Source organism: Thermostichus sp. MS-CIW-40 (genome assembly GCF_054058315.1).
In genome coordinates this window covers 1-40,437 of the sequence record NZ_JBSSAC010000025.1, presented here as the reverse complement: position 1 = coordinate 40,437, position 40,437 = coordinate 1, and the positions used below count along the sequence as shown (strand labels likewise).

Annotated in this window: 35 protein-coding genes and 2 tRNA genes; 18 read left to right on the top strand and 19 right to left on the bottom strand. The window is 58.4% G+C overall.

Annotation, left to right across the window (positions count from 1 at the left end; translation table 11 throughout):
- Positions 1–434 precede the first annotated feature (434 nt).
- From ACVWXF_RS09090 to ACVWXF_RS09080, 3 genes are all read left to right on the top strand, one after another.
- The gene (locus ACVWXF_RS09090) at positions 435–1,472 is read left to right on the top strand and encodes a CobW family GTP-binding protein (protein WP_457474224.1); all 1,038 of its coding nucleotides are present in this window, start codon (positions 435–437) and stop codon (positions 1,470–1,472) included.
- 91 nt (positions 1,473–1,563) lie between these two features.
- Positions 1,564–1,890 (top strand): hypothetical protein, encoded by a 327-nt coding sequence (locus tag ACVWXF_RS09085; RefSeq protein WP_414329244.1) that lies wholly within the window; start codon positions 1,564–1,566, stop codon positions 1,888–1,890.
- Between the two features lie 2 nt (positions 1,891–1,892).
- Positions 1,893–2,114, top strand: coding sequence for a hypothetical protein (locus ACVWXF_RS09080; protein ID WP_011432797.1), 222 nt, complete (start codon positions 1,893–1,895; stop codon positions 2,112–2,114).
- A 45-nt stretch (positions 2,115–2,159) separates the two neighbouring features.
- Here ACVWXF_RS09080 and guaA read toward each other — a convergent pair whose 3' ends face one another.
- Positions 2,160–3,710: a glutamine-hydrolyzing GMP synthase gene (guaA, locus tag ACVWXF_RS09075; protein ID WP_414331898.1), complete on the bottom strand. Its 1,551-nt coding sequence runs from the start codon at positions 3,708–3,710 to the stop codon at positions 2,160–2,162.
- Between the two features lie 420 nt (positions 3,711–4,130).
- Here guaA and ACVWXF_RS09070 point away from each other — a divergent pair, with 420 nt between their 5' ends.
- From ACVWXF_RS09070 to ACVWXF_RS09060, 3 genes are all read left to right on the top strand, one after another.
- Positions 4,131–5,120, top strand: a complete 990-nt coding sequence (locus tag ACVWXF_RS09070; RefSeq protein WP_457474223.1) for a hypothetical protein — start codon at positions 4,131–4,133, stop codon at positions 5,118–5,120.
- Positions 5,117–5,899, top strand: coding sequence for a 16S rRNA (guanine(527)-N(7))-methyltransferase RsmG (rsmG, locus tag ACVWXF_RS09065; protein WP_457474222.1), 783 nt, complete (start codon positions 5,117–5,119; stop codon positions 5,897–5,899). Before ACVWXF_RS09070 ends, rsmG begins: the two co-directional genes overlap by 4 nt.
- A gap of 196 nt (positions 5,900–6,095) precedes the next feature.
- Positions 6,096–6,383 (top strand): RNA recognition motif domain-containing protein, encoded by a 288-nt coding sequence (locus tag ACVWXF_RS09060; protein ID WP_414329140.1) that lies wholly within the window; start codon positions 6,096–6,098, stop codon positions 6,381–6,383.
- Between the two features lie 75 nt (positions 6,384–6,458).
- Here ACVWXF_RS09060 and ACVWXF_RS09055 read toward each other — a convergent pair whose 3' ends face one another.
- Both ACVWXF_RS09055 and ACVWXF_RS09050 read right to left on the bottom strand, forming a co-directional pair.
- A complete protein-coding gene (locus ACVWXF_RS09055; RefSeq protein ID WP_457474226.1) occupies positions 6,459–7,292 on the bottom strand; it encodes a metal ABC transporter permease in 834 nt (277 codons plus the stop codon).
- A gap of 292 nt (positions 7,293–7,584) precedes the next feature.
- Positions 7,585–8,346 (bottom strand): metal ABC transporter ATP-binding protein, encoded by a 762-nt coding sequence (locus ACVWXF_RS09050; protein ID WP_457474221.1) that lies wholly within the window; start codon positions 8,344–8,346, stop codon positions 7,585–7,587.
- A 63-nt stretch (positions 8,347–8,409) separates the two neighbouring features.
- Between ACVWXF_RS09050 and ACVWXF_RS09045 the strand changes: the two genes are divergently transcribed.
- The 4 genes from ACVWXF_RS09045 (at position 8,410) to ACVWXF_RS09030 (ending at position 13,403) form a co-directional block, all read left to right on the top strand.
- A complete protein-coding gene (locus ACVWXF_RS09045; protein ID WP_457474220.1) occupies positions 8,410–9,348 on the top strand; it encodes a metal ABC transporter solute-binding protein, Zn/Mn family in 939 nt (312 codons plus the stop codon).
- 72 nt (positions 9,349–9,420) lie between these two features.
- Entirely contained in the window at positions 9,421–11,226 is a 1,806-nt protein-coding gene (gene aspS / locus ACVWXF_RS09040) for an aspartate--tRNA ligase (RefSeq protein ID WP_457474219.1), read from the top strand.
- Between the two features lie 219 nt (positions 11,227–11,445).
- Complete coding sequence (fabI, locus tag ACVWXF_RS09035; protein WP_011432788.1) at positions 11,446–12,222, top strand: enoyl-ACP reductase FabI; 777 nt, start codon at positions 11,446–11,448, stop codon at positions 12,220–12,222.
- Positions 12,223–12,254: 32 nt separating this feature from the next.
- A complete protein-coding gene (locus ACVWXF_RS09030) occupies positions 12,255–13,403 on the top strand; it encodes an AI-2E family transporter (RefSeq protein WP_457474218.1) in 1,149 nt (382 codons plus the stop codon).
- A gap of 153 nt (positions 13,404–13,556) precedes the next feature.
- Here the strand turns inward: ACVWXF_RS09030 and ACVWXF_RS09025 are convergent, their stop codons facing one another.
- The 3 genes from ACVWXF_RS09025 to ACVWXF_RS09015 all read right to left on the bottom strand — a co-directional run bounded on the left by ACVWXF_RS09025 (position 13,557) and on the right by ACVWXF_RS09015 (position 15,251).
- On the bottom strand, positions 13,557–14,453 hold the full coding sequence (locus tag ACVWXF_RS09025; RefSeq protein WP_457474217.1) for a sulfatase-like hydrolase/transferase: 897 nt from the start codon (positions 14,451–14,453) through the stop codon (positions 13,557–13,559).
- Positions 14,441–14,881 (bottom strand): hypothetical protein, encoded by a 441-nt coding sequence (locus ACVWXF_RS09020; RefSeq protein ID WP_238376922.1) that lies wholly within the window; start codon positions 14,879–14,881, stop codon positions 14,441–14,443. The genes ACVWXF_RS09025 and ACVWXF_RS09020 overlap by 13 nt, the downstream gene beginning before the upstream one ends.
- Before the next feature lie 298 nt (positions 14,882–15,179).
- Positions 15,180–15,251: transfer RNA gene (locus tag ACVWXF_RS09015), tRNA-Val, on the bottom strand.
- 156 nt (positions 15,252–15,407) lie between these two features.
- Between ACVWXF_RS09015 and ACVWXF_RS09010 the strand changes: the two genes are divergently transcribed.
- On the top strand, positions 15,408–16,160 hold the full coding sequence (locus ACVWXF_RS09010; protein ID WP_457474216.1) for a segregation/condensation protein A: 753 nt from the start codon (positions 15,408–15,410) through the stop codon (positions 16,158–16,160).
- A gap of 103 nt (positions 16,161–16,263) precedes the next feature.
- On the opposite strand, the gene ACVWXF_RS09005 is transcribed toward ACVWXF_RS09010, so the two are convergent.
- The 4 genes from ACVWXF_RS09005 to ACVWXF_RS08990 all read right to left on the bottom strand — a co-directional run bounded on the left by ACVWXF_RS09005 (position 16,264) and on the right by ACVWXF_RS08990 (position 21,038).
- Positions 16,264–17,481 carry an RNA-guided endonuclease InsQ/TnpB family protein gene (locus tag ACVWXF_RS09005; RefSeq protein ID WP_457474215.1) on the bottom strand — a complete coding sequence of 406 codons (1,218 nt, stop codon included), beginning with the start codon at positions 17,479–17,481 and terminating at the stop codon, positions 16,264–16,266.
- A 235-nt stretch (positions 17,482–17,716) separates the two neighbouring features.
- Positions 17,717–18,064, bottom strand: a complete 348-nt coding sequence (locus tag ACVWXF_RS09000) for a DUF6679 family protein (protein WP_457384381.1) — start codon at positions 18,062–18,064, stop codon at positions 17,717–17,719.
- 117 nt (positions 18,065–18,181) lie between these two features.
- Complete coding sequence (locus tag ACVWXF_RS08995) at positions 18,182–19,609, bottom strand: folate/biopterin family MFS transporter (protein ID WP_414423811.1); 1,428 nt, start codon at positions 19,607–19,609, stop codon at positions 18,182–18,184.
- Positions 19,610–19,844: 235 nt separating this feature from the next.
- Positions 19,845–21,038 carry an RNA-guided endonuclease InsQ/TnpB family protein gene (locus ACVWXF_RS08990; RefSeq protein WP_457474214.1) on the bottom strand — a complete coding sequence of 398 codons (1,194 nt, stop codon included), beginning with the start codon at positions 21,036–21,038 and terminating at the stop codon, positions 19,845–19,847.
- A 308-nt stretch (positions 21,039–21,346) separates the two neighbouring features.
- Here ACVWXF_RS08990 and ACVWXF_RS08985 point away from each other — a divergent pair, with 308 nt between their 5' ends.
- Positions 21,347–22,258: an alpha/beta fold hydrolase gene (locus ACVWXF_RS08985; RefSeq protein WP_457474213.1), complete on the top strand. Its 912-nt coding sequence runs from the start codon at positions 21,347–21,349 to the stop codon at positions 22,256–22,258.
- On the opposite strand, the gene ACVWXF_RS08980 is transcribed toward ACVWXF_RS08985, so the two are convergent.
- Positions 22,255–22,710 (bottom strand): HHL1-like protein, encoded by a 456-nt coding sequence (locus tag ACVWXF_RS08980; RefSeq protein ID WP_457474212.1) that lies wholly within the window; start codon positions 22,708–22,710, stop codon positions 22,255–22,257. The genes ACVWXF_RS08985 and ACVWXF_RS08980 overlap by 4 nt on opposite strands.
- Positions 22,711–22,853: 143 nt before the next feature.
- Here ACVWXF_RS08980 and ACVWXF_RS08975 point away from each other — a divergent pair.
- A tRNA-Pro gene (locus ACVWXF_RS08975) sits at positions 22,854–22,927 on the top strand.
- 182 nt (positions 22,928–23,109) lie between these two features.
- On the opposite strand, the gene ACVWXF_RS08970 is transcribed toward ACVWXF_RS08975, so the two are convergent.
- The 5 genes from ACVWXF_RS08970 to ACVWXF_RS08950 all read right to left on the bottom strand — a co-directional run bounded on the left by ACVWXF_RS08970 (position 23,110) and on the right by ACVWXF_RS08950 (position 31,192).
- Entirely contained in the window at positions 23,110–25,701 is a 2,592-nt protein-coding gene (locus ACVWXF_RS08970) for a DUF3536 domain-containing protein (protein ID WP_457474211.1), read from the bottom strand.
- Positions 25,702–25,996: 295 nt separating this feature from the next.
- Positions 25,997–27,043: a phospho-N-acetylmuramoyl-pentapeptide-transferase gene (mraY, locus tag ACVWXF_RS08965; RefSeq protein ID WP_457474225.1), complete on the bottom strand. Its 1,047-nt coding sequence runs from the start codon at positions 27,041–27,043 to the stop codon at positions 25,997–25,999.
- A 148-nt stretch (positions 27,044–27,191) separates the two neighbouring features.
- Positions 27,192–29,567, bottom strand: coding sequence for a phosphoketolase family protein (locus ACVWXF_RS08960; protein ID WP_414329861.1), 2,376 nt, complete (start codon positions 29,565–29,567; stop codon positions 27,192–27,194).
- 111 nt (positions 29,568–29,678) lie between these two features.
- On the bottom strand, positions 29,679–30,794 hold the full coding sequence (locus tag ACVWXF_RS08955; RefSeq protein ID WP_457474210.1) for a pentapeptide repeat-containing protein: 1,116 nt from the start codon (positions 30,792–30,794) through the stop codon (positions 29,679–29,681).
- A gap of 23 nt (positions 30,795–30,817) precedes the next feature.
- Positions 30,818–31,192, bottom strand: coding sequence for a DUF1257 domain-containing protein (locus tag ACVWXF_RS08950; protein WP_011432773.1), 375 nt, complete (start codon positions 31,190–31,192; stop codon positions 30,818–30,820).
- A 926-nt stretch (positions 31,193–32,118) separates the two neighbouring features.
- Here ACVWXF_RS08950 and ACVWXF_RS08945 point away from each other — a divergent pair.
- The gene (locus tag ACVWXF_RS08945; RefSeq protein ID WP_011432772.1) at positions 32,119–33,078 is read left to right on the top strand and encodes a sigma-70 family RNA polymerase sigma factor; all 960 of its coding nucleotides are present in this window, start codon (positions 32,119–32,121) and stop codon (positions 33,076–33,078) included.
- 9 nt (positions 33,079–33,087) lie between these two features.
- On the opposite strand, the gene gcvT is transcribed toward ACVWXF_RS08945, so the two are convergent.
- Positions 33,088–34,236: a glycine cleavage system aminomethyltransferase GcvT gene (gcvT, locus tag ACVWXF_RS08940; protein WP_457474209.1), complete on the bottom strand. Its 1,149-nt coding sequence runs from the start codon at positions 34,234–34,236 to the stop codon at positions 33,088–33,090.
- 269 nt (positions 34,237–34,505) lie between these two features.
- Between gcvT and ACVWXF_RS08935 the strand changes: the two genes are divergently transcribed.
- Entirely contained in the window at positions 34,506–35,213 is a 708-nt protein-coding gene (locus ACVWXF_RS08935; protein ID WP_011432770.1) for an RNA-guided endonuclease InsQ/TnpB family protein, read from the top strand.
- A 158-nt stretch (positions 35,214–35,371) separates the two neighbouring features.
- Here the strand turns inward: ACVWXF_RS08935 and ACVWXF_RS08930 are convergent, their stop codons facing one another.
- Positions 35,372–36,517 (bottom strand): energy transducer TonB, encoded by a 1,146-nt coding sequence (locus ACVWXF_RS08930; protein ID WP_457441307.1) that lies wholly within the window; start codon positions 36,515–36,517, stop codon positions 35,372–35,374.
- Between the two features lie 299 nt (positions 36,518–36,816).
- Here ACVWXF_RS08930 and ACVWXF_RS08925 point away from each other — a divergent pair, with 299 nt between their 5' ends.
- Entirely contained in the window at positions 36,817–37,293 is a 477-nt protein-coding gene (locus ACVWXF_RS08925) for a VOC family protein (protein ID WP_414388801.1), read from the top strand.
- A gap of 18 nt (positions 37,294–37,311) precedes the next feature.
- Positions 37,312–38,193, top strand: coding sequence for a Tab2 family RNA-binding protein (locus tag ACVWXF_RS08920; protein WP_457474208.1), 882 nt, complete (start codon positions 37,312–37,314; stop codon positions 38,191–38,193).
- 361 nt (positions 38,194–38,554) lie between these two features.
- Here the strand turns inward: ACVWXF_RS08920 and psbQ are convergent, their stop codons facing one another.
- Positions 38,555–38,953, bottom strand: coding sequence for a photosystem II protein PsbQ (gene psbQ, locus ACVWXF_RS08915; protein WP_011432766.1), 399 nt, complete (start codon positions 38,951–38,953; stop codon positions 38,555–38,557).
- A gap of 188 nt (positions 38,954–39,141) precedes the next feature.
- Here psbQ and ACVWXF_RS08910 point away from each other — a divergent pair, with 188 nt between their 5' ends.
- Positions 39,142–40,320 carry a TRC40/GET3/ArsA family transport-energizing ATPase gene (locus tag ACVWXF_RS08910; protein ID WP_414332153.1) on the top strand — a complete coding sequence of 393 codons (1,179 nt, stop codon included), beginning with the start codon at positions 39,142–39,144 and terminating at the stop codon, positions 40,318–40,320.
- Positions 40,321–40,437 lie beyond the last annotated feature (117 nt).

Genomic DNA, 40,437 nt, shown 5'->3' with positions numbered 1-40,437 from the left:
CAACTCTTTGCCGCAAATCCAAAGAATGAGTCGGCATTCCTTTCTCTCCTTCCTCTTGAATACCTGTACCCTATTTTAAATTAAAAGGCTGTATCGATAGTCACTTCAGGTTAGGGTGAGACCCGTGGGCCACTGAGAACAGCTCTCTGGCCCCCTGCGTTCAACGTTTTAGGTGTTGGGTGCATTGTCCCAGTTTGAATCGAAATAACCCTACTTTCAGGGCCGGGGGATTAGAGGAAGCGATCTGACCCTGGAGGATTAAGCCGGAAAGAGAGAGACCATCCAGTTCAGACAGCCAAGGCTGCCGCCAATGCCGAGGCGCAAAGGCTCTACTGATCGCATCTGAAGGGTTTAATCGGCTTCAGACAGCTAGGGCAATGAGGACAAGAGGATAAAGTGGAAGAGTTCCCTCTATATCGGATCGCTGCCACTCTATGACCGTAACCATCGAAGTGCCCAAGCGAGGCTTACCTGTCACCATCATCACGGGCTTTTTGGGCAGTGGGAAAACCACCCTTCTCAACCACATCCTCAACAACCAAAAAGGGATGCGCACAGCGGTGCTGGTCAACGAATTCGGCGAGATCAGCATTGATGCGCAATTGATTGTCTCCAGCGAAGAAGATTTGGTCGAGCTGAACAACGGCTGCATCTGCTGCACCATCCGGGACGACATCGCCGAGAGCGTGTTGCGGTTGATGGAACGCTCCGACAAAATCGACTACTTGGTGGTGGAGACCACGGGATTGGCGGATCCTTTGCCGGTTGCCCTCACCTTTTTAGGGCCAGAATTGCGAGACCTGACGCGGCTAGACTCGATTGTCACGCTGGTAGACGCCACCAATTTTGCCCCCGATCTGTTTAACAGCGACGTGGCCTATAGCCAAATTGCCTATGGGGATGTGATTCTCCTTAACAAAACTGACTTGGTTGAGGAAGCCGAGATCGAGCGTCTGGAAAAACGCATCCGCGAGATCAAAGAAGATGCCCGCATTTTGCGCACCGTCAACAGCGCAGTTCCCCTGGAGCTAATCTTGGATACCGATTTGTTTCAGGCCAGTTCCTTGCCCCAAGAAGAAGCCCATGATCACGACAGTCACGACCACCATGACCATGAGCACGATCATGACCACCACCACTCCCATCACAGCCACATTGAGGCTGACGGCTTTAACTCCCTAGCCTTTGAGAGCGATCAGCCCTTCTCTTTGGATGCTTTCCAAAACTTTCTCAACGAGTTGCCCGATGCAGTCTTTCGCGCCAAGGGGGTGTTGTGGTTCGAGGAAAGCCCAGAACGACACATCTTTCACCTCAGTGGGCGGCGCTATACCCTCAGCAGCGATGAATGGCCGGGTCAGCCCAAGAACCAGTTGGTGCTCATCGGTCAACATCTCGATACAGCCCAGTTGCGGGAAAAGCTCCAGGCCTGTCTTGTCCGTCCGGATACACAGGGTCGAGGGTTGGGTCGCTGAACCATGGATTGACAGCGGTCCAGGCTAAAGAAAGTTGGGCTATATTCCAGCAGCCTTGGCCCTAAAGCCCAGAGGTGAGGGCTTACCTTCCATGTCCGACATCTTTGTGATGATCCGCAATCAGGCCAACAACGCGCTCACCTCCATCGATGGAATCCCTTTTCTCAGTTTCCTGGAGCGAGAGGGGCAGTTGATTGCGGAAGAAACCATTGAGTTGATCTATGCGGACGCTGGATTTGATGACCTGCCAATTGGAGAATACACTGTGGGGGTACGGCATGAACGGGTGGAACCCCCGAAAGCCACCTGCCCGGTAAGCATTACCTCTGAGGACGAGGTTGTTTTGGTAACATTTGTTTACCTTGAGCCCGAGCGGGTTCTGCTGACTATTCACGTCTCTGTGGAGAAGAGGTTGTAGCCATGACTGTCAAGGTCATCCCATCGCGCTCGATCAAAGCCTTTCGCTATCGGGTGTTTTGTTTGGGACAGGATCTCTGGAATGCCCGGGATCCGATTAGCCGTGCCAACCTTGCTCTGCAACTGGCGGATGCCGCTACGACTTTGGCCCGAATGGAAGTCCAAGCCGCTCAGCCCTTCAGCTCAAGCCCTTCCTATTCCCTGCCGGAAGCTGGCCATAGGTAGCCATCGATCCAGCCGGGAATCGAGGCCAGACGCAAGGGATCCCGCCTACTCCCACTCGATGGTGCCAGGGGGCTTGGAGGTGATGTCGTAAACCACGCGGTTGATGCCGGGCACCTCATTGACAATGCGGTTGGAAATGGTGGCCAAGAGGTCGTAGGGAACCCGCGCCCAATCGGCGGTCATACCGTCTTCGCTGGTAACCAGTCGCACCACCACCGGGCAGGCATAGGTGCGCTTGTCCCCCATCACCCCCACCGACCGCACTTCCGGCAGCAGCACGGCAAAGGCTTGCCAAAGTTTGGGATAGTAGCCGGAGCGGTTGATCTCCTGCCGCACGATCATGTCCGCTTCTCGCAGGGTTTCCAGCCGTTCTTTGGTAACCTCGCCTACAATGCGGATGGCCAGCCCCGGCCCGGGAAAAGGATGGCGGCCAACAATTTCTTCCGGCAGCCCCAAAGAGCGGGCCAGTTGCCGCACCTCGTCTTTGAAGAGCTTGCGCAAAGGCTCTACCAGCTTAAAGCGCAGATTTTCGGGCAGGCCGCCGACATTGTGATGGCTTTTGATCTTGACGGCAATGCGTTCTCCAGTAACCGGATCCACATGGGTATTGGCAGACTCGATCACGTCTGGGTAAAGAGTGCCTTGGGCTAAGTACTCAAAAGGACCCAGCCGCTGGGATTCTTCCTCAAACACGCGAATAAACTCTGCCCCAATTCGTTTGCGTTTTTCTTCGGGATCGGTAACCCCCTGCAACTGCCGGAGAAACCGCTCCTGGCCATCCACGTAGTGGACGGGAATGTGAAATTGCTCTTGGAAAAGGCGCAGCAGCCGCTGGGGCTCTTCCTTGCGCATAAACCCTTGGTCGATGAACACGCAGGTGAGCTGGTCGCCGATGGCCTTGTGCAGCAGAAAAGCCAAAGTAGAGCTGTCTACCCCCCCCGAGAGGGCCAACAGCACCTTCTTATTGCCCACACGGGCACGTACCTCTCGAATGGCTTCCTCCAGAAAAGCTGCCGTTGTCCAGGTGGGCTCGCAACCGCAGATGTGATAGACAAAGTTGCGGATGAGAAAGGCGCCAGCCTCTGAGTGGGCCACCTCCGGATGAAATTGCACCCCGTAGAGACGACGCCTTGGATCGGCAATGGCGGCACAGGGGGTGTTGTCGGTAGAGGCCAAGGTGTGAAAGCCCGGCGGCAGTTCGGTAACCGAATCCCCGTGGCTCATCCACATGATGCTGTTTTCCGGCAGGTTGGTGAGCAGGTCGGTGGGATCCAAAATGTGCAGAGCGGCACGGCCATATTCCCCCTTCTGGGCTGCTTCCACCTTGCCCCCCAACTGCTGCACCATGAGTTGCATGCCGTAGCACACCCCCAGAACCGGGATCCCTAGGTTCCAAATCTCGGGGTCACACACCGGAGCGGCTGGCTCATACACCGAGTTGGGGCCCCCGGAGAGGATAATGCCCTGCGGCTGCAGTTGCCGCAGTTGCTCAGCAGTGGTGCGATAGGAAAGGATTTCCGAATAGACGTGGGTTTCGCGAATGCGGCGGGCAATGAGCTCAGAGTACTGGGATCCAAAATCGAGAATGACGATCATCTGGCGCTGCACTTCGAGGGGGGAAAGGCCGGAACTGGGAGGAGATGCAGAAGGGATCACAAAACCTGGCACAGTGCACAATAAAAAAGCCGGTCCAAGAGACTAGCTTGGCTATGGATACGATGGATACGAAAGAAACATTAAGGGCTCTTCCATGGTAACAGGGGTGGAGAGCTTGCACGCGGCTGCCTGCTCTAAAAAGCCTCTGTCAGGCTTGCCGAGAAAACAGCGCTTCTCGGAGGAGTCTCGCCGAAAAACCGCCTGATGAGCCCCTGAAAAAGCTGGCCACCGGCTGGGCATGACTCCCGCCAACAACGCAATACAGAAGCCAGATGACCTAGCAAAGTTAAGACTTATGATCGTGAAGGAGCACTCCAGGCCGGTGGGGGTATTGGTAGGGATCCGCAGTGCCATTTTTTTATGTCGATTGTTGCCGAGTCCTTTCAAACCTATCTGCGCCGCCGCCGTCGTCTTCTAGCCCGCCGTCTCAAGCGACAGCAGGGCTGGGTCGTGGTTTTGGCTCTGCTGGCTTTGTACTTGCTCAGTTGGGATGCGCTGGGCGAAGATGGGTCACTATCGCACCTGTGGAGGGGACAACCCCTGTGGCTGGTGTTGATCCCGCTGTTGGGGGGAGGGCTGTACAGCTTGGGCGCCGGGGTGATCTGGATGCTGCGCCAGCGCTGGTCTGCCCAGCTGTTGGCCGAGATGATCAGCTTGCCCCATTTGACTTTGGCTGCCCTGATCTGGCTGGGGTTAGCCGTTTGGGGAGAGCACCTTTCGCCTTTCCTGTTGCGACAAAAAAACCAATTGTTGGCGGGCCTGTTGATCAGTTGGCTGTTGGCCCAGGGGTGGAGTTTTTTCCAGACAGGTTGGGTAGTAGAGGCTGGGCAACTGTGGGCCGACTATCTGCAGGAGCTGCGCGGTTCTGTATTACAGCCCTGCTACCAGCGCCTGGAAACCTGTCGTCGCTCGCTTCATCTTTACCACGCCATTTGGCAAGACCTGCAACTGGAAGAACTGGAGGCCCAGCACCTGATTCAACTGTTGTCTGAGTCGTTGCTGCCGCTGACCCTGCCGCTCAAGGTCTATGCTCAGCGGGTTCACCATTGCTGTCAGCAGTTGGCAGCCCTGCTGGCGCAAATGCAGGAGCGGGTAGAGCGGTTGGAGCAGGTGCTTTTGAATGTAGAGCTGGAGTTGGCCTCTCATCAGTTGCTTCAGGCTCAGCCGCAGCCGATTAACTTGCTGGCGGAAGATTGGGCCAGCTGTCAGGAGCTGGATTTGCAGGAGTTGGTTTGCTTAAACCAAGAGCTGCTGGGCACCGACCGTTCTTTGCAGGGCTTGACCCAAGAGCTGAAAGGCTGGGCCGACAGAGCCATCCCCGCTGGATTGAAACTGGGATCCCTGGGATGAAGAAGGCTGACGCTCCTTCCTCTGAGCCTCCAGAGCTCAAGGCCCTGTGGGAAAGCTGGCTGGCGGAGCTGGGTTGGCAGCCTTCTGAACAGCAGCAGCAACAACTGCAACAGCTCTATCCGCTGGTGATGGCCGGAAACCGAACCCAGAACCTGACCCGCATCACCGATCCCATCGACTTTTGGGAGAAACACCTGTGGGATTCTCTGCGGGGCCTGCGCCTGCTGGGATCCTGGGAGGCAATCCAAGCTCAGCCCTGGCGGGGGATCGACATCGGCACCGGGGCAGGGTTTCCAGGGATCCCGGCCCAAATTGCCCTGCCCCAAGCCCGCTTTACCCTGCTGGACAGCACCCAACGCAAGATTGCCTTTGTGCAGGACACCTTGCAAAGGCTCTCCCTCACCCAAGCGCGGGCGGTGGCTCAACGGGCCGAAATTTGGGGGCAAGACCCGCAGGAACGGGGCAGCTATGATATTGCTCTGGCCAGGGCCCTGGCCTCGGCGGAGACCTGCGCCGAGTATTGCCTGCCACTGCTCAAAGTAGGGGGGCGTGCCATTCTCTATCGTGGCCATTGGACGGAGGCAGAAGCCCAAACGCTGGAGCGGGCCCTCAAGATCCTGGGCGGAAAACTGATCCATGTAGAAGCCTTCACCACACCCCGCAGCCGTGGGGTGCGCCACTGCCTATTGCTGGAGAAAGTGGCCCCCACGCCGCCTCCTTATCCCCGCTCTCCCGGCACTCCCAAACGCCAACCGTTGGGCCAAAGCAATCGCCCATGAAGGTTAGGATCCTGAGTTTCCATCTTGCTACAAAAGCTTCTCCCAATTCTCGGACAAAAAGCTGGAAGGATGGCTTTGCAAATGCCATTGGGAAGACTAAGATGTGGTTGGCATGAGGTTCGGATTGAGCGAATGGTTTAACCAGGTGAGCCTCCGAACTGAACGCTAAAGGGTAAGGTTCGGAGTTTGTTACACCATGACCATTTTTGTGGGTAATTTGTCCTTCAAGGCCAGCGAAGAAGATCTGCGGCTTGTGTTTGCCGAATACGGCACTGTTAAGCAAATTAAGCTGCCAGTGGATCGGGAGACTGGCCGTAAACGGGGCTTTGCCTTTGTGGAGCTGGAAAACGAAGCTGATGAGCAAAAAGCCATCGACGAGCTGGATGGCGCTACTTGGATGGGCCGGGATTTGAGGGTCAACAAGGCGTTGCCTCGGCAGGCCGGTGCAGGCGGCAGTCGGGATGGCCGCTCTTCCCGCTTTTGAGTTGACTACCTACCGCTTTCTACCCTCTCTCAGATGAGGTTCGAACCAGGGATCCCGACCTGCGATCCCTGGTTTCTAGCGCGTTCCTGAGAACACTCTGCCCAGAAAGGCCAGGCTAAACCAGGCGGAGGCCACCAGGACGATGGCCGGGCCGGAGGCCACATTGAGGTAGTAGCTGGCGTACATCCCCAACAGGCTGGCGCTCACCCCGAACAGGGATCCCAGCAGCATCACCTGGTGCAGTTGAGGCACTAGCAGATAGGCGGTTGCTGCCGGCGTGATCAGCATGGCCAACACCAAGAGCACGCCCACTGCCTTCATGCTGGCCACCAACGTCAGGGAAGTGAGCACCATCAGCCCCCACCCCAGCCGCTCGGTGGGCAGGCCGGCTGCTTTGGCCCCCAAGGGATCGAAGCTGTAAAAGGTCAATTCCTTGAAGAAGAGGGCCACTAACCCCAACACCAAAAGGGTGATGCCCACCACTGTCAGCACATCGACAGCATTCACCCCCAGGAGGTTGCCGAAGAGGAAGTGGTTGAGATCGATGCGAGCCCGCCGTTGGATCAAAGTGATCAACAGGATCCCCAAGGCAAAAAAGGCCGAAAAGACGATCCCCATGGCTGCATCCGGCTTGAGGGGGCTGGCGGAGCGGATCCATTGAATTAAGAGGGCGCTGAGGAGACCGGCCACAAAGGCTCCCACAAACAGGTTGAGGCCCAGCATGTAGGCAATGGCCAGGCCCGGCAGCAGCGAATGGCTGATGGCATCCCCCAGGAGGGCCAAGCTTTGCACCAGCAGATAGCTGCCCACCACGGCACAGAGAATGCCGACGGCCACCGCCACCAGCAGAGCCCGTTGCATGAAGGCAAAACTCAAGGGATCCGCCAGGCTGTGCCAGAGCCATTCCATAACGTTGTTGACCTCAAACTCTGATACATTCACGCTGAACTCTCCTGAACATGGTTCAGGAAAGAAGCGATCGCATCCTGCCTATCTCTGAGCAGGAAGGCGGTATCCCGCAAAGCCCTGAGGAATACCCCCCGAGCGCTTTCCCCCTTCACTTCCCGGCAACCGTTGCGGTGGACTCAAGGATCAGGGGGAAACTTGGTCTACTATATCCCTCTCAATGACTTTTGCCAAACCGCCTAAAGCTCAGTAAATTCAGCAAAGTTCAGGGTTTTGGGGGTTAGAGGCATGCTCCCTAGGCAGCTGAGTCCAGCAGCAGGGCTCGGCCATAGGCCCGCTGCAACACCGCTGGCTGCAACACCTCCCGCGGGGATCCCTGGGCAATTAAGACACGGTTGAGGAGGAGCACTTCGTCGAAGTAGGCCCGGGCCTGCCCCAAATCGTGGTGCACCACCATCACGATGTGGCCGGCATCTGCCAGCTCCCGCAACACCTGGAACAAAATAGCTTCGCTGGGCTGGTCGATCCCGGCAAAAGGTTCGTCAAGGGCGTAGATCTCCGCTTCTTGCGCCAAGGCCCGCGCCAGGAACACCCGCTGCTGTTGTCCCCCCGACAGCTTTCCAATGGGGCGATCCCGGTAGGCCCCCATCCCCACCCGCTCCAGGGCTTGAGCAGCCCGCTGCTGCCCCTTTTTCCCGATGCGGCGAAACCAGCCAGCAGCTCTCACCTGCCCCATCAACACCACATCCCACACCGTGGCGGGAAACGTCCAGTCGATGGCCGAGCGCTGGGGTACATAGGCCACTTGGTCTCCCCGCAGCGCTTGTCCGCCGTAGCGCACTTCCCCCCGTTCCAGCGGCACCAACCCCAACAGCCCCTTGAGAAAGGTGCTTTTGCCGGCCCCGTTGGGCCCGAGGATGCCCGTGATGCGCCCCGGCGCGATTTCAGCTTGGATCCCTTGCAGCACCCGCAGGCTGCCGTAACGCACCGTCAGATCCCGCACCACCAGGGATCCCCTGGCCGGACCAAGAGGGAGAGGAGGAAGTTGATTTTTCATTTTGTTTTCATTTTCGAGTAAGTCCAGTGTACCCTAAAGGGGTACCTAAATCATGAAACAATAATGAAAAGTCCTGTCTTCCTTTGGGGGCGGCGCCGTTGGGTAGCGGCCTTCGGCTTGGCGATCAGCAGTTTTCTGGCCCTAGCCGGTTCGGGTTGGGCGCGTCCCCGCGTTGTGGCTACCACTACGTTGATCGCCGATTGGGTGGAGCAGGTGGGCCAAGATCGCATCCAGCTCACCAGCCTGCTGCAGCCGGGGATGGATCCCCACATCTACGAGCCGGCACCGGCGGATGGGATGGCCCTAGAGCGGGCAGACTTGGTGTTTTACAACGGCTACAACCTGGAGCCGGGGTTGATGCGTCTCATCGAAGCCACGGCCCAAGGAGCGCGGCGGGTTGCCTTGGCCGAGATCCTCGATCCCATCGTCACCAATGAGGAGGATGGGATCCCCACTCCCGACCCCCACGTGTGGGGCAATGTGGAAAACGTCATCCGCATGGTGGAGCGCATCGCCCAAGAGCTGGCGGAACAGGTGCCTGGCGAGGCGACCTTCTTCCAAACCAATGCTGCTGCCTATCGAGCAGAGCTGGAGGAGCTTCATGCCTGGATTGGGGAGCAAATTCAGACCATCCCCCCTCCCAACCGGGTTTTGGTGACCACTCACGATGCCTTTGCCTACTACACCCAAGCCTACGGCCTGAAAATGGGGGGATCCCTTCTGGGGATCAGCACCGAAGAACAGCCCAGCGCCCAGACTGTGGCCCGGTTGGTGGCCGAGATCCGCGCTCTACAGGTGCCGGCTGTCTTTGCCGAGACCACCCTCAACCCGGCCCTGATCCAAACAGTGGCCACCGAAGCCGGGGTCAAGGTAGCCGAACAGAAACTGTACTCGGACTCTTTGGGGGAGCCAGGCAGCGGCACCGAAACTTACGTTGCCATGATGCGCCACAACACCTGCACGATTGTGGTAGCCCTGGGCGGATCCCCTGAATGCTCTTGAGAAGCTGAGTCGAGGCAGGAGGTCTGAGTTTTGTATGATAGGGGCTCAGACCCTTGTTCTCTCACCTCTTCCATGCCTGCTGCCATCCGTCGCCCGACCCGCACCCTCTACTGTGGCGAAGTCCGCCCGGCCCACATTGGCCAGACCGTCACCCTCTACGGCTGGATCGACCGCCGCCGCGACCACGGGGGGGTGATCTTTCTGGATTTGCGGGATCGCTCTGGCATTGTGCAACTGGTGGCGGATCCGCAGAAAACTCCGCAGTCATATCCACTGGCGGGGGAAGTGCGCAACGAATATGTGGTGCGGGTAACGGGAACTGTCCAGCAACGGCCCCCCGACTCCTTCAACCCTCGCCTGGCCACCGGCGAGGTCGAGATCTACGCCGAACAGTTGGAAGTGCTCAGTCCAGTCGGCAAGCAGCTCCCCTTCAGCGTCTCGGGAGAAGAAGCAGAGGAAGTGCGAGAAGAGATCCGCCTGCGCTATCGCTACCTGGATTTGCGGCGGGAGCGCATGTCCCGTAACCTGCAACTGCGCCACCGGGTCATCCAGGCCATCCGCCGTTTCCTAGAAGACGAGGAGGGCTTTGTCGAGGTGGAGACTCCCATTCTCACCCGCTCCACCCCAGAAGGGGCCAGAGACTACCTGGTGCCCAGCCGCGTCAACCCCGGCGAGTGGTTTGCCCTGCCGCAGTCGCCCCAGCTCTTTAAGCAGCTGCTGATGGTGGCTGGCGTGGATCGCTACTACCAGATCGCCCGCTGCTTTCGGGATGAGGATCTGCGGGCAGATCGGCAGCCGGAGTTCACCCAGTTGGACATGGAGATGAGCTTCATGGATCAAGAAGGGATCCTGGAGCTCAACGAGCGACTGATCTGCCATATCTTCAAAACTGTCAAAGGGATCCACCTGCCCCGTCCCTTCCCGCGCCTGACCTATGCCGAGGCCATGGCCCGCTACGGCTCCGACAAGCCTGACACCCGCTTTGGGATGGAGTTGGTGGATGTTTCGGAGGTGTTTCAGGGATCCCGATTCAAAGTCTTCGCCAAAGTGCTGGCTGAGGGCGGTTTGATCAAAATCCTGCCAGTGCCCGGCGGCGATGAAAAGATCTCCAACACCCGCATCAAACCAGGCGGGGATCTGTTCAAGCTGGTCACCCAGTATGGGGCGGGCGGCTTGGCCTTTATCCGGGTGCGGCCCGACAGCCTCGATACCATCGGCGCCCTGAAAGAGAGCTTGAGCCCCGAGCAGGAGAAGCGGTTGCTGGATCTCACCCAGGCCAAGCCAGGGGATCTGTTGCTGTTTGGGGCAGGGCCGGCGGCAGTGGTGAACGAGTCTTTGGGCCGGCTGCGGCTGCACCTGGGCCAGGAGCTGGGTTTGATCCCAGAGAACGCCTTGAATCTCCTCTGGATCACCGACTTTCCCATGTTTGAGTTCAACGCCGAAGAAAATCGCCTGGAAGCCCTGCACCACCCCTTTACCGCCCCCCACCCCGACGACTTGGCCGACCTGAAAACGGCGCGGGCCCAGGCTTATGACCTGGTGTGGAACGGCGTGGAAGTAGGAGGGGGATCCCTGCGGATTTACCAGCGGGAAATTCAGGAGCAGGTTTTTCAAGCGATTGGCCTCACCCCCGAACAGGCGCGGGACAAGTTTGGCTTTTTGTTGGAAGCCTTTGAGTATGGCACCCCGCCCCACGGCGGCATTGCCTACGGCCTGGATCGGCTGGTGATGTTGCTGGCCGGGGAAGATTCCATCCGGGATGTCATCGCCTTTCCCAAAACCCAGCAGGCGCGATGTTTGCTCACCGGCGCTCCTTCCAGCGTTGAGGCGAAGCAGCTCAAGGAACTGCACGTTGCTTCCACCTATCAGCCCGGTTGAGGGAGGTATCTTCCAACGACCACGGGTGCTCGATGATTTCGGCACGGGTAACAGGGCTGCGGAGATCCAGCAGACAATATTCCTTTTCAACCAAAAGGACTTTCATTGTGGAAGCCGGGCCTTTTTAACGGGAGTTCAGGAGTGCCTGGGATCCCTTCTCCCAGCCCCAGCTCCCACCTGTGGGAGGATAGAAAGGAATACACCCCTACTTTTTTTGCCATGCTACAGCTGACGGGAAAGAAAGCCTTGGTAACCGGCATTGCCAACGAGCGCTCCATTGCCTGGGGCATTGCTCAGCAACTGCACAAAGCGGGGGCCAGCCTAGGGGTTACCTATCTGCCGGACGAGCGGGATCGCTTCAAAACCAAAGTTCAGCAACTCACGGATCCCTTGCAGCCAGATTTTCTCCTCCCCTGCGACGTGCAAAGCGATCAGCAGATCAGCGATCTGTTTCAGGGGGTAACCGAAAAATGGGGTCAGGTCGATATTCTGGTTCACTGCCTGGCCTATGTCAAAAAAGAGGAGCTGAGCGGCAACTTCAGCGATATCTCGCGGGAGGGGTTTGCCCTGGCCATGGATGTGAGCACCTACTCCCTGATTGCCCTCTGCCGGGCTGCCAAGCCCCTACTGAGATCCGGCAGCAGTGTCCTCACCTTGACCTACTTGGGAGGAGTGCGAGTGGTGCCCAACTACAACATGGCTGCCGTCACCAAAGCGGGCCTGGAAACCTGTGTCCGCTACCTGGCTGCCGAGCTGGGCCCTGCCGGGATCCGGGTGAACGCCATTTCTGCCGGCCCAATCCGCACCTTGGCCTCATCGGCCATTTCCGATTTTCATGCCATGCTGCATGCTGTGGAGGAGAAAGCTCCCCTACGGCGCAATGTCACTCAAATAGAGGTGGGCAATGTGGCGGCTTTTCTGGCCAGCGACCTGGCCAGCGGCATTACCGGCCAGGTGATCTACGTGGATAGTGGGTATAGCATCCTGGGTTTTTAAGCGCTTTGGGATCCCTTGGGGATGGCTCCGGCATGAATCGCTTCTCACCCTTGCAGCGGTTGCTGCTCACCTGGATCTTGATCGTCATCAGCGGCTGGCTGGCCATACAGGTGGGTCGGCTGTTTGGGCATTTGCTCACCACCATCCTGACAGCGGCGGTGCTGGCCTTTTTGCTCAACTACCCGGTGCAGGTGCTGCGGCGCTATCGGGTCAGTCGAGGTTTGGCGGTCACCCTGGTCTTTGCTCTCTCGGTGGTGCTGCTGGTCTTGGTGGGGATCGCCGTGGTGCCGGTCTTGGCCAAGCAAGTGGTGCAGCTGGGGGCGCGGATCCCAGAGTGGGTGGACACCTTACAAAATTGGCTCGACCAGATTAGCCTTTGGGCCGCCGAGCGCAACATCAACCTCGGCCAGACGGAGCTGGTCAATACCCTTCTCAACCGCCTGCAGGCCAGCGCCGAAAAAATCGCCGGGCAATCACTGGACATTCTCTTGGGTACCTTTAACCAGGTGATCGACTTGGTGCTGGTGCTGGTGTTGGCCCTCTACATGCTGCTCTACGGGGGCCAGTTCTGGCAGGGGTTGCTCAGCCTCTTCCCCAAACCTTGGGGGCCGCGCATTGGCGAAGCCCTAGCCCTCAGCTTTCAGAACTTCCTCATCAGCCAGTTGGTGTTGGGGTTCATCATGGCCCTGATGCTGGTGCCGGTTTTTGGGTTTTTGCGGGTACCTTTTGGGCTCCTGTTTGGCCTGCTGATCGGCCTGCTGGAGGTCATCCCCCTGGTGGGGGGGGTGATTGGCATTGGGGCGGCGGCGGTGTTGCTGGCCTTTCAGGACATTTGGCTCAGCCTTAAAGTGGTGCTGGTTTCCCTGATCGTGCAGCAGGTGAAGGATCGGGTCATCGCCCCCCGCCTGATGGGAGAGCTGATCGGGCTAAATCCAGTGTGGATCTTGATTGCCCTGTTGGTGGGGGCGCAACTGGGGGGCATCCTGGGCGTGATCGTCGCCATTCCCCTCAGCAGTGTGGTGAAAAGCCTTTACGAGATCGCCCGCTCTGCCGACCTGGCCGCCGAAGATGGGTTGGGTTCCGGTGTAAAAGGATCCCCGCAAGGGCTCCGTCCGAGTAGCGCCAACGGCGAACCCCGCCGGGATCCTACCCTGCCCAAGCCGGAGACCCAGCAGATCTAGCTGCTCCAAAAGGGAAGAGGCTCTGCCCATGCGATTCAGGCGATTGCGTTAACCGGCAGGCAAACAGAGGCTCAATCCTGGTAAGCCCAGTTGCTGGGCTATCGATGGCCACCCTTGTCCTCAGGGAGAGGGGCTGGGGGTGAGGGCCTCATCCTAGCGAATCTTGCCCTCGATAAAAGGCACCTCCAGCACTTTTTCGTGGTGGATAGGGCCGTGGCCGAAGTAGCCTCCCTCCCCAAACAGTTCGCCGTGATCGGCTGTAACCGTGATGTAGGTGTTTTTGGGAACCAGGTCGAACAGCTGTTCAAAGATCCCATCCAGGTAGCGCACCGCCTGGATCTGTCGCTGCCGTAGCTCTTCCAACTGGGCCGAATCGAAAAAGGGGATCCCTGCTTCTCCTCCCTCATCCAGGCGCTTCAACACCCCATTCACCCCCGAGATGCGGGGCCACAAGCTGGGATCCTCATCGGGCAGCGCGTAGGGATAGTGAGTTTCGCCCACGTTTAACAGGTAAAAGCTGGGGCGATCCGGCTCGAAGCGCAACTGTTCCACCATGGCCGCCATATCGTTGTGCTGGGGCATGAGGCGGTAGGAATCGAAATCCCGATTCAGCAGCGTGCTGGGGTTGAGCACCGGCATGGAGACCATGGCGTGGGTGGTGTAGCCCAGTTGATGCTTCAGCAGCGTCGGCAAATAGAGATGAGGCAGCAGATGCTTGAACTCAATGGGTTGCCGGGTGCCGAGCCGCTCGTTGTAGCGCAGATAATCTTGCTTGTAGTGCTCGGACGCAAAAACGTGGATGGGGCTGGTGTGGGGCAGCAGGCCCATGAGCAGGTTGTAATGGGCAGGGGCCGTCCAGGAAGCGTAGCTCCAGCGCTTTTCCAGAGGGCCCAACTTCAGCAAGTGCTTGGGGTTGGCCGCCAGCAGGCTGTCGAAGCGGCAACTGTCTAGGACGATGAGCAGATAGTTGTTCTGTCCCCGCGGTTCAGGGCGGGGGTCGGGCTCAGACGCAGGAGCGGCAGACGATTTCCACCAGTTTAGGAATCCCATCCTTCCTCCTCCTCGTCGGCGTAGGGCCGCTGGACAATCCGCCAGTTGGGAGCTGCTGCCGCATCGTCGTCCTCAGGAGCGGGATCGCGAATGCGTTCCGGCGGGATATTGGAATAGGAATAGCGGCCTGCTTGGGGATCCGGCTCGTACTCCGGCAGATCTTGGGGCAAATAGTGGTCGGGGGGAATCAGCTGGGCTTCCAAAAAGCGAACTCGGTCGCTCAACTGAGTTAACTTACGGATTGCCTGTCGCTGGAACACCCGGTCGTGCAATCGCCAGGAGCCTACATACAAAAATCCCAGCCCCATCCCTGCCCCATAAGAGGCCAATAGCACCAACGATAGAGGAAGCGGGGATCCCGATTGCCCACCCACCACAACCCTTGCCGGGGATCCCCAGTTTTGGATGAGGAGAACGAGCAGGCTCAAGATCCACAAGCCCAGGAGTATGAAGCGAAGGTTTCTGATCGCGTTAGCGGGACGAAATTCTTGCATGGCCTCAACCCTACCCTTTATTAGGCTACCATTCTTCCCTTTCTCCACTGGCCTGGCAGCAAAGACGCTGGAAGCTCAAGCGGAGTTGTTCTCAACAGCCATTAGCCCTCTCCCTAAGGCGCGCTTCAGGGAGACCCCGGGGCGGAAAAAGTCGTTTCTAGCCGCCTGTATCTCTCCTCCAGGAGAAGGACTTGGACTGTTGAAGCTCGCTGCAGGAGCAGGTTTGCGGGTATGGGCGGTACAAGATTCGAACTTGTGACCCCTTCCGTGTGAAGGAAGTGCGCTACCACTGTGCTAACCGCCCGCAGATACCACTCTAGCAGCTATCGACTAGAGCAGGATCTCTATACTACCACGTCAGCGATTGAGCCAGAGGATTCGGATCGGCATGGGAGATGGCTAGAGATAGCCGGGATCCGGCCTGAGGGCTACAGTAAGGGTCAGGGAGCTGTGGGGTGCTATGGCCTACTCACCGACCGAAGAGGCAATTGCTCTGCTCATTGATTTGGCAGAACGAGGCGAGATCGATCCCTGGGATGTGCAGGTCATCGAGGTTATCGATCGCTTTCTGGCCCGTATGGCTCCCACCAGCAGCAGCCATGACCTGTCTGAGTCGGGACAAGCCCTGCTCCACGCTGCCATGTTGGTCTATCTTAAGGCGATGGCTTTGGCAGAACCAGAAGCAGAAGAAAGTGAGCCCAGCCCGGTGGAGGTAGAAGTGGATCCCTGGCCAAGCTGGTCTTTGGCGCACTTGGATCGCGTGTTGCAACCCAGGGCAGCACCCCGTCTTCAACGTACCCGGCCCATCACCCTCAAAGAACTCATCGCCCACCTGCAAGAGCTGGAAACCCTGCTGGAACACCAGCCCGAAGCTGCCCCAAAGCCGATGGCCCAACGGATTTCTCGCCAGCAAGCGCTGTCGGCCATCACTCAGCTAGCCCACCCGGAAAACCTTTTGGAAACCACCGCCGAGCTAGAATCTCTGCTGGCTCAGCTTTGGCAGCAGGGTCTGACCCAGATCAGCTTTGTCGATCTCCAGCAACACTTTTGCCAAAAAAGCTATCAAAACGGCAGCAGCGGGACCATTCACCCCATTCAAGTCTTCTGGTCATTGCTGCTAATGGCTGCCCGCTCTCAGGTGGAGCTGTGCCAAGAAGAGTTCTACGGCCCACTGACCATCCGACCCTGCACAACTGAGGGCCTGGCAAAGTAGATCCCGCCCTTGGGATCCCCTTCATCTGCCAAGGTGAACTCTAGAGAACTTTTCTGGCCGTGGCCGGGCCATCCACCTCTAGGCTTCTGAGCTGGCGTGTAAACTACCCGACCCTGACTGCTTCGCAGTACAGAGCGGGCTTAAGGCCTCCGGCCCGCTGGCGCGAACGGTAGCCCTGCAGTTGGCAAGCCAACCACGAACCTCTAGGCTGGTTTACAGCAGCCCCCAAAAGCGCAATCACATTCGCACCATTCAAATCCGCATCCCCTTCCCATCCACAGTGTCCACACTTGAACGACTTGCCACTGCGGTAGGATTGCGCAGGATCGGGATGGATATGCAAACACTTGTGGCAGGTCTGCGACGTGTATGCAGGCGGAACAAGAATCAGAGCAACCCCCGCACGCAGAGCCTTGTACTCCAAAAATTGACGTAGTTGGTAGAACGCCCAACTGTTGGTCCTACGCCGCTCGGCTTTGCTGCGTGGCTGTTGATTGACCCTTTCCCGGATCCCTGTCAGGTCTTCCAGAGCAATAGCGCTGTTGGTAGCTTTTGCCCTAGAGACAATAGCTTTGGAGATGCGATGATTGACCCACGTTTGAAAGCGTCTCTCCTTGCCAGACAGCCGTTGCAACAGTTCTCTGCATCTGCGCCGCGAACTGCGTGTGCCCTTACTGGCTTTGCGTTGGAGTACCGCCCTCAGCTTGGAGTAGTGGTCGCGGACTCGGTTCAACTGCTGTCCATTCCAATTGTCCCCCTCTGACGTATGGGCGATATCCGTCCTGCCCAAGTCCACCCCGATCACCTTGTCGGTATCTTGTTGCTTGGGCGGGTTTTTCTCTACGCAAATCTGGATGTAGTAGGAGCCGTCCTTCCGCTGGACTAGGGTGGCCGATTTGGGGTTAGAACCAGCCAGCATCCCACGCTGGTAGTTGCCAATGGCTAGTTCAAAGCGCTCTCGCCCTTCCACCGTGGTCAGCGACACCGTCCAGTCTTTCTCGCGAAATGAGAAGATACGTGCATCGTAGGTAACGAACCTACGCTTGAACTCTTTAACCGGACGGTTGCGCTGTCTCGCCACTTTGCGAGCGCCCGCCACCCGTCTGCACACCTGTTGAGCCAAGTTACTGGACAAGCCGAACCGGGCTCGAATCTCGTAGTAGCAAAGGGATTGCAACTTGACCGCGTTGACGATCTTCTCCGGCGTGTTCTGGTTGACCCAGTTCAATGCCTGCACAAAGACATCCATCGTCGCGTCCAATTTGGCGGCTTGCGACTGGGACACCTTGAGCTTGCAGGGGACGGTCAGGACTTGAGTCATGGTTCTATCATAACTTCCGCATTCCTCCCGACACTGACCCTACAGGTACAGTGCGGGGCTCCTGCGATTTCTAGCTGAACCTGAGGATGTCAAGCGCTCTTCTGCGCCGCTCTGGCAAACGGAGAACTCAATCCGTGCCTTCAGCATCGTGCCGGGCACGATCCGCCCGTTTGAGATCTTCCCCACTGGAGCGCACCGGCAGCTCGGCAGGAGCCTCCCGATCCAGGTGGTAATCCTACACGAGGCGCTCGCTGCTGGGATGATCTTCTCCTTCGGTAGGCAACAGTGGCGGATGCAGCAATTCAGCCGGAGGGCAGTCTTCTGAGGTGAGCAAATCTGACGTGCTGAGCATCCCCTTGGGAATGGTGGAAAGGCGCTGAGCAACAGCTCCAATGCTTTCCAGGCGAATCATCTCCTCCCAGGAGCAGATCTCCTCCTCATCTTCTGTCTCGTAGCGAACTAGGATGGTGTCCCCTTCGATATCGAGGATCTTGGCCCGTTCCAGCCAGCGTCCCTGATCCCGCAGATAGATCCACACATCCTTGCCTTCGCGGCTGAGTTGATAGATCCTACGATGAAGCACGGTCCCCTCCTGAAGTGAAAGATCCGAGTGAGTTGTGGGGGCTACCCAGCTCATCCCTCCATCTTAGCGTCTGGACACCGAGGCTGTATGCCTTTCCCGAGGCCAGACAGAGTCTCTTTAGGTTGGGTCGGTTTCGGCCAGAGAGACCCCTTCCATCGCCAAGGCTGTCTCCGCTTCTTCTGCCTGCACATCCCGCAGAAAGGATTCCAGAGAGGCATGGGCTTCCGCCTCAAGTTCTGCTCCGCCAAGGGTTATGCTCTCTTCCGGCAGCCAGCCCAAAAACGGCAGGGGCAAGAGGGTAGAAAGGTTGGTCAGGATCAGCAGCAGCCCCAGCCGGCTGAAATCGGTCTCCGTTACCCCCAGCCCATGCATCAGCAGGGATCCCAGCTCTTGGGAGAGAAACCCCGCCAAATTAAAGGCCGACATCAGCAGAGCAAAGAGGGTGGCCTCGATCCCAGGGGGGCAGAGGCGGGCGGCCAAGACCAGCACTGGCATAAAGGCAATTTGTCCTGCCACCGTCAGCACCAGGCTGTCCCCCAAGCTAAACCAATGATCGTCGATACCCCAATCCCGGTTGAGGTGATAGACCAAGATAAGGCTGGTCAGGCCCAACGCTGCCGAGATCACGGTCATCCAGCCGAACAGGGGCCGCAGTGGGATCCGCCGCAGGTACACCTGGAAGATCCCTACCCCCAGCAAACTGGCGATGCTGGTAACCAAGCGCACCTGACCCAAAAATTCCGGCCCAAAGCCGAGATCGTTGGTGACAAAGTAAAAAAGAGCCGCATCGGCGCTGGGAGTGGCCTGCCAAACGAACACAAACAGCACCGGCAGCAAAATGCTGGGTTGCCGCAGCGCCCGCCACACCTGCCCCACCTGTTGTTGCAAGGGATCCCAGCCCTGGGATAACGCCACCGGTTGATCGGCAATAACCCAAGCTGCCAGAGCGATGAACAACGGCAAAAAGGCCGTCAGCCCAAACACCACCTGCGGCGGATAATGGGCCAAGAGCGCTCCTCCCAAATAGGCGGTGAGCAGGGATCCCAAGGCCGTTGCTCCCCAAGTTAAAGATTGCAGCGTGCCCGTCCCCGCCCAGTCACTGCCGTGTACCCGCTCCACCACCAGCGAATCTACGATTACATCCCCTACCGCCACCGCCAGGGATCCCAAAACCATCCACAGGGTGGCCAGCCCAGCCGTCGGCGCCCACAGAGCCATTCCCAGCCAAGCCCCACACCCCAGAAGCCCTGACAACAAGAGGTAGGGACGACGCCGATAGCCCGCCACCGGTACAGTATCCGACAGCAGGCCGTAGAGGGGCTTGAGGATCCAGGGGCTCATGGCAACGCCCATCAACGCCGCCACCTGAGACGGGCTGAGGCCCAAGCTATCCTTCAGGTAAAAGCTGGTGGCCAGCCGTGCCAGCCCCACCGCCCCCTGCACAAAGTACACCAAGAGGATTCCGAACAATTCCGGCGTCCAGTGGATATCCCGCAGCGGGGTCAGGGTGGATTGGTGCAGCCGTTGCAGCAGAGGATGAATCATGAGCGGTCGCAGTGTAGCGAGATGTTAGTTGGTGCGGTGTTGCCTTGGCAACAGCAAAACCATAAGAATCTTAACAGTCTCTTCACCTTAACCTGTCCAACTGGCTTCCGGCTCCGACCTCCTTGGACGGGTTGCGCTTCCCAGCGCTCTTTCTGCTCAACCCAGCCGAGCTACAAAATCTACAAAATAATGAGGTCGAAATGAGGTCGAAAGGTAAACTACCCGGCTCCGACCGCTAAGCGGTACGGAGCGGGCTTTCAGTAGCCCTGGGCCTGCTCTGCTCTACCAGAGAACAAAACAAGCCCGGACCTCCAGGCTGGTTTACGACAGCCCCCAAGAGCGCAATTACGTTTGCACCATTCAAGTCCGCATCCCCTTCCCATCCACAGTGCCCACACTTGAACGACTTACCACTGCGGTAGGATTGCGCAGGGTCGGGATGGATGTGCAAACACCGGTGGCAGGTCTGCGACGTGTAGGCAGGCGGCACAAGAACCAGAGAAACCCCTGCAACCCTCGCCTTGTATTCCAGAAATTGACGTAGTTGGTAGAACGCCCAACTGTTGGCCCTGCGCCTTTCGGTTTTGCTGCGGGGTTGTTGATTGACCCTTTCCCGGATCCCTGTCAGGTCTTCCAGGACAATAGCGCTGTTTGTGGTCTTTGCCCTAGAGACAATAGCTTTGGAGATGCGATGATTGACCCACACTTGAAAGCGTCTCTCCTTGCCAGACAGCCGTTGCAACAGTTCTCTGCATCTGCGCCGCGAACTGCGTGTGCCCTTACTGGCTTTACGTTGGAGCGCCGCTCTCAATCGGGAGTAGTGGTCTCGGACTCGGTTCAACTGTTGTCCATTCCAGTTGTCCCCCTCTGACGTATGGGCAATATCTGTCCTTCCAAAGTCCACCCCGATCACCTTGTCGGTATCTTGTTGCTTGGGTGGTTTTTTCTCTACGCAAATCTGGATGTAGTAGGAGCCATCTTTGCGCTTGACCAGGGTGGCAGATTTGGGGTTGGAACCAGCCAGCATCCCACGCTGGTAGTTGCCGATGGACAGCTCAAAGCGCTCCCGACCCTCCACCGTGGTCAGCGACACCGTCCAGTCTTTCTCGCGGAACGAGAAGATACGAGCGTCGTAGGTAGCGAACCCACGCTTGAACTCTTTAACTGGACGGTTGCGCTGTCTCGCCACTTTGCGGGCGCCGGCCACCCGTCTGCAGACCTGCTGGGCCAAGTTACTGGACAAGCCGAATCGGGCGCGAATCTCGTAGTAGCAAAGGGATTGCAGTTTGACCGCGTTGACGATCTTCTCCGGCGTGTTCTGGTTGACCCAATTCAAGGCTTGGCCAAAAGCCTCCATCGTCGCGTCCAATTTAGCGGCTTGCAACTGGGACACCTTGAGCTTGCAGGAGATGGTCAGGATTTGGCTCATAAGTTCATTGTACTTCATCAAAGCGCATTCCTCCCGGCAGTGACCCTACGGGCACAGTGCGGGGCTCCTGCGATTTCTAGCTGATCCCCGGGTGCTATGCCATCCAGCCAAGGGCGGGGATCCCAAGAAGTCCAGCATGCTTTCGTCCCATGTTGACCGGCCCAACCCCACCTCGGCGGCACCTGAACCCGCAACTGCAGCAGCAGGCAGGGCAGTAGAGACGGGAGACAAAGGCATTCCGAAGCTATGATGAACAGGGATGGCTCTGAGTTTCTACCTACATCTTTAACTGGGTCTGTTTTCAGGCTGTGCTGACTGCTTCTTCTGCCGGTTCTGCGGCTGAGGCCATTGCTCCTTTTGCTCCCCAAGTCTGGAGCTGGCGCGGACATGCCATTCGCTACGTGGTGCAGGGATCCGGATCCCCGCTGGTCTTGGTGCATGGATTTGGGGCTTCCATCGGCCATTGGCGGCACAACATCCCCGTGCTGGCTGCGGCAGGATACCGGGTCTATGCCCTGGATTTGCTGGGGTTTGGCGGCTCGGCCAAGCCTGCCCTCCCCTACACCCTGGATCTCTGGGCGGAGTTGCTGGTGGATTTTTGGCAGCAGCACATTCAGCAGCCTGCTGTATTTATCGGCAATTCCATTGGTGCCTTGCTCAGCTTGATGATGGCCGCCCGGCATCCCCAGTTAACGGCAGGAGCAGTGTTGCTCAACTGCGCCGGGGGGTTGAACCATCGCTCCCATGAGCTCAGCCCGATTTTCCGCCTTTTCATGAGTGTTTTCACCGCTCTGGCGGCTTCTCCGGTGACGGGGCCGTTTTTGTTCGATCGGGTGCGGCAGCGGCAGCGTATTCGCGCAACTCTGGAGCAGGTGTACCGCAACCCCGCCGCCATTACGGATGAGCTGGTGGAGATTCTCTATGCCCCTTCCTGTGATGTGGGCGCTCAGCAGGTGTTTGCCTCGATTCTCACCGCTCCCCCCGGCCCGACTCCTGAAGCCCTATTGCCTCAGGTGCGCTGTCCGCTGTTGGTGCTCTGGGGAGAAGGGGATCCCTGGACGCCCATTCAACGGGGTCGCGGCTTTCAAAACCACGTGAAAGGGATCGACTACCAGTTCTTGCCCATTCCCAATACAGGCCATTGCCCCCACGACGAGCGCCCAGAGGTGGTCAACCCTCTGATTTTGAGCTGGCTGCCCAGAGCCTTTGCGGCAGTCTAGCCTTTTTTAGAGGTTCCTTTGCTGGAGAGGCCCAACCAGCTCCGCATCTTGGCCACCCAAACTTGAAGGGGTGAAGGCTGGGGGCGGATCGCCACCTGGATCGGCTCGTCTTGGAAGTCCTTGTCCTTGAGGCGAAACCCAAACTCCAGGTCATCTTTCACCTTGCCGAGACGGGGAAACAGCCTGACGGCTGCTTTTTTGAGTTCTTCCTCGTTTTGGAAAATGGCCTGGTGAATGGCGCTGGAACGCCCCACTGCTAGGGATCCCACCGGCAGCCAAGGATTGGGCTGGCCAGGCGCGGGCTGGCGACGGCGGGCAAAGATGTTGAACTCCGGCATCCCCTTGGCTTTCAGCTCGTCGTACCGTTTGGCGGCTTCCTTGCGCTTGGCAGTGTTGGAGCTGGCCGGTTTTTTCTCAGGCTTGGATTTGCGGAAACCCTTAGACTGACTCATACTTCGGCTGACGAGAGGGGGGATTCTTGCAGCTTAGCGCAGATCGGATCCCCTTCTCTGCTGGGGATCCCTTGTCATCATTGTTCGTAGCCGGCGTGCTATACTTGTTGAGCTTCGGCGGGCGGTTAGAGGGGCCCGTCAGTCGGGATGTAGCGCAGCTTGGTAGCGCACTTCGTTCGGGACGAAGGGGTCGCAGGTTCGAATCCTGTCATCCCGATAGGCTTGAAGTTCACTTAGCTGTCAACTGGTAGTTTTTCGGGTCAGGGTGAGACGCCTGGGCTGCTGAGAAAAGCCCTACAAGCCTGTGCATTATTGCTCCGCAATGCTGACGCGAAGATGCGACGACGCGACCAACGTTTTGGGTGTAGGTGCAGTGTCCTATTTTGAATTGAAATGACCCTAATCTTGGAGTTGTAAGTGACGCAGCCAGGCATTGACGTTGACCCGAATTCGCTGCCCAACCTGTAAGAGGCGGTGCAGGTTTTCGGCAGAAATGTCTCGGCAGTCTTCTTGGGGCCAAGCTGGGCAACGCGGGCCAATTTGACGCTCCAGCGCTGTCAGATAGAGCTCTTGCAGGCGATCCAAGTTGATGGGCAGGCGCAGGTCTGCAGCCAATTGCAGCCATTCTTCCAGGTTGTAGAGCTGTTCGCCGAAGGTCTCCGGCTCAAAAGCGTGGGCAAGGTGCCACATCCCCCGCTGTAGGAGCCGATCCAGAACCCGGGCTGCCTCTTCCCGCCGCAACTGACACCCCAACTGCTCGGCCTCGCGCACAATTGCCCGCAATTCCAGCAGGTGATCCCGCTTGCCCTCTTCCATTTCCATCGCCCGCAAACTGGTCAACAGGCGTTGGTTGAGGGTGATCTGAGCGGCGGCCAACAACTCTTCCGGGATCGGCAGGCCGTCGGCCCGAAAGGCCATCAAGACCCCGTAATTGTCCAGGTAGGTTTGGCGGTAGAGCTGGGCCAGGCGGTCTAGGGTATCTTGAGTGAGCCAGCGCATCATCTGCTGCCGATCTTCGTCGTCGAGGGCGTTCAAGTCGAAGGTTTCCGGCCCAAATAGGTCTTGCAGGGTCAGGATCATCTGGATCCGACTGTGGGATCCGGCCAGCAGCCGCGCTTTTATCTGCTCGTAGATGCGCCGCCCAGCAAACGGCTTGACGCCACATTGAAAGTCCCAGCCGCCGAGATGGAGCATGGCGTAGATCAGGTCGTGCTCTTCGCGGGTGGTGGGAAAAGTGAGCTTCACCCGCCCGATAGCCAGTGTCGATCCTCCTATCGTCAGGCGATCTTGATCCACTTGATCCAGCACATATCCTTGGGAACGGGGGATCCCGTTAAACAGGGAAAACATGGCGTGCCGGGCCACCAGCCGTTGCGGGCTGATCAAGCTGGGGCGCACCAAGGCGCAATAGACCCCCTTGCCGTCTCTGTAGAGGTCGAGGTTGCTGGGGGCCTTGCTCAGGCGCTGCAAAAACTCCTCTTCTAGGTTGACATCCGCCACTGCTGCTGCCAACTGGATAGCCCGTGCCGCGTAACGCAGGATCTGCACCCCTTCAGGACGGGATAGCTCCTCGAAAAACCAGCCACAACTGGTGAACATCAACTGGCTGTAGCGCTGCATCTCCAACAGGCGCAGCACTTGCACCCGATCTTCGGCGGTGAGGCGGTGGCTTTGGTGCTCCTGCAAAAAGGCATCACAGCGCTCCCGATCCAAAATCACCTCGATGTAACGATCCCGCGCCAGCCAGGGATCCCGCAGGTAGGCTCTGGCCTCCGTCTCGTAGATCTCGGCCAGCTGATCCCGCAGCCAGTTGAGGGCCTCCCGCAGCGGTTGCCGCCAGCGTTGGTGCCACCCTCCCACCGCTCCGCAGCCACAGTCTCGCGACCACCGTCCTACCCCGTGGGCGCAGCTCCAAGCGGTGACCGGTTTCAGTTGCACCTCCCAAGTGGGGGGATGCTGGCTGAGAAAATGGCTGTAGTTGCCCACCTGCCAGCCCCGGCGGGGAAATTCCTCGCAAAAGGCATAGGCCAGCGTGCGTTCTACACCCCGCTTGTGGTGGCCAAAAGTCTCGCCATCGGTGGCACAGTTGATCAGATAGGCTTCCCCCTCTTTGTCCGGGCGCAGAGCGCAACGGATCCGCTCCGCCAGAGAGTGGGTGCTGTAGACGATATCCCCAAAGCCCAAGTCACGGGAAATGGGGCCATCGAAAAAGAAAATATCCAAGTACCCCTCCCGGTCGGGGGTAAAGCAGCGGTAGGGCCGGCGGGGATCGATCTGGCCTTGGCTGACATCGATCCACTCGGTTTGTCCCAAGGGGCGAATGCGCTGCGCTTGGCTGGGGGCCAAAATGACGAAGCGGATCCCACATTCGACCAAGGCCGTGACCGTTGCTGCATCAATGGCGGTTTCGGCCAGCCACATGCCCTGGGGATGGCGCCCGAAGCGGTGTTGAAAATCGGCAATTCCCCAGCGGATCTGGGTGTACTTGTCTCGCTCGTTGGCCAGGGGCAGGATGACGTGGTTGTACACTTGGGCAATGGCATTGCCATGACCCTCCAGCCGCTCGGCGCTGAGACGGTCGCCGGCCAAAATGCGTTGGTAAACTTCAATGTCATGCTCCTCTAGCCAAGAGAGGAGAGTAGGGCCGAAGTTAAAGCTCAAGAATTCATAGTTGTTGACAATGCGCACCACCCGTCCCTGGTCGTCCAGAACGCGGGCAAAGGCGTTGGGGCGGTAACATTCCGCCCAAATGCGTTCGTTCCAGTCGTGAAAGGGGCTGGCGCTCGGCTGTCGCTGAATGCGGTTGAGGCAGGGATCCTCTCGGGGCGGCTGATAGAAATGGCCGTGCAACACCACGTACGGCCGCGCAGAGGAAAGCTCAGCAGCACCTGCCGGAGAAGGAGCCGCTTGCATCGGCGGGTCGGAGACCAAATCGCTGTGCCCTGACTGTGCCGCTGGCCTATCGGAATTTTTGGAGCCACTCGGCATCATGAGATTACACTCCTTTTAGAGGCCTCCAACTGGGTTACAGGGGAAGGCAATGTTAACTTAAGTTCATATCCATACGTTACAGCGATCCCCGATCTGCAACGGTGAATGTAAAAGATTCAGTTGGAAATTTGACAGGGAACAAACATCGGTCAGTAATCTTTGCGTTTTCCTCACAACAGAAGGGATCCCGGGACTTAGCGGGTGGGGGCCGATCTGCCGGTGGCCATTTCCCACGCCGAACAACCCGTTTGAGGTCAGGCCCCCATTGGAATCCCGGTGGATCCCCAGCTCGAACTCACATTCCGGTCCAGTGCCACCAGGCCCAGCCCAGCCCCACCAGCAGCGCCGTTATCCCATAGAGGGATCCCACCACCTGCACCTCCGACCAGCCCCCCAGCTCCAGATGGTGGTGCAAGGGCGACATGCGCAACAGCCGTCTGCCTGTGCCGGTTTTGCGTTTGGTGTATTGGAAGTAGCCCACCTGCAGCATCACCGACAGCGCCTCTACCACCAGCACTCCCCCCATCAGGGCCAAGGCCCAGAGCTGATCCCCCAGCAGCGCCAACCCGGCCAGAGCGCCCCCCAACCCCAGGGATCCGGTATCGCCCATGAACAGCCGCGCCCGGTGGTGGTTGTGAACCAGGAACCCCAAGCAGGCACCGCTCAGGGTGAAAGCCAACACCGATAGCTCTGGATCCCTGTGAAGGAGCCCCAGCCCAATCAGCAGGATGGCCACCACCCCTGCCGCCAAGCCGTCCATACCATCGGTGAGGTTTACGGCATTATTGGTGCCCACCAACACAAACAGGGCCAAGGGCCAGAACAGCCAGCCCAGAGAGAGGGTGCCTATCCCCGGCAAGGTCAGACTGGTCGGGATCCCCTGCCAGGCCAGGTAGACACAAAACCCAAGGGCAACTCCCACCTGGAGCAACAGCTTGTGTTGGGGAGACAACCCCTTGTTGGATTGCTGTCGGATCACCAGCCAATCGTCCAGCCAGCCGACAAAGCTGTAGGCCAGCGTGAGCAGCGCGACGGCCAGCCAATGGGGATCCCAGCCGTTCGCGTAAGCGGGCCGTAGGCCTTTCCAGATCCCGGCCACCAGTAGCCCCACGGGCAAAAAGCTGATCCCGCCCATGGTGGGTGTGCCTGCTTTTTTCTGGTGGGATTGGGGCCCCTCCTGGCGGATCACTTGCCCTGCCTTCCAGCGCCGCAAGCCGGGGATGAGCAGGGATCCCAGCAGGGCCGAACCCAACGCGCTCAATCCAAAAGGAACGACCACCTGGGGGCGGATCCCAATCACAAGGGCCGAGAGGGCCAAACCCAGCCCCAGCGAGAGCGCCATCCCGCCCCACTCTGTTTCTTCCAGCTCTAGATCAGGAAGTGTATCCGCATCCACCCTTTCTGAACCCCTCACACCCTCAACCTCCAAACCCTCAAAAACTCTATCCTGCCAGAGCTCAGAGGCGAAAGTTAGTTGAGTGGGGATCCCTTCAATAGGGCCACTTCCAGTTGCGCACCTCCGGCAGATCTTCCCCGTGTTTGCAGATGTACTGCTTGTGCTCCACCAGCTTGTCCCGGATAAGCTGCTGGACGTGATCCCGCCGGTACTTGAAGCGATCCACCCGCTCCAAGACGTCGTTGGCCAAGTTAAAGCGATCCACCTGGTTGAGAACGCACATGTCGAAGGGGGTGGTGGTGGTGCCTTCCTCCTTGTAGCCGCGCACGTGCAGGTTGTGGTGGTTGGGACGGCGGTAGGTGAGGCGGTGGATGAGCCAAGGATAGCCGTGGAAGGCAAACACGATGGGCTTGTCGGGGGTGAAGATACTGACAAACTCCTTGTCGCTAATGCCGTGGGGGTGTTCGCTGGGCGGCTGCAGCTTCATCAAGTTCACCACATTCACCACCCGGATCTTGATCTCTGGCAGGTGCTGCCGTAGGAAGTCCACCGCCGCCAGGGTTTCCATCGTCGGCACATCGCCGCAGCAGGCCATCACCACATCCGGCTCTGAACCCTGATCATTGCTGGCCCATTCCCAGATGCCCAAGCCCTGGGTGCAGTGCTTGATGGCCGCATCCATATCCAGGTACTGCAGGGCCGGCTGTTTGCCCGCCACGATCACATTCACGTAGTGGCGACTGCGCAGACAGTGGTCGGCCACCGAGAGCAAAGTATTGGTATCCGGGGGCAGGTAGACGCGGATGATTTCGGCCTTTTTGTTGACCACGTGATCCAAAAAGCCGGGATCCTGGTGGCTGAAGCCGTTGTGATCCTGCCGCCACACATGGGAAGTCAGCAGGTAGTTGAGGGAAGGGATGGGCCGCCGCCAAGGAATGTGACGGGTGGTTTTCAACCATTTGGCGTGTTGGTTGAACATCGAGTCCACCAGGTGGATGAAGGCTTCGTAACAGGAAAAGAACCCGTGTCGCCCGGTCAACAGGTAGCCTTCTAGCCAGCCCTGACAGACGTGCTCGCTGAGGATCTCCATCACCCGTCCATCTGGGGAGAGGTGCTCGTCGCAATCGTAGATGGGAGCTACCCAGGTGCGATCGCTGGCCTCAAACACAGCATCCAAGCGGTTGGAAGCGGTTTCATCGGGGCCAAAGAGGCGGAAGTTGTGGGGGTTGAGCTTCATCACATCCCGCAGAAATTGCCCCAGAACTCGGGTGGCTTCGGCTTCGGTGGTGCCGGGGCGGGGGACAGGCACGGCGTAGCGACGGAAATCCGGCATTTTCAGCTCCCGCGTCAGCAGGCCGCCGTTGGCGTGGGGCAAAGCCCCCATGCGTTTTTCCCCTTTGGGGGCCAGCTCTTGCAGCTCCGGCAGCAGACGGCCATTTTCATCGAAGAGTTCTTCCGGCTTGTAGCTGCGCATCCAGTCTTCCAGAGCCTTGAGGTGCTCCGGTTTTTTGGCCAGATCCGCCAGGGGCACTTGGTGGGAGCGCCAGAAATCTTCCACCTTTTTGCCGTCCACCTCTTTGGGGCCGGTCCAGCCTTTGGGGGTGCGCAGGATGATCATCGGCCATTGGGGACGAGTGGGATCCCCTTTGCTGCGGGCATGCTGCTGGATTTCTTGGATCTCGTGGATCACCGTGTCCAAAGTGGCGGCCATCAACTGGTGCATCTCTGCCGGCTCGCAGCCTTCTACGAAGTAGGGTTTGTAGCCGTAGCCCACAAACAGATTTTGCAGCTCGTCACGGCTGAGGCGGGCCAAAACGGTGGGATTGGCGATCTTGTAGCCGTTCAGGTGCAGAATCGGCAGCACTGCTCCGTCGTGGATGGGGTTGAGGAACTTGTTGGAATGCCAGGAAGCGGCCAAGGGGCCGGTTTCCGCTTCTCCATCCCCCACCACACAGGCCACCAGCAGATCGGGGTTATCAAAGGCAGCCCCAAAGGCGTGGGCCAGGGCATAGCCCAGTTCTCCCCCCTCGTGGATGGAGCCAGGGGTTTCCGGAGCCACGTGGCTGGGCACGCCGCCGGGGAAGGAGAATTGCTTGAAGAGCTTGCGCATGCCTTCGGCGTCTTGGCCGATGTTGGGATACACCTCGCTGTAGGTGCCTTCCAAGTAGGTGTTGGCCACCAGAGCAGGGCCACCGTGGCCGGGGCCGGTGATGTAGAGGATGTTGAGGTTTTCCCGTTTGATGATGCGGTTGAGATGCACGTAGATGAAGTTCAACCCGGGTGTGGTGCCCCAGTGCCCCAGCAGGCGTGGCTTCACATGTTCCAGTTTTAGGGGTTCTCGCAGCAGCGGGTTGTCCATCAAATAGATTTGCCCGACCGACAGATAGTTGGCGGCCCGCCAGTAGGCATCCATTTTGCGAAGCTCGTCGGCGGTGAGCGGTTTTGTCGAGAGCTGTTCTGCCAGAACCATAGCTGTACCCCATAGGTATCTCTACTCCTATGGTGATCCGGGTTTGCCCAATTGCCGGGGGATCTTGGGATTCCTTTGGATTTGGCTCATTGGGTGAGCGGTAGGCACCTGTTACCACCACCAGGGCTTGATCGGGGTGCCGTCGGGAAAGATCAGGCCGGCAATCCGGGATCCGCTGTGCTTTAACCCTTCGATCTGAGCTCCTTCCAGGTTGGCTTGGGTTAGGTTGGCCCCGCTGACATCGGCCCGCCGCAGGTTAGCCCCCTGAAACTGGGCCTGACGCAGCTCGGCGCCGCTGAGATTGGCCCCTTCCAGGTCGGCATTTTGCAAGTTGGCCCCCCGCAAGTCCGCTCGCTGTAGGTTGGCTCCCCCCAAGTCCGCTCCCTCCAGGTTGGATCCACGCAGATCGGCCCGGTTCAGATCCGCTCCCCTCAGCCGGATCTGACAGAGCACCAGTTCTCGCAGATCGGCTTTGCTCAGGTCTTGGCCGGAGAAATCCTGTCCCTGTCCCCCCCAGTTCTGCAACTGCCAGATGTGGCGCACCCGTTCTTCTAGGTGGGTCTCTTCCGAAAGCCGGGATCCCCGCAGGCTGGTGCCGCTAACTTTTACCCCCCTCAGGTCGGATCCCCGCAGATCGGCTCCTTCGAGGACGGCGCCGCTTAGCTTGGCCTCTTGCAAATTGGCCTGGCGCAGATCCGCCCGGCGCAGGTGGGCGCCGTTGAAGTTGCAAAGGCGCAGGTTGGCCTTTCTCAAATTGGCTTCGTAGAGGTTAACGCCCCCTAGCCGCGCCTCTTGCAGATCCACTCCCTCCAGGTCGGCGTAGGCAAAGTTCCGCTCCCCACGCCGATAGGCCACGATCACCCCTTGCGCTCCCCCCACCGGGCGAAAGGGGCTGTAGGTGCAACAGGCCTGTTCTGCCTCCGGCTGGCCTAGCTGAGACAACAGCCGCCAAGCTTCCAGCCGCACCGCCCAAGAGCTGTTGCCAGCGAGGGCTGCAATGAGTTCGGCCAGGCCCGCCGACCCGTACTGCAGCAACTGGGGCAGGGTGGCCAAGCGCACGGCTTCATCGCTGTGGGTGAGTCGTCTCCGCGCCCCCTCGATACCTCCCAACACCAAGGCGTGGGCAGGGGCGCTCCCGGTTGCCATTTGCCCCCCCAACACCAGATCCCAAGGTTGGGGCCGGGATCCCTGGCCAGTTCTGGCAGCCGGCTGAGGCTTACCTACCATGGGCAGATCCCGATGAACCTGGCTTATAGCCAACGCCCCACCACCACGCGGATGGTGCCATCCTCCAGCACTTCTTCGGCCTCGATGGTATAGCCCTGCTCACGGGCTGAGCGCAGCAAACTTTTGTGGGCATAGCGCTGCAAGATCGGCTCCAGAAAGGTCTTGGGATCGATGCCCGCCCCCCACAGATCGGCCACCAGCTCGTAGTGATCCCCGTTGCGGCGAAACCCGATGTCGAAGCCATTCTTTTGCCGGATCACCAGATCGGCGCGGGTGCGGTTCCAGAGATAGCCCCGCAGGCTGGCATTCCGCTGCACAGCGTAGCCCAATTCCTTCAGAGTCTCTTCCAGGAGATCGGCGTCTTTGATTTGCACTTGCAGGGTGGTGAAGTGAGACATGGCCCTTCCAATCCTTTGACCGATGGAGACCGGATCCTCACTATAAAGCGCCCTTGGGGTGGTGGAAGAAATGTAAACCATCCTGCGGTGGGTCGAGCGAGCGGAACGCAGCTCCCCCTTTCTCCCGCAGGAGTGCAGCACACCTGGGCCTGGAGGGTCGCTGGGCTGGCCTGACCTGCCTTCTTATGTAGGCGCGCGCTGCGGCATTCGCGATAGCGGTACGGAGCACCAAGGCTGAGGCATCCGCGCCTAGCGTGTTCGGTAACACAGAAATCTTGGATCTACATCTAGCGTCTAAAGTCAAGAATTGACGATAGTCTCCACTATGTTTGGAGGCAGCAGCAAAAATCTGTCCCACAGGGATCTGTTCTCGTCTGTTTCCGGCTGAGGTTGTCGGCGATGACGTGCCAAATTCACCTCAAGGCATTCCAAAAACCTGCTGATGAACCTTTCTATTCCCTGCCGAGCAAGCCCTTCCGATAGTTCTGCAAACAGAAATATCCATTTCTAGTTCTAACAAAATGAGTGAAAAAATTTGCTTTCTTAGCTTATGAGCAATCTGATTTGGCATCAAAAACTTGTTGATTTTTTAGAACAATCTTTCGTAACTTTCCTAAGTCTTAAATCCAGGCTTATGAAATGGTTAATTTCTCGGCCACCCTTTTAGTAGAGTTTTTAATCAACAAAATGGGCAGCTAGACGCTCCTAATAGAGTCTAGTGAGCCAGACTCAATAAATTTAGTGAGTCAAACACCGAGTTCTGGATTAGATTTTTCGAAGTCAAAGCCTTTACGAAAAGGCTTTTGTGCTGGTATGAATAAGGTGCTGTTTGCAGAAAGGTCAGCTTTGTGTGTAGGAAGAGGGCCCGATGCAGCAGGAGAAGTAGAGATTCTGACAGGACATGAATTTATGGTGTGGGGTTTGATATGTCAGAAAGTCTTGACTTGCAAGATGCGGTGGGGCGTTTCTTGAAGACGATTGGCCGCTACTCGTTGCTCACCGCTGAAGAAGAGCTCCGCCTGGCTCACCAGGTGCAGCGGATGGTGACGCTCTTGGAGCAACGGCAGCCCCATGAGTCTGTGGAAGGTTGGAGCCAGCGGCTGGGGATCCCCTTGGCAGAGCTGCAGCAGATCCTGCGGCAGGGGGAAGCAGCCAAGAAACGAATGGTGGAGTGTAACCTCCGCTTGGTGGTGTCGATTGCCAAGCGCTATCGCAATCGCGGCTTGCCGTTTCTGGATTTGATTCAGGAAGGCACGATCGGCCTCACCCGCGCCGTGGAAAAGTTCGATCCCACCCGTGGCTACAAGTTCTCCACCTATGCCACTTGGTGGATCCGGCAAAGCGTGAACCGGGGCATCCAAAACAAGGGGCGGATGATCCGTCTGCCGGCCCACATGTACGAAAAGGTCTCCCAGGTGAAGCGGCGCTACCGCGAGTTATCTGCCGAAAGGGGATCCCGTCCCCAAGCGGAAGAAGTTTTTGATTCTCTGGATATTGGCGATAACTACCGGGAGCTGATCACCCGCCACATGGCAGAGATGCGTTCCTTGAATGTGGGGGTAGGGGATGAAGACGGCACCGAGCTGCAGCACTTCATCCCAGATGAAGACAACGACCCTGTTGAACACCTAACCCAGCTTGCCCGTCGAGAGGAAGTCCGCGCGCTGGTGGGCCAACTGAGTGAACGAGAACGACAGGTGATCGTGGCTCGCTATGGGCTGGATGGATCCAGAGGTCTAACGCTGCGGGAAATTGGGGAGCACATCGGTCTTTCGCGGGAGCGAGTACGACAGATTGAACGGCGGGCCTTGCGGAAGTTGCGGCGGCTGCAACAGGAATACTCCACGCCCAAAGCTGCCAAACCCTGGGTTAACGGGAACCTGTAACCGTTTGCGTCAGCGGTGCGCAGCACTGTAGAAAGGTTTTTTCACCACTTCGGCAGGCTGGCGCTGCCCCCGAATTTCAATTTCCAGCCGGGATCCCACCTTGGCCCAAGCCGGAGCGACATAGCCCAAGCCGATGCCGTAGCCCAAACTGGGAGAATGGGTGCCGCTGGTTACCCGTCCGATCGGCTCGGGGGAGTTGGGAGCGTAGATGGCATAGCCGCTGCGGGGAATGGCCCGTCCGCGATAGGGGTGCGGAACACTTTCCAACATGCGAAACCCCACCAGGTGGCGAGGGATCCCTTGCTGCCGTTGGCTTTCGATGGCGGGCTTGCCGATGTAGTCCCCTGGGTTGTTCACCAACCAGCCCAAGCCGGCTTCTAAGGGAGTGGTGCTCTCGTCCATGTCCTGCCCGTAAAGATGGAAGGCAGCCTCCAGGCGCAGGGTATCGCGGCAGCCCAGCCCACAGGGTTGTACGCCGGCCTGAATCAGTTGCTCCCAAAGGCGGATGCCGTCTTCGGGGCTGAGCATAACTTCAAAGCCATCTTCTCCGGTGTAGCCAGTGCGGGCCACGAAGATAGACTCTCCCAAGGCTCCCGCCGCTCCGGCAAACTGACCCTGCTGAAACCGGCGCAAAGCCTTCAGGGATCCCTCCAAAAAGGGCTGGAGAACCTGTTCGGCTGCCGGCCCCTGCACCGCCAACAAGACCCGAGTGTCGGAGTGATCCTGCAGGTTGACTCCGGGGATCCCTTGGAAGTGGTGGTTGAGCCAATCCCAATCCTTCTGCCGGGTAGCTGCATTGACGATCACGCTCCAGTGCTCCAGCTCACCCTCCAGTGGATGCCGGTAGAAGATGACATCATCCAAAATGCCCCCCAGTGGATTGAGCAGGACGGTGTAGCGACCGGATCCCACAGGAACGGCGCTCAGATCGCTGGGAACCAGACGGCTGAGGTGGGATCCCAGCTCCGGCCCCCAGAGGGTGAACTTGCCCATGTGGGAAATGTCGAATATCCCCACCCTCTCCCGCACTGCCCGATGTTCTGCTATCACTCCCCGATACTGCAGCGGCATTTCCCAGCCGGCAAAAGAGACAAATCGCGCCCCCAAAGCTTGATGAAGGGAGAACAAGGGGGTGCGTTGCAGAGGCGTTTGGCTCATCAAGGGATCCTCAGCGGTCTAAAGACTAAAAGGTCAAAGACTAAAATAAGTGCAGCATCGCCCATTTCTCGGAGCTTGTGCCATGCGCCTTCTCCACACCATGATCCGCGTCGGCAACCTGGAGCGCTCCCTGCGGTTTTACCGAAAAAACGCCGTAAAGCCCTGCCCTTGAGGGTAGGGATGTAAGGCGCAGACCGTTTTATCCCTTCAGGAACGCTGTTCGCGGTAGCGGTGCGTAGCACTTTTGCGTAGCACTTTAAAATAGCAATATGTTGGTCAGAGAAGCCAAGCTGCTCAACGGCACAGCAGAGCAGTACCAAGCTCTGGATGAAGCCATTCGCACTGCGCAGTTTGTGCAAAACAAGTGTCTACGGTACTGGATGGATAACCGGGGCGCGACCAAAGCGGTTCTGTATTCCCTCTGCAAGGACTTGGCCAAAGAGTTCCCCTTCGCCCGCCAGCTCAACTCTGCCGCCCGTCAAGCTAGTGCCGAAAGAGCTTGGTCTGCCCTCTCCAACTTCTACCGCCGTTGCAAGAACAAAGAGCCAAGGAAAGGCTATCCGCAGTTCAAGAAGAACTGTCGGTCGGTCGAGTACAAGCTGTCCGGCTGGAAGCTGTCTCCTGACGGCATGTCCATCACGTTCACCGACGGCTTCAACGCAGGAACATTTGCCTTGTACTGCAATGGTGAGGCAAGACACCATATCCTAAACTCCAAAATCAATCGGGTGCGGGTGATACGCAGGGCAGATGGGTACTATGCCCAGTTCTGCTTGGATGTGGAGCGCAAGGAGCAGGGAGAATACACAGGCAATGTTATTGGCATTGACTTGGGCTGGAAGGCTTTCTACACCGACCAGAACGGCAACTCTGTAGAGTGTCCAAAGTTTCTCAGACGCAGCGAAAGGAGGTTAAAGCAGCACCAGCGCAGATTAAGTCAGTATCGGGAGGAATACACAACTTCACTTGCCTTGTGATATAAATAATACTGCGGACACCAGAAACGGTTGTTTAAGGCACTGGTAACGGTTGATTGGGGGTGTCGTAAACCATCCCAGAGGCCCGTGGTTAGTTTACTAACTGCAGGACTACTAAAAGCCTACTCTGTACCGCGAAGCAGTCAGGGTCGGGTAGTTTACTTGGCGGATCCCCCTACAGTCAACTGGCCCAGCACGTTGATATCAAAGGTGAAATTAATCGTCACCGAGTTGCCCTCGTAAGCCTCAGGCAGCGGCAGGAAGGGAGCTGCCCTCTGGATAGCCGTCAGCGCTGCATCGTCTGTTTGTTGGCTGCCAGACGTGCGCCCCAGGCGAATGCTCTGCAGATCGCCAGCTCGACCCACCGTAAAAATCACCACCGTGCGACGCGAGGTGCCGGTCTGCCCAGGGATCCAATTTTGCTCCACTTTCCGCTGCAAAGCGGCCAGCCAGGGGCCCCAATCCACATCGGCCCGCGCTGCCACACTGGGGGGATTGGGAGCGGATTGGGTGGGGTTGGCCAATCCACTAGCTCCACTGCCCTGGATCCCGGCTCCATTGCTGGGAGCAGAGGCACTGACCGGAGGCCCCAACTGGGAAGAGTCAGAGGGCCGCTGGGCGGGAAGAACCTCTGTCACCGGTTGCGGAGCGGGCGGAACGGGAGCCAATTGGCTGGGATCCGAAACCCGCTCGCTTGGCTGTATGGGCAAGGGCTCCGCAGTTGGCGGGGGAGTGGGCCTTGGGGAGGGAGCAGCCGCCACAGGCGGTGGAGTTTGGGTCGGAGTAGGTCTGGGGACAGGCGTGGAAGGTGGCGGTGCCGCAGTCGGGGTCGCGGTGGGCTGAGGGGGAGCGGGGGTTGGGGTAGGCGTGGGCTTGGGTGGAGGGGTTGGAGTTGGGGTTGCCAGGGCAACTGCAGCCGGGGCAGGTGGTGGTGGAACAGGGGCAGGCTGCTGTGGTGGCGGTGGTTGGGGTCTTGGCGGAGGAGGAGCAGGGGCCTCCTGGGGAGGGGCGGCCTGAGATTGAGGTGGACTGCCTTGAGACGGAGGGGCTTCTACCCGCTCACCCCCATCGCGGGAATCAACTTCTGAAACCAGATCTGCTTCCTCTGGGGGCTGCAGATCTTCTGGATCCAGAAGGATAAACTCAATGGCTTCTTGTTCTGGCTCGCGAGTGAGCCAAAGCCGCCCCAAGTGGAGCAATCCCAGCAGCACCAGCACGTGCAGCAGCAGCGACAGCGCCACCATCCAAAAAAAGTTGCGAGATTCATCCTCGCGGCGGCGCTGCTCAATCCAGATGCTGGTCATAGCCAAGATTGCCCTTTCCTTTCTTCAACGCTCTCAACACACCGAGTTGTCTGTTGCAGACTGGGCCACGGGGGTAACACACTAGCTAGTGTTATAGCATCCGAGCAGTTGGCACTCCTGCGCAAAGGCGTATAGTCTATCTCGGGCTCGGGAAGGGATCCCACCTTGCAGCAGCTCTAAGATCGCCTACCTTGAAAAGAGCGGGGATCCCATTAGCCGGGGAAAAGCCCCACAGCTCGGGGTGCTGGCTCTGATGTTGGCTGGTGGGGCACTTTTGGTGGCTTTTTAGGAGCGACGTTATGGAACCCATCCGCTTTCATCTGGCCTTTCCAGTTGCCGATATTGCCTTGGCCAAGGCCTACTACGGCGATGGCTTGGGCTGTGAGATCGGTCGAGAAACCTCTGCTGCCGTTATTTTTAACCTGTACGGCCATCAACTGGTGGCCCACCTCACCCACGAAGAGCTGACGCCCCAGCGGGGCATCTACCCTCGTCATTTTGGCCTGATCTTCCCTACCCAAGGGGATTGGCAGGCGCTGGCCGACCGTGCCCTGGAGCGAGCCTTGCCCTTTTATCAGGAGCCGCGTTGGCGCTTTGTTGACACCCCTTTGGAACACGGCACCTTCTTTTTGCAGGATCCCTTCCATAACCTGCTGGAGTTTAAGTACTACCGCAACGCTTCCGCCATTTTCGGGGAGCGGGAATTGGCCTTGGTCGGGGACAGTGCTTCCCACCGCTCGCGCGAACGATCCCCGGCCCGCTCAAGTGGCATGTAGTGCAAACAGGAGGAACCTTTGGCCACTCAACTCCTGCGTTCTGGCCCTGCGCGCGGCCCTATCTGGCAGATGGATTTCAACACCGTCCCCCTGCGGGATGAGCAGAACCGAAGGGTTTGGGAGCTGTTGGTATGCGATCCCACCGGCCGGTTTCGCCAAGCGCAGTATTGCAGTAACCAAGAGGTGAACAGCACCTGGGTGGCACGACAGTTGCGGAGCTACCTGGAAGCTGCCCCACAGCCTCCCTCGGCCATTCGTGTGTTTCGAGCCCGCATGAGTTCCATCCTGCAACGGGCCTGCGATGCGGTTGGGATCCCGATGCTGCCCAGTCGTCGCGTTTACACCCTCAAAGCTTGGATGCGAGAACGGGCAGAGCAGGTTTACCCTCAAGAGACTCAGTTTACCTACAGCCCCGAACCTCCTGTGGATCCCGATCCGCCGGATCCTATCCGTCTGCCGGACAAGTTGCAGGGAGAACGCTGGGCCTTCGTGACCTTGCGAGCTGAGGATCTGCGGGAAGCCGACGCCTGGCCGATAGAATTTGGCGAGCTTTTTCCGGTTGCCTGGGACACTTTGACGCCCGACCCATTGGCACCAGTGGTGCGGAGCACCCTCATTCCCGGCTTGGTGATTACCTCGCAGCGGGCTTTGCCGATGGCAGCCTGGATGAGCGGTATGGAGCCCGCTTACTTGAGTGTGGCAGACGGACGGCTACTGCTCGAGGCGGGCCTCAACGATTGTTATCTGTTTGCACAATTGAGAGATGAAACACTGCGAACAGAGGCAGAAGTCTTTGCCCAGCGCCAGCAGCAGGCCCAGGGGCTCCACTTTCTTGCCATTCAAACCGATCTCAGGGCCCAGTCTTTCGCCGGCTTCTGGCTGATGCAACATCCGCTGTAAGTAGCAGCCGTTACAGCCTGTTTGTAAATTACAGTCATTTCAAACTAGATTGAGACACTCCCCAAACGCTCCGCGCCGCTGCCGCGACCACCCCCAGCTCCTCTCCCAGAGGGAGAGGGGAGTTAGAGACCAATGCGACAGAAATGTTTCATTACCTGTTTAAAAAATGACTACACTACTTGAAATGACTGCGTTTTCGATTCAAACTAGGGCCCTGCATCCGCACCCAAAACCTTGAATGCGCAGGGCCAGAAGGCTTTTCAAGGACTCCGTCCCGCTGGCGCGATCAGTGGCCTAGGCGTCTCACCCTAACTTGAAACCACCATATCGCCAAAGTCGCCAAAGAGAGAAGGGATCCTCACTAGGAAAACACAGCCTCCAGCGCCTGCAAGGTCTTTTTCACCTTGGCCTGGGCTGCCTCCACCTCGGGTTGGTCATAGGCTTTGGCGGCAAAGTCTAGTTGTTCTAAGCTGCGGCCCATCTCCTTAGCCAGGCGCAGCACTTCCCGCTTTTGTTTATCTGGCAGGGTAGCCGCCAGGCCGGTCAAGGTCTTACGAGTGAGTCCCATCGGCCCGTGGATGTAGGAGCGGATCTCCAACCAGTCCTCCGCCTCCACCAGGCTTTGCAGCCGCTCTACCTGTTGCTCCAGTTGTTGCAGCTCTCGGGGCAGGCCAGCAGCCGCTTGCACAGAAAGGGATCCCAGCCACAGCCCCAATGTCAGGATGGCAACCAGCAACACACTCCGCCAGCGACAGATCATCACATACCTCCCACATGCCTGCAACAGGCTTGACTTCTTGGCCATGATTGCCATCAGCTTTTTGGCAATCATTTGGTAATCAAATGAATAGTTTACCCGCTGGCTGCACCTCAGCCCCTTGGCTGCCTCTCGAAGAGCACAGCAAATCGGTTAGGCTAGGGATGTAAAAGAATGTAAATGGCACTCTCATGCAACGCATCATCCTCATGACCGGCAAGGGTGGAGTCGGCAAAACCTCGATGGCGGCGGCGACCGGCTGGCGTTGTGCCGAGATTGGCCTGAAAACTTTGGTGCTGAGCACAGATCCGGCCCACTCTTTGGCCGATAGCTTCGATCAGCCCTTGGGCCATGAGCCGGTCGAGGTCAAACCTAACCTTTGGGGGGCGGAGCTGGACGCCCTCAACGAACTGGAGCTGAATTGGGGATCCGTCAAAACCTACATTACCCAGGTGTTGCAGGCGCGAGGGCTAGATGGGGTGCAGGCACAGGAGCTGGCGATTTTGCCAGGGATGGATGAGATCTTTGCCCTAGTGCGGGTGAATCGCCATTACGACGAAGGCAAGTTCGATGTGTTGATCATCGACTCGGCCCCTACAGGCACGGCCCTGCGCCTCTTGAGCCTGCCGGATGTTTCTGGCTGGTACATGCGCAGGTTCTACAAACCCCTGCAGGGGCTGGCGCAAATGCTGCGTCCTATTGCCGAGCCGATTGTGAAGGGGCTGACCGGGATCCCGCTGCCGAATGACCAGGTGCTGGATGCTCCTTATGAGTTCTATCAGAAGATTGAGCGGCTGGAGCGCATCCTCACCAACAACCGCATCACCTCAGTGCGGCTGGTCACTAACCCCGAAAAGATGGTGATCAAAGAATCGCTGCGGGCCCACGCCTACCTCAGCCTTTACGGGGTGGCCACCGATTTGGTGATTGCCAACCGCATCTTGCCCGATGGAGTGGTGGATCCCTACTTTGCCGCCTGGAAGGCAGCCCAACAGAAATATCGCCAGGAAATCCACGAAAACTTTGCCCCCCTGCCGGTCTTCGAGATCCCGCTGTACTCCGAGGAGTTGGTGGGATGGGACGCCCTAGCCCGCCTGAAAAAAGACCTCTGGGGGGATCGCAACCCGGCGGACGTGCTCTATGCCGAGCAAACCCTGAATGTGGTAACCGACAACGGCCAGTACCGGCTGGATCTTTACTTGCCCGGGATCCCGAAAGAGCAGGTGGAATTGACCAAAACCGGGGATGAGCTGAACATCCGCATCGGCAACCACCGCCGCAACTTGGTTCTGCCCCAGACTTTAGCGGCCATGACCCCGGCCCGCGCCAAGATGGAAGAAGACTACCTGCGCATTCATTTTGCTGCTTGAGGCTGTAGCTGCTCTTGGTTGCGTCAGCTAGAAATCGCAGGAGCCCCGCACTGTACCCGTAGGGTCAGTGTCGGGAGGAATGCGGAAGTTATGATAGAACCATGACCCAAGTCCTGA

What these genes read in the sequence shown, in the direction of transcription:
- ACVWXF_RS09090 (WP_457474224.1), top strand. Translation starts at nt 435, where the DNA reads ATGACCGTAACCATCGAAGTGCCCAAGCGAGGCTTACCTGTCACCATC.
- ACVWXF_RS09085 (WP_414329244.1), top strand. Translation starts at nt 1,564, where the DNA reads ATGTCCGACATCTTTGTGATGATCCGCAATCAGGCCAACAACGCGCTC.
- ACVWXF_RS09080 (WP_011432797.1), top strand. Translation starts at nt 1,893, where the DNA reads ATGACTGTCAAGGTCATCCCATCGCGCTCGATCAAAGCCTTTCGCTAT.
- guaA (WP_414331898.1), bottom strand. Translation starts at nt 3,710, where the DNA reads ATGATCGTCATTCTCGATTTTGGATCCCAGTACTCTGAGCTCATTGCC.
- ACVWXF_RS09070 (WP_457474223.1), top strand. Translation starts at nt 4,131, where the DNA reads ATGTCGATTGTTGCCGAGTCCTTTCAAACCTATCTGCGCCGCCGCCGT.
- rsmG (WP_457474222.1), top strand. Translation starts at nt 5,117, where the DNA reads ATGAAGAAGGCTGACGCTCCTTCCTCTGAGCCTCCAGAGCTCAAGGCC.
- ACVWXF_RS09060 (WP_414329140.1), top strand. Translation starts at nt 6,096, where the DNA reads ATGACCATTTTTGTGGGTAATTTGTCCTTCAAGGCCAGCGAAGAAGAT.
- ACVWXF_RS09055 (WP_457474226.1), bottom strand. Translation starts at nt 7,292, where the DNA reads ATGGAATGGCTCTGGCACAGCCTGGCGGATCCCTTGAGTTTTGCCTTC.
- ACVWXF_RS09050 (WP_457474221.1), bottom strand. Translation starts at nt 8,346, where the DNA reads ATGAAAAATCAACTTCCTCCTCTCCCTCTTGGTCCGGCCAGGGGATCC.
- ACVWXF_RS09045 (WP_457474220.1), top strand. Translation starts at nt 8,410, where the DNA reads ATGAAAAGTCCTGTCTTCCTTTGGGGGCGGCGCCGTTGGGTAGCGGCC.
- aspS (WP_457474219.1), top strand. Translation starts at nt 9,421, where the DNA reads ATGCCTGCTGCCATCCGTCGCCCGACCCGCACCCTCTACTGTGGCGAA.
- fabI (WP_011432788.1), top strand. Translation starts at nt 11,446, where the DNA reads ATGCTACAGCTGACGGGAAAGAAAGCCTTGGTAACCGGCATTGCCAAC.
- ACVWXF_RS09030 (WP_457474218.1), top strand. Translation starts at nt 12,255, where the DNA reads ATGAATCGCTTCTCACCCTTGCAGCGGTTGCTGCTCACCTGGATCTTG.
- ACVWXF_RS09025 (WP_457474217.1), bottom strand. Translation starts at nt 14,453, where the DNA reads ATGGGATTCCTAAACTGGTGGAAATCGTCTGCCGCTCCTGCGTCTGAG.
- ACVWXF_RS09010 (WP_457474216.1), top strand. Translation starts at nt 15,408, where the DNA reads ATGGCCTACTCACCGACCGAAGAGGCAATTGCTCTGCTCATTGATTTG.
- ACVWXF_RS09005 (WP_457474215.1), bottom strand. Translation starts at nt 17,481, where the DNA reads ATGACTCAAGTCCTGACCGTCCCCTGCAAGCTCAAGGTGTCCCAGTCG.
- ACVWXF_RS08995 (WP_414423811.1), bottom strand. Translation starts at nt 19,609, where the DNA reads ATGATTCATCCTCTGCTGCAACGGCTGCACCAATCCACCCTGACCCCG.
- ACVWXF_RS08990 (WP_457474214.1), bottom strand. Translation starts at nt 21,038, where the DNA reads ATGAGCCAAATCCTGACCATCTCCTGCAAGCTCAAGGTGTCCCAGTTG.
- ACVWXF_RS08980 (WP_457474212.1), bottom strand. Translation starts at nt 22,710, where the DNA reads ATGAGTCAGTCTAAGGGTTTCCGCAAATCCAAGCCTGAGAAAAAACCG.
- ACVWXF_RS08970 (WP_457474211.1), bottom strand. Translation starts at nt 25,701, where the DNA reads ATGATGCCGAGTGGCTCCAAAAATTCCGATAGGCCAGCGGCACAGTCA.
- mraY (WP_457474225.1), bottom strand. Translation starts at nt 27,043, where the DNA reads ATGGCGCTCTCGCTGGGGCTGGGTTTGGCCCTCTCGGCCCTTGTGATT.
- ACVWXF_RS08960 (WP_414329861.1), bottom strand. Translation starts at nt 29,567, where the DNA reads ATGGTTCTGGCAGAACAGCTCTCGACAAAACCGCTCACCGCCGACGAG.
- ACVWXF_RS08955 (WP_457474210.1), bottom strand. Translation starts at nt 30,794, where the DNA reads ATGGTAGGTAAGCCTCAGCCGGCTGCCAGAACTGGCCAGGGATCCCGG.
- ACVWXF_RS08950 (WP_011432773.1), bottom strand. Translation starts at nt 31,192, where the DNA reads ATGTCTCACTTCACCACCCTGCAAGTGCAAATCAAAGACGCCGATCTC.
- ACVWXF_RS08945 (WP_011432772.1), top strand. Translation starts at nt 32,119, where the DNA reads ATGTCAGAAAGTCTTGACTTGCAAGATGCGGTGGGGCGTTTCTTGAAG.
- gcvT (WP_457474209.1), bottom strand. Translation starts at nt 34,236, where the DNA reads ATGAGCCAAACGCCTCTGCAACGCACCCCCTTGTTCTCCCTTCATCAA.
- ACVWXF_RS08935 (WP_011432770.1), top strand. Translation starts at nt 34,506, where the DNA reads ATGTTGGTCAGAGAAGCCAAGCTGCTCAACGGCACAGCAGAGCAGTAC.
- ACVWXF_RS08930 (WP_457441307.1), bottom strand. Translation starts at nt 36,517, where the DNA reads ATGACCAGCATCTGGATTGAGCAGCGCCGCCGCGAGGATGAATCTCGC.
- ACVWXF_RS08925 (WP_414388801.1), top strand. Translation starts at nt 36,817, where the DNA reads ATGGAACCCATCCGCTTTCATCTGGCCTTTCCAGTTGCCGATATTGCC.
- psbQ (WP_011432766.1), bottom strand. Translation starts at nt 38,953, where the DNA reads ATGATCTGTCGCTGGCGGAGTGTGTTGCTGGTTGCCATCCTGACATTG.
- ACVWXF_RS08910 (WP_414332153.1), top strand. Translation starts at nt 39,142, where the DNA reads ATGCAACGCATCATCCTCATGACCGGCAAGGGTGGAGTCGGCAAAACC.